This window comes from Rhizobacter sp., from assembly GCF_046595475.1.
Taxonomy (GTDB): domain Bacteria; phylum Pseudomonadota; class Gammaproteobacteria; order Burkholderiales; family Burkholderiaceae_C; genus Rhizobacter.
Map to the genome: position 1 here is coordinate 1 of NZ_JBKJOQ010000023.1, position 56473 is coordinate 56473.

A 56473-nucleotide genomic window follows, 5' to 3' on the forward strand; every position below is an offset into this window, starting at 1 on the left:
GTTGCCCAGCAGGCGTGACAGCTCTTCACGCGAACGTTGCAACGCATCGCGGGCCTTGGTCTCGACTTGGCCCACCACGTCTTTGTTGCTGCGCAAGGTGGTCTCGCGCGACATGGCTTTCAGCAGCGGCACCAGCGGGTTGTCGGGCGCCGACAGCACACGCGCCATCTGCACCGCCTGCGCCAGGTTGGCGGTTTTCACCATCTTGATGTCGGCGATGAAGTCTTCCCACACCTTGGCGTATTCGCTCAGGAACAGGCGGCGCACTTCATCGTTGAGCTGGAGCTTGATGTCCAAATCTTTCAGCGCGTTCTGGCGTTTGCTGTCGTTGACCCCCAGCACCCAACTCTCTTCATCAGCCAACTGGCCGGCCACACGCTCAATTTCGCGCTGGAAGCCCTTGTGATAACCCTCGTGGGTGAAGAGCCCCGGCACCCCCTTGGTCAGCGGCTCGCCGCTGCCGCGTGTGAACACCAGCGCCGCGCCCGGGCCCGCGGCACGGGCCACAGTGAACTCGGGGAACTCGGCGCCCACACCCTGGCGCTTCAGGCGGCGGAAGATGCGCTCGGTGAGCGGCGTGGCCACCAAGCGGGTGCGTGTCTGCGCGACCAGGGTCTTGTCTTCCGGCAGGGGTGACACCACCGCGCCTTCGGACAGCAACGCATCGAGGTGCGACTCCAGCGCGGCCCGCTGCTCGGTGGTGACCGAGCGCGGCAGCGAGTTTTCCCAATCGGCCGTCACGTAGAGCTTGAGAGCGGCGGGATCGAAGCGTTCCGGGTCGTACAACATCACGTAGGCCTTCAGGGCCTCGTACTGCAGCTCGGGGTTGTCGTTGCCGTTCTTCAGTTGCTCTTCAATGCCGAGCGCGATGCGCGGCAACACCGCGTCGATGAGCATGCGGCGGTAGGCCTGCTTCGAGGCCGCGTCGAGCTTCTTACCCTGATAGAGCCCGAAACCCAGCGACAGCGGCACCGACTCGCCGATACCGGCGCGCGCCAGGTCGCGAGTGGCTTCGAGCGCGGGCAGCAGCACCAGCACGTCGGGCGAGTTGCGGTTGGGCGTGGCTTGCACCAGCTTTTTCACTTCTTCGGCGGCCGTGCCCACTTTGTCGACGTAACGCTGGTTGCCCACGTAGCTCACGCCCCAGGCGGCCAGGGTGCTCACGGCCAGCACGCCGACAAGCACATACGCACCCAGCGCAAACATGCCGCGGCGGCGTTCCCACTTGGCGTCGGTGCCAGCGAGGCCGCTTTCGGCGAACACCACTTCTTTGAGCAAGCGCGAGAGAAAGTAGCTCTTGCCGCTGCTCAGGTTGGGCGGCACCACTGTGCGCTCCAACTTGTAGGTGCGTGCAATGCGGCCCAGCATGCGGTCGATCGGCGTGCCTTCTTGTGTGCCACTCACAAAGTACACACCCCGCAACAGCGGGTGGGCTTCGAACTGCGAAGGTGAGAACACCTGCTCCAGGTGGTCTTTCAGCAAACTGCGCAGCGCCTCGAACTGCTGCGGGAAGCCGTAGATGCGCGCACGGCGACCGGGGTCGCGCTCCATTTGCAGCTTGCCGACCAAGCCGTCGGTAAGGCGCTTTTCGAGGGCGTCGAATTCGGCGCCGAAGACACTCAGGTCGGTGTGCTGCTGTTTGTCGAGCTTGAAGGTAAACCCCCAGGGTGCCGCGCGCGTGTCTTTGTCGGCGTCACCGAGCGTCTCCATGAAACCGGCCAGCAGGTCGCACTTGGTGACCAGCAGGTAGATCGGGAAGCGCATGCCCAGGTGCTGGTGCAGCTCTTGCAAACGCTGGCGCACGGTGGCGGCGTGCAGGTTGCGCTCGGCAGCGGTTTGTGTGAGGAGGTCGGTGACCGACACGGTGACCAGCACACCGTTGAGCGGCTGGCGCGGTCGGCTGCGCTTGAGCAGGCCCAGGAAGCCCTCCCAGGCCTTGGCGTCGGTGCTCTTGTGGCTGTCTTGTGTGGTGTAACGGCCGGCGGTGTCGATCAACACCGCCTGGTCGGTGAACCACCAATCGCAATTGCGCGTGCCACCCACACCCTTGACGGCGTGCTCGCCCGACGCCCCGGCCAGCGGGAAGTTGAGACCCGAGTTGACGAGCGCGGTGGTCTTGCCCGAACCCGGCGCACCAATGATCACGTACCAGGGCAGCTCGTAGAGATACCGTTTGCCCACGCGCGACGACAAGCCGCTCCACAGGGCGGAGATGCCTGTCTTGGGCTGCTCGAACTGCGCTGTCTTGAGCGTTTCCAGAGCCTTCGAAAAACGCTCGTTGAGCGTCTTGATCTCGCCGTCGCTCGGGTCGGCCGCAGCGGCGGGGGCCAGCAGCTGGTTGACCACCTTGTCGTTTTTCTTGCGTGAGGCGAAAAGCTTCCAGACGTTGCGCAACACGATCAACAACACGATCAGGCCGATGAACACCAGCCGCGCTGTCACGCCATCCAGCGGGCGCCAGTTGCCAACGGCCACCAGCGGGCCGACGATCCAGATCACCAGCGACAGGGCCAGCAGGCCGAGGGCCAGCAGCACCCAGGGGTGGAAGATGATGCCGAGGATCTTCTTGATCATGACCCGGCTCCGCGTGTGACAAACAAGGTGATCTCCACGCGCCGATTCAGCGCCCGGTTGGCAGGGGTGTCGTTGGTGGCCACGGGCTCGCCATCGGCGCGGCCTTCGGCACGCACACGCTCAGCGGGCAGGCCATTGCTGACGAGAATTTCACGCACGGTCTTGGCTCGCTCTTCAGACAAATGCCAGTTGGACGGGAAGCTCGCGGTGCGAATGCGCACGTTGTCGGTGTGGCCGGTGACGGCGATGCCGCCCGGCACCTGCTTCAGCGCTTCGGCAATGCGCTTCATCAGCGCCTCACGCTCGGCGGTGAGCGAGGCGCTGGCCGGTGCGAACAAACCATCACCGCGGATGATGATGACGCTGCGGTCAACCTCATCACGCACCGCTACCTGCTCGGCCTTGATGTCGGCCACCAGGAACTGCGCGAGGCGCGGCTTGGCCGCAGGCTGCTTGACGGGGGGCGATGGTGGTGCCAGCCGCAGCTCTTGGATGCGGCCGAACACCGGGTCGGAGTCGCCACTCAGCTTGAACGCCAAGAAGCTGTAGATGGCCACCAGCAACAGCGCGACGATGGCGGCCGTGACCCACAGCGGCAGCCAGGTCAACATCGACCGCTTGGACGGTTTTTCGCCGGCCCAGTTTTGAGCCAGTGCCGGTGCGTAGGCGCCGCGCTCTTTTTGCAATATTTGCGCAAGCCGCTCTCGCACAGCTTCGAGCTGCGCCTTGCCACCATCGACCACACGGTAGCGGCCTTGGAAATCGAGGCACAACACGGCGTAGATGAGTTCGAGCAGGTCGCGATTGGCCGCAGGGTTTTCGGCCAGCTTGGCCATCAGCTGGAAAACTTTTTCGCCGCCGCCGGTTTCGTTGTGAAACATCGCCAGCAGGCTGTGCCGGCCCCATTGCCCCGAAGCACCCCAGGGCATGGTGGCAGCCACCTCGTCGAGCAAGGTGCACAAGATGTAGCGTGCGGCCAGCACACGCTCGGGCGCCATGCCCTTGGCACGCGCGGCGGCTTCGAACTCGCGCACGCCTTGGGCGATGGATTCGCGCAGCGCAGCCGGGTCGGGCAAATGCGTGGTGGCACGAATCTGTGGCACCAGCGCGAGCAAGGGGTTGGCCAGCGCCACCAGCGGGTTCAGGCCACTGTCGCTCGGGCCGATGTCGGCGGCCACGTCAGCGCCTGCGGCCTGGCCCATGCGCGAGGCGGCCATCGGCGCGGCAGCGGCAGCGCGCCCGCCCGGCGTGGGCATGATGAAAGTGCGACCGGTGTCGATGTCGGCAAACGGGTCGTCTGGGTTTGAAGTGCTCATCGCTGGGTGCTCAATGTTTTTGCAGCGGACTTCGAGGCTTTCTTTTGGACGCAAAGGGCGCGAAGAAAGACGCAAAGGTCGCGAAGGAATTCAAAGCTTTGCTCTTTCCCGCTGGGTCTCTTCGCTCTCTTTGCGTTCTTCGCGTCTTTCTTCGCGCCCTTTGCGTCCAAAAATGCGGTCGAGTCAGCACGGCCTTTCGCTACTTCCGAATAGCCCACAACTCCAGCTCCAACCCCGGGAAATCGCCCGAGATGTGCATGGCCACGTTGCCGTTCTGTTCAATCGGTTTCCACAGCTCACCCCCGCGGTCGAGCTCGAAGTAAAAGTAGCCGGCATGGAAGGGCAGCTGGCGTGGCGCCACCGGCAAGGAGCGCAGGCCGATGCCGGGCAGCTGCAGGTTGACGAGGTCGCGCAGCTTCTCGGGCGGGCCGATCTTCGTTTGCGCCGGGAAGCGCTGGCGCAGCTGCTCACCTGGCACTTGCGCATTGACGGCCAGCACAAAGGTGCCGGTGCGCGCCAGCTCCATGTCGGTGACCACCGCCGTGCGCACACCGTGGTTGCGGTTGACGAGGTCGAGCTGAACGGCGTTTTGCTCCAGCACCGAGGTGAGCATGCCGCGCAGCGAGTCGAACACCGGCGTGAAGGTGCGGGCCAGGTCGTCGTGGCGGTAGGGCGGAAACTCGGGCGGGCGGCGCGCGCTGGTGGAGAGTGTGGCCAGGTCACCGGCCAGGCGCAGGCAGTCGCCGTGCAGCTCGCGCGGGTGGGCGTTGGGTGTGGCGGCGTGCTGGCTGAAAACAGGCTCGTTGCGGTTGAGCGTTTGCAGCATCAAGAAGTCGGCCAGCTCCGACACGCCATGGCTCAGTTGCCCCATGCGCCCGGCCAAGGCCTGGGCGCGCTGCAAGATCAAGCCGTGCAGCAACGATGCGCTGGCCGAGAGCTGCGCGGTGGCCTCAATGGCCACCTGCGGCGCGATGTAGCTGCGCTCGAGCGTCACCTGCCCGTCGCTGCGGCGCTCGGCCACCAAGGCCACGCCGAGCAGGGCATACGCTTCGCTCGCCTCCTTGGCGCGCACCAGGCGCAGGCGCAGGCGGCCGGTCTGGATGGTGGTGGGCTCGTCAGACGCATCGGTGTTGTCGCGCACGTCTTCTTCGATCGCGCCGTAGCGGGCCAGATCGCCTGCGTCACCGGCTTTGTTGACACCCGCGAAGTCAACCTCGTTCAGGCCTTCGCGCTGCAGCGGCAAGGCGAGGTAAATGATCTCGCCCTTCACATCGGCTGGCACCTCTATCGGTGCGGGCAGCGGGTCAAGCTGGGGCATGCTGAAGGGCGTGCCGTCAGGCAGCAGGCCGCTCGCCCGCGAGATGCCCAGCTTGCCCAAGGCAAGCAGGCCTTCGTCGAGCTCCAGCTCGGTGAAGCCCCAGGCAAACGGCGAGATGCTGCGGGCCCGCGCATCAACCAGCCGCTCCAGGTAGCGGGTTTCTTGCTGAAAATGATGGGGCTGCAAAAACATGCCCGAAGACCACACGACTTTGGCGCGCCAGCTCATGTTGTTGTGCTTGGAGTGGAGGTGATGAACGGGGGCCGTTGCGTCAAGGCTTGGGCGAGGTGCGCTTGGCCTGCACCGTGATGTCGGCGAGGTCGATGGCGATCACGTTTTTCTTGCCCGCGGCCACCGGCACCACAACCCGCCAGCGGGCACGCTCCAGCTCACGGAAGGCGACCATGACGCCGATGAACTTGGTGTCAGGCGACAGCGGCTTGGCGAGCGGCTTGGTTTCGCCCGGGCGCAATACAAACTCTTCGCGGCTGACCATCTCGGCGCCGAGCACCGCCTGGTCTTTTTCGAACAGCGACACAAAGTCGGCCTGCTCAAACAGCGTCGGTGCTTTCAACTCGAACACACGCACCACCACGGGCGACGGCCGTTTGCGGGCATCGGGGTTGACCTCGGCCGAGGCCACGACCTTGGCATCGAGCGATGTCTTGCCGCCGCCAAACATGGCGCAACTCGACAGTGAGACACCGGCCAACAAGGCCGCCGCGAGCAACAGGCGGCGGGGAGAATGAGACGAGCTTGGGTTCAGATGCATGGGTGTTTTCGTTCAACGCCACGGGGGCGACAGGCACGGTCTGATGCCGTTCGCAGAATACCGGTGACACCTGGGCACGCAGCGTGACTAAGGTAATCCGGCCCACCGCGTCTCCATCACATGGTTGACGAAGGTCAGTTGGAACCCTCGCCCGGCAGGCCTACGCTTGTTGCATGAAACAGCTGACCTGCTTGGTGTTTGCCCTTGCCGCGACGGGCTTGGTCGGCTGCGCTTCCAAACAAGCAGCCGCCCCGAGCAAACCTGCCGAGCCTTCTGTGGCCGCAGCCACGGCCTCTGACAAGAAGCTCTCGAACACGCCACCCACCAAGACCGGCCCCAAGTTGCCAAGCGAGGTGCGCACGCGCAACGCCATGTTCAAGCTCACCTCGTACGACGAGCTGCCGGGCTGGCAACAAGACGACATGCGGGCCAGCTGGAGCGCCTTCCGCAACTCGTGCGACGTGCTTCAAAAGCGCGAAGACTGGCGCGAGATCTGCGCCGCCGCGAAAACCGTGCCGCCCAACAGCCGCGCCATGCGCAGCTTCTTCGAGAGCCGCTTCACGCTGCTGCGCATCTTGCACACCGACTCGCGCGGTGATGGCGACGTCACCGGCTACTTCGAGCCGCTGCTCGAAGGCCAGGCGCAGCGTGACGGTGAATTCAACACCCCGGTGATGGGTGTGCCGCGCGACCTCTACACCATCGACTGGTCGCGTGTACCCGCGGCGCAGCGCCGCTCGGTGGTGCGCGTCAAACCCGAAGGCAGCCTGCTGCTGCTGGCGCAGGCGGGAGATGCCGCCAGTTACCCGCTCGACCTGCGCCGCTTTGTGCTTGACGACCGTGACCGCCGCCTGCGCCTGCGCCTGGTCGGTGCCCCCGGTAGCGCCGCCGCCCGTGTCGACCCCTACTACACCCGCGCCGAACTCGAAGCACTCGGCCTGCCACAAGGCATCAACGCGCCGGTGGTGACCTGGGTCAACGACCCGTTGGCGCTGTACGCCATGCAGGTGCAAGGCTCGGGCCGGGTGCGCATGCCTGACGGGCAAATCCTGCGGCTGCAATACGCCGAACAAAACGGCCACCCGTTCAAGCCGCTGCGTGTCACGCCCAAGGCCAAAGTCGTGGTGGCCACACGTGGCATCGGCGGCGGCCTTGGTGGTGGCAGCAGCGCCGACAAGGCCGATGAGTTCGAGATCGAGGGTGATGCACCCGCAGACGCCGATGCCCCCGTGCTGACCCGCGGCGTGACGGTTGCGCAACGTGCGCCTGCAGCCAAGCCCGCCGGCAACGACCCGCTGGTCGACGAGTTGCTCAAGGGCGTGCGCAAGCCTGCCCCGGCAACCGCCGCGCCAGCCAAGCCGCCGTCGGCGGCGTCCCCGAGCCCCAAGTCGGCGGTGGCCGGCAGGCTCTCGTCCGACCCGAGCTATGTGTTCTTCAAGACCGTGCCCGAGCGCCCGTCGACCGAAGGCCCGCAAGGTGCGCTGGGTGTGCCGCTGACCCCCGGCCGCTCGGTGGCCGTCGACCCGCGTGTCACGCCGCTCGGCTATCCCGTCTTCCTCAGCGCGCCGGCGCCTGCGGGCTCCAACATCTCGATGCAGCGCCTGGTGTTTGCGCAAGACACCGGCGGCGCCATTCGTGGTGCGGTGCGCGCCGACTACTTCTGGGGTTTCGGCAACGAGGCTGGCCAGATGGCACGCGCCACCCGCCACAGGGGCCAGATGTGGGTGCTGCTGCCGACCGCCGAAGCCAGCCGGCTGGCCACCAGCAAGCTGGTCACGCGCGGCGTGTCGCTGGGCGGCGAGACGCAGAACTCTTGCCTGGTGCCTGACGGCGAGTTTTGCTCCGAGGCAGACTGAGCGCTGAGGCGACGCTTGCCTCGCCCTGCCTGAGCACATCACCAAACGAGCGCAGCGCCGCGCCCAGGTGGGCATCGCGGCGGCGCACCAACAAGGTTTCCACCCACAGCGGCTTCGGGCCGAGCGCGCGCACCCGCAGGTCGTCGCGCCCCCGATACGCCTCGACCGCGCTGCGCGGCAACACGCTCACACCGACGCCAGCCCCCACGCAGCCCAAGATGCCCTCCAGCGTGCCGAACTCCAACCGACGAAATGGCAGCCAGCCGCTGGCCGCGAAGTGCGCCTCCAGCCGCTGCCGGTACGAGCAACCCTGGCGGAACACGATGACGGTGAGGCCCCCTTCACGCAGCTGCGCTTCAAGCTCGCCGGCATCATTCGCGGCCACCAGCACCAGCTCTTCGCGAAACACCGGCTCGGCCAGCAGGTCGGGGTGATCGACCGGCCCTGCGACCAAAGCGGTGTCGAGCCGGTGCGCCAACACGTGCTCCAGCAGCTCGGAGGTGGGCCCGGTGCGCACCTCCAGCTGCACGTCGGGGTGGGCCCGGTGAAACCGCCCCAGCACCACCGGCAGGCGCACGGCGGCGGTGGTTTCCATCGAGCCAATGCGCAGGCTGCCGCGCACCAGGCCGTCGTCACGCACGGCCGACAGAGCCTCCATCGACAAGTCGGTCAGCCGCTGCGCATAGCCGAGCAAGCGCGAGCCCGCATCAGTGAGCGCCATGCCACGGCTGTGGCGCAAGAAGAGGCTCACACCCAGCTCGGCCTCCAGCTGCTTCAAGCGGGTGGTGACGTTGGACTGCACCGTGTGCAGCTCCTGCGCCGCCGCGCTCACCGAGCCTCGGCGGGCGACGGCGGCGAAGGTGGCCAATGCAGTTGGGTCCATGGTGACTCCCGGTATCTTGATTCAAGAACGGAGAAATCATAACAATTCGTTTTTAAAGATGCTCAACAACGACTACCTTTGGCGGCATGGACACACCACTCCCCTCTTCTCCCCGCTTGAGCACCCCGCTCACCCGCCTGCTGGGCGTGCGCCACCCCGTCGTGCTGGCCGCCATGGATCTGGTGGCCGACGCGCGCCTCGTGCGCGCCGTCACCGAAGCCGGCGGCTACGGCTTTCTCGGCGCGGGTTATGGCGACGAAACCTGGCTGCGCCGAGAACTGGCCTTGCTCGCAGGCGCGCCGGGGCGCTTCGGCATCGGCTTCATCACCTGGAGCCTGGCGCAGCAGCCGCAACTGCTCGACATCGCACTCGCCGCACAACCCAGCGCCGTGTGGTTGTCGTTCGGTGATGTGGCCCCGTTTGCCGCACGCATCAAGGCCAGTGGCGCGCTCTTGGTGTGCCAGGTGCAGACCGAAGCCATGGCCCGTGAAGCGCTCGATCAGGGCGCCGACGTGCTGGTGGCACAAGGCGCAGAAGCCGGTGGCCACGGTGTGAGCCGCGGCAGCATGGCGCTGGTGCCCGCCCTGGTCGACTTGGCCGGCCCGCGGGTGCCGGTGGTGGCGGCCGGTGGCATTGCCGATGGACGGGGCATCGCCGCAGCGCTGTCGCTGGGCGCAGCGGGCGTGGCGCTGGGCACACGGTTTTACGCCACTGAAGAGGCCGCAGGCTTTGCCGCCGCCAAAGCGCGCATCGTGGCCGCCAGCGGCGACGACAGCCAGCGCAGCATCGTGTTCGACGTGTCGCGCCGCAAGGACTGGCCCGCGCCCTACACCGGCCGCTGCCTGCAAAACGAGCACCTGCGCCGCTGGAGCGGGCACGAGCTGGAGCTGCTGCGCGAACAGGCCGCGGTGGCGGAACGTTATGCGGCTGCCCGCGCAGCGGGTAACTTCGACATCGCCGCCGTGATCGCGGGCGAGGCCGCCGGCCTGGTCCACGACCTGCCCCGCGTGGCCGAGCTGATGCCACGCCTGATCGGCGACGCCGTGGCGCGGCTGCGCCAGGCGCATTCACTCATCACATGAAAGAGAAGGAAAAAGAAACCATGCCATTCGTGAACATACAAATCACACGCGAAGGTGCCACTGCGGCACAAAAGGCCGAGCTGATCGCCGGCGTGACCGAGCTGCTGGTGAAGGTGCTCAACAAAAACCCGGCCACCACCTTCGTGATCATTGACGAAGTGGACACCGACAACTGGGGCATTGGCGGCAAGCCAGTCACCGAACTGCGGCGCCTGGCGAAAAGCGGGCCCGGCTGACCGCAGGCAGAGCGGCTGTCCTACAGCCGTTTTGCTTGCCCATGCGCACCATGGGGTGATGTACTCCCAACCCGACGACCCTTTCCAATCCCCGTGGCCCGAGCGCCGCCGACTGGCCTTGCGCTTCTCGTTGATGGGCAGCGCATTGCTGTTGCTGGCGGCCCTGGTTTACCTGGTGGTGCTGCTGCAGGCCTCGCCAGATGCCGCCGACTTGCGTGAAGCCGAAGCGGCACGCCCCTCGGTTCTGATGTCGGCCGACGGCGCGGTGCTCACCACGTTTGGCCGCGCCCAGCAACAACACGTGACACTGGCCGAGATATCGCCTCACGTTGTGAATGCACTGATCGCCACCGAAGACCGGCGTTTTCGCGATCACCACGGGGTCGACTTTCGGCGAACGGCCGCTGCCATGTTCCACACCGCCACCGGCAGCCTGCAAGGCGGCTCAACCCTCACCCAGCAACTGGCGCGCAACCTGTTTCCTGAAGAGATCGGGCGCAGCCGCTCGCTGCACCGCAAGGCAAAAGAGCTGGTCACCGCGCTGCGCATCGAACGGCACTACAGCAAGGATCAGATCCTCACGATCTACCTCAACACCGCACCGTTTCTCTACAACGCGGTGGGCATCGAGATGGCAGCCCGCACCTACTGGGACAAGCCGGCCGCGGAGCTGTCGGCCCTGGAGAGCGCCACGCTGGTGGGCATGCTGAAGGGCCCGCATTACTACAACCCGGTGCTGTTCCCCGAGCGTGCGCTCAAGCGCCGCAACCTGGTGCTGACCCAGATGCTCAAGCAGCGCAGCTTGCCCGAGGCCGAATACCGAAAACTCGTCGACCAGCCGGTGCAAGTGACGCTGACCCGCCAGGCTGAAAACCTCGGCAGCGCGCCGCACTTTGCCGCCCATGCCCGCAAGTGGTTGGTGGAGTGGGCCGAAACCCACGAACAAGACCTTTACGCCGACGGGCTGGTGATCGAGACCACGCTCGACACACGGCTGCAGCGTGCCGCCGAGCAGGCGGTGCAAAAGCAGGCCGAATCGCTGCAGCGGGTGGCCGAGGTCGAGTGGAGTTCGCCCAGCCTGGCCGCCACATTCGGTGGCCTGGACAGTTATGCCCAGCGCCTCGGCAAGGCGCAGCCCTTCGCCCACTTCTGGAAACAGCACAGCGATTTGTTGGCTGCCACCGTGCGCGACACACCGGCCTTTCGCAAGGCCGTCGAAGGGGGCGCCACCGAGGCGCAGGCTTTGCAAACCCTGATGGCCGACACCGCCTGGGTGGCAGGCCTGAAGACGCAGAAAACGAGGCTCGAAGCCGGCTTCGTGGCCATGGACCCGAGCACCGGCGAAGTCAAGGCCTGGGTGGGTAGCCGAGACTTCAACCTCGACCAATACGACCACGTGGCCCAGGCCGAGCGCCAGCCGGGCTCGACCTTCAAGCCCTTTGTCTATGGCGCCGCGCTAGAGAGCGGCCTGCGCCCGGAGCACGCCTACATCGACCAGGCGGTTGCCATACGCCATGGCACCAACGCCGTCTGGCGACCCACCGACATGTCGGGCCCGAGCGGCAACACCATGAGCCTGCGCGATGGTTTGGTGTATTCCAAGAACACCATCACCGCCCAGGTGATGCGAGACGTGGGTGTCACGCGGGTGGTGGCCTTGGCCAAGGCGGCGGGTGTGGACCAAAGCAAGCTCGACCCGGTGCCCTCACTCGCGCTGGGCACCAGCCCGGTGACGCTGCTGGAGATGACCAACGCCTACGCCACCATCGCCAACGAAGGCCAGCACCACAAGCCGTTGCTCGTGAAACGCATCCGCGACCGCCATGGCCGCGTGCTCGCGGAATTTGGCTCGCCCACTCGGCGCGCCATGTCGGCCGCCTCGGCGGTGGAGCTGATGGACATGATGCGTGGTGTGGTTTCGCAAGGCACCGGCACCATGGTCAAGACACGTTTTGGCATCGTCGCCGACATCGCCGGCAAAACCGGCACCACGCAGAACAACACCGACGGCTGGTTCATCCTGATGCACCCGCAGCTGGTGGCCGGCGCCTGGGTGGGCTTCAATGATTCACGCGTGACCATGCGCAGCAACTACTGGGGCCAGGGTGGGCACAACGCGGTTTTGCTGGTCGGCGACTTTTTTCGGGCCTCGCTCCAGGGCGGGCTGATCGACCCCGCGGCTCGCTTTGCGGCACCGCGCCAACCGCGCCCGGTGATGGCCAGCTGGTCGGCGCCCGATGGCGAACCATCTGGCGCGACCCTCGTGCGCCTGGAGGTCGCCCCTGATGTGACAGACGACGACCCGCCGCCCATGAGCGCCGAAGAGCTTGACCGCGTGTTGCGCCACCTCGAACAAGGCAGCACCGCGTCGTCACCCTTGCGCTGAATATCGACCCACATTGGCAACACAAAAAAAGGCCGGCATCTGCCGGCCTGTGTGTTTCAAGGTTCAGGTCGTTCAGGCCGCACGAGCGATGTCGCGCAAACGCTTGATCTGGTCGTGGTTGGCCTGCACGCCCAACTGCTGGCGCGCGATCACGGCACGCACGGCCTCCGGCAGGTCTTCGTCGCGCAGGGCAGCGCGGTAGCGTCCCAGCGCCGCGTCTTCGCCGCGCTCGCATTCCTCCAGCATGGCTTCGTCGCTGTAGCCCGCCAGCGAGCCGCGCACCGCCACCCAGCCGCGGTGCAGCGCCCCCGTGGTGCTGCCGTCGGTCTCGGGCTTGCCGCCGTAATCAGAGACCATGGTCTGCAGTTCGCTGGCCGCAGCCCGGCAGTCTGTTGCACGGGTGCTGAACAGCTGCTGCAAGTCGGTCGAGCTCACGTGTTTGGCGCAGGCGCTGAACCCGAGTTCGCCGTCCTTCGAGGTTTCGATCAAGTCGTTGAGGGTGTCGATGATGTCGTCGTTGCTCATGGGGTTTCCTTTCATGATCGACGCACAAGGCGCCGCGTTGCATGTCAGGCCCTGATGGCTGCCAGCCGGGTTGGCCGATCTCTCGCACACCAGAACCAGAGCCCCATGGTGGCCACGGCGGCAGGCATTGGCTGTAGGACAAGGCCCCAGATGCAGGTCGGTCACCTGCGGCAATCGGCCCTCAGCGCCGCACGAGGAATGCAAACACGCCGTCGATGGCTTGTTGCTGGTCTTCGCGAATGGTCTCTCGCGAAAGCCTCAAGACCTCAAACCCATGCTGCGCGGCCAGCTCGCGCAGGTAAGTTTCGGCGTGCGCATAGCGCAGGCTGGGCAACAGCTCGAAACCCCGGGCCTCGGGGCTGGCCATCTCGGTCGAAAAACAAAACAGGCCACCCGGCAACATCGCCGCACCCAACGCCGCGAAGACAGGCGACAGGTCACCGATGTAGATGAACACGTCGGCCGCCAGCACGAGGTCGTGCTGCGCCTGCGTTTCTTGCAAATGGGCCACGATGTCGGCGTGCACCAGTTCGTCGTAGACACCGCGTGCACGGGCCTGTTCCAGCATCTTTTGCGACAGGTCAACCCCCACCAGCCGCTGCGCCCGCTCGCGCACCAGTGGGCCACACAGCCCGGTGCCGCAGCCGAGGTCGAGCACCGAGCGAAAAGGCTGCGGGTGCATCTGCGCCAAAGGCGCGACCAGCACGTCAGGGGCGCGGTAGCGCAGCGTCTGCACCAGGTGCTGCTCGAAGTCGCCTGCGTAGGCGTCGAAGAGTGTCTCCACATAGGCGCGCGGCGCTGCCGCAGGGGGAGACGCCGCCTGCCCGAGACCGGCCAGGCAGTAACGCACCAGGTCTGCATCGACCCCGAGGGCCAGCGCCTGCTCATAGGCGGCTCGTGCCTCATCGAGCCGGCCCATGTCGCGCAAGATGTCGCCCCGGCTGGCCCAGGCCAGCCCGAGAGTGGCATCGAGGGCCAGTGCGCGATCGAACGACGGCAGCGCTTCAACCGGGCGGTTCAGCTCGAGCAGGCTCTGGCCTCGCTGGAGCCAGCCTTCTGCCCAGCCGCTTCGCTGGGCCAGCACGGTGTCGAGCGCGATCACCGCTTCGGCATGGCGGCCCAGCGCTCGCAAGGCCGCCGCGCAGTGGGCCAAGGCATCGGCATTGGTGGGCTCGATGGCAAGCACTTCTACCGCGGTGACCAAAGCGTCTACGGGCCGGTTGAGCGCCATGCGCGTGGCGGCCAGGTTCACCAGGGTGGACACACGCGCGGGCACGTGGTCGAGCGAGGCAAGAAAGGCTGTTTCAGCCTCGGCGGGGCGGCCGGCCTGCAAATGGGCCAGGCCATCGCGGAAATGAACCTTGGCTTGCTCGAAGGCGGCGGTGTGGGTTGGGTCGAGCATGCGGGCGATTATCGCGAGCCCAAGGGCGCCATCGGCGCTGCCTGCTCCTGTTCCGTCACCCCTTCCATGCGCACGGGAAAGCGGCCCACCATCACCGCATCCGGCGGCTCACCTTTTAAAACGGCCTTCTTGCAACGTTCAACGTTGAGCGCGTTCGAACCGATCGCCACGTGGGGCAAACGTGCATGCGCAGCGGCACAGGCGCTTGTTAGGCTGCGAATGAGTTGCCCCGCACGCGACCCGTTGTGCTGCACTGAACCAAAGGCAAACGATGAAAGCACTGCAAGTTCTGATGCTGGCTACCGCCGCCTTGGTCACAGGCTCTGCCCTTGCTCAGGCCTACCCCACACGCCAGATCACCTGGGTCGTGCCCTTCACGCCTGGTGGCGTGACCGACACCACCTCGCGCGCCATTTCCAAGAAGATGGGCGAGGTGCTGGGCCAGACCTTCGTGGTGGAAAACCGCCCCGGCGTCGGCGGCTCGCTTGCCACCGAACAAGTGGCCAAGGCTGCGCCCGATGGCTATACCGTGCTGTTCGGCACCTCGGGCACGATGGCCGCCAACCTCGCGCTGTACAAGAACCTCAAGTACGAGCCGCTGAAAGACTTCATCCCCGTGCACGGCATGTTCATGTCGCCCACGGTGCTGGTGGTTGAAGCCTCGCGCCCGTACAAGACCATGGCCGAGCTGATCGACTTCGCCAAAACCAACCCGGGCGTTCTGAACTACGGCTCGGCCGGTCCCGGCACCGGCACGCACCTCACGAGCGAGATGGTGCAAACCAAAACCGGCACCAAGATGGCCCACGTGCCCTACAAAGGCAGCTTGCCCGCGCTGCAAGACCTGCTCGGTGGCCGGCTTGACCTGATGTACGACTACACCGTGACTCTGCTGCCGCACATCAGGTCGGGCAGGCTGCGCGCACTGGCCGTGATGGGGCCCAAGCGCCTGCCCGCGTTGCCCGACGTGCCGACCATTGCCGAAGCCGGGTTCCCCGGGTTGGAGTCAAGCAGTTGGTCGGGCATCGTGGTGCCGGCCGGCACGCCGCAGGCCGTGGTCAAGAAGCTGTCTCAGGCCATGAACGCTGCGCTGACCGACGCGGCCTTGATCGCGCCATTCGAGCAAATCGGCAGCCAACCGCTGGTGGGTTACGACGAAGTGAAGTTCAGGGACTTCATCGCCGAAGAGATCCGCAAGTGGGCCGAGGTGGTTCGGGTGTCGGGTGCCACGCTCAACTGAGTGGGCGGCATTGCTCAAATCAGCCGTTCGATCGACTCAGCGGTAGCGGTTGACCTCGATCTCGGGCACGGCAGAGGCCTGGTTGCCCCAGGCGCTGCGCACATAGGTCAAGCACCGCGGCGGTGTCGGCGGCGCTCAACACGGTCGCAAACGGCGGCATGCCGCAGGGCCTCGGGTTGCCCGTGGTCGAGGGCGCAAAGCCGCCTTCAAGCACCACACGCACCAGGTTCGCCGGTGACACCAGCGTCACCGCACGGTTGCCGGCCAGCGCGGGGTAGATGCCAGGCGCGCCCTCGCCAGAGGCCTGGGGCGTGGCACCGTTCTTCAGCAGGTCGACGATGCTCTGCCGCGACCACTCGGCCACACCGGCCTCGTGCCGGTCGCTGAGTGACGGCGCGTACCAGTTCTGCATCGGGATCAGGCCGCCTCCCAGATCCAGCGTCACGCGGCAGACCCAGCAAGCCAGGGATGGCCGGTGCCAGGCCGGTTGAGCTGGGGCCCATGGCACTGCACGCAGTCGGGAATGCGCCTCGCGCTGTCGCCACGCAGGGCCAGCCCTTCACCACGCTGCAATGTCTCGGCCGATGCGGTGGCCGCTTGCGGTGGCGGATAGGGCACGTCGAGCGAAGCGAAATAGGCCGCCATCTCGCGCAGGTAGGCGTCGCTCGGTGGGTCGGTGAGCTTCACCATCGGCAGGTACTGGCGGCGACCATCGCGAAAGTTGAGCAGTTGGTGATACAGGTAGGCCGCCGGCTTGCCGGCAATGCGTGGCTGGTAGCCGTCGCTTGCCGCCCGCCCCTGCGCGCCGTGGCAGCCGGTGCAGGCTGGCACACGCTGGGCGATGCTGTTTTCGACCTGGGGGGCCGCACGCAGGCCGGCCGAAGCGTTCATCAGCAAACACAGCAGGGCAACACGAAACATGTGGATCAAGCCGGCGCAGCCACCAGCGTCAGACGGGTGATTTCAGAGGGTGCGCCAAAACGTTTGGGCGGCCCCCAATATCCCGTGCCGCGGCTGGTGTAGACCCACAGGCGCTTCAGCTTGTGCAGGCCGGCAGTGAACGGTTGCTGCAAGGGCACAAACAGATTCCACGGAAAGAACTGCCCACCGTGGGTGTGGCCCGACAACTGCAGCTGAAAGCCTGCCCTCTCGGCCGCTTCGGCGCTGCGCGGCTGGTGCGCGAGCAGCACGTGCATCGCAACGTGTGCCGGGGCGCCCGCCATCGCAGCCACCGGGTCGCTGCGGTGCGACGGGTCAAACAGATGCGCGCTGTAGTCGGCCACACCCGCCACCACCAACGGCGCACCACCGTGCTGCAACACCGTGTGTTCGTTCATCAAAACGCGAATGCCCAGGCGGCGCAGCTCGGTAATCCAGGCGTGAGCACCCGAGTAGTACTCGTGGTTGCCGGTGACGAAGAAAGTGCCGTGCCGTGAGATCAACCCACCGAGCGGTGCGACATGCGGCGACAGGTCACGCACACTGCCGTCGACCAGGTCACCCGTCACCGCCACCATGTCGACTTGCAGGCCGTTGACCGCATCCACGATGGCCTGCAGGTACGGGCCCTTGATGGTGGGGCCAACGTGGATGTCACTGATCTGCGCGATGGTGAAACCTTGCAGCGCCAGCGGCAGGCCCTGAATCGGCACCTCAACCGCCACGATGGCAGCGCGGCGGCGCGCGTTCACGAAGCCCCACAGAGTGGCCACACCGGCCAGCAAAGGCACGGCCCGCGCCGTCAACAGCGCAAAGTCGTCGACGCCCACAACACTCATCAAAAGCAGGCTGAGGTCACGCAGCAAGGCCAACACCAGCAGCGACGAGAACAGCCCCATGAACACAAAGCCGGCCCACGCGGCCGCCTCAGACACCGACCGCCGACGGATCAGGCGCCGCGCAAGAAAGCCCAGCGGCATCAACACCGTCGACAGCACGAGCACGGTGCCCATCAGCCAGGCTGCCCAAGGGCTGTGAAGGTCAGGGATGACCCGCCAGCCGATGTACAGGTGCAACAGGGCGACGACACAGGTCAAAGGCAAGAACGGCATGCGAACACGCTCCGGGCGGGGTGCGAAGAAGCGGTAGATGTGTGCAGCCGGTGCCCGTTCAATGAGCAGGCATAAAAAAGCCCCAACGAGTGGGGCTTCTTGCAAGGCTGGTGGAGGAGTCGGAGGGATTCGAACCCTCGATTCGCTTTTAAGGCGAATACTCCCTTAGCAGGGGAGCACCTTCGGCCACTCGGTCACGACTCCAGCATGAGGCGGCATTCTAGTTCAGAACTGTGCTCGATCAGGCAGGCTCTTGCTCCAAGTCGAAGGCTTTGTGCAACGCACGCACCGCCAACTCCATGTACTTTTCGTCGATCACTACGCTGGTCTTGATTTCGCTGGTGGTGATCATCTGGATGTTGATGCCTTCCTCAGACAGGCAGCGGAACATCTTGCTCGCCACGCCCACATGCGAGCGCATGCCGATGCCCACGATGCTGACCTTGCAGATCTTGGCGTCGCCCATCACCTGCGCGGCGCCGGTGTGCGGCAACACAGTGTTCTTCAGCACATCGAGCGTGCGGGCGTAGTCGTTGCGGTGCACGGTGAACGAGAAGTCGGTCTTGCCGTCGTGCGAGACGTTTTGAATGATCACGTCGACATCGATGTTGGCCTCGGCCACGGGGCCGAGGATCTGGTAGGCGATGCCGGGCTTGTCGGGCACGCCGAGCACGGTGACCTTGGCTTCATCGCGGTTGAAGGCGATGCCTGCGACAACAGCTTGTTCCATTTTTTCGTCTTCCTCAAAAGTGATCAGGGTGCCCGAGCGGGCTTCTTCGTTGATGTCAATGTCCCAAGGTGTGAAGCTCGACAGCACGCGCAGCGGCACGCGGTACTTGCCGGCAAACTCGACCGAGCGAATTTGCAGCACCTTGGAGCCCAGGCTCGCCATCTCCAGCATTTCTTCGAAGCTCACCGTGTGCAAGCGGCGTGCCTCGGGCACGATGCGTGGGTCGGTGGTGTAGACACCATCGACGTCGGTGTAAATGAGGCACTCGTCGGCCTTCATCGCCGCGGCCACGGCCACGGCCGAGGTGTCGGAGCCGCCACGGCCCAGCGTGGTGATGTGGCCGTCAGGGTCTATGCCCTGGAAGCCGGTGATGACCACCACCTTGCCGGCCGCCAGATCGGCACGCACGCGCTTGTCGTCGATGCTTTGAATGCGCGCCTTGGTGAACGAGCTGTCGGTGGCAATCGGCACCTGCCAGCCGGCGTAGCTGACGGCTTCCATGCCTTCAGCCTGCAGCGCAATCGACAACAGGCCGACCGATACCTGCTCGCCGGTGGCTGCAATCATGTCGAGCTCGCGCTGAACGCCGTTGCTCGCCAGCTCGGGCGAGAGCTCTTTGGCCAGGCCCAGCAGGCGATTGGTTTCGCCGCTCATGGCCGAGGGCACCACCACCATTTGATGACCGGCGCGGGCCCACTTGGCCACGCGCTTGGCGACATTGCGTATGCGCTCCGTAGAGCCCATGGAAGTGCCGCCGTATTTGTGAACGATGAGTGCCATGGAAACAGATTTCGCGGAATCGATGAAGGGGCTGCACCTTGCGGCGCAACCGCGCATTTTAGCCGCTGCGCCAGTGCAAGCTCATCTGGGCCTGACCGGGCAAGGCGAGCACCCTCGCGTCCAGCCCCAGGCCCGGCACGAACACCAGCTGGCCGCCGCTGTAGACCAAAGGGCCTTCGCGTTCCCAGGCCGGCACCTCGGCAGACTGGTACTGCTTCTTGAGGCTGCGCGCGGGCCGGGCTATGCCCGCCTGGAACCGCTCGCCGCCTGCGCGCTCACGCAACTCAAGGTGGGCCAGCCAGGCGAGCGGCACGCCGCCGTCTTTCACGCGCTTTGCCACCAGCACGCCGCCCCAGCCTGTCAGCGCAAACCGACCGGCGCGAAGAATGCTCAAGGTGCCTGCACGCGCTTTCTCAGCCTCATGCGTTGACGGGCTGATTGGGCTGATTTCGTAGCGCAGGTGGCCGCGGTATCGACGCAGCACACCGCCGGGCAACTCCCACTGCGCCGAGCCTGTCGACGGCAACTCTTGTTGCAGGCGCAGAACCAGGCTGGCTGGCGCTGCCCGTGTCGTCTGCACCTTCAACCAGGCACGCAAAGCATTCGACCGGCGCGGAGCGCTCAAGCCGCACCACGCCTTCACCTTCAACCCGGCGGTACTCGACACCTGGGCCAGGTCGAGGCTTGCAAGATCGGCCAGGCAGGCCGAGGCCTCACCGGCCCAGGCCGCCGCATCGGCCAGGCTGGCTTCAGCCTGCGGAAAGGCTGCACTTAATCCGGGCCACACTTGCAGGCGCAGGCGATTGCGCGCAAATCGCGCGTCGGCATTGCTGTCGTCATCGACGTAGCGCAGGCGGTGTAGCCGCACATAGGCTTCGATCGAGTCGCGGGAGTGGCTGAGCCAGGGGCGCAGCCAGGTGATGCCGTCGCGCTCGCTTGCCCGCGGCATGCCGGCCAACCCTGCCACGCCGGCCCCACGCAGCGCTTGCAAGAGCAGCGTTTCGGCCTGGTCGCGGCGGTGGTGTGCCAATAGCACGACCGCAGCGCCTGCCTCCGCGGCCATCAACCGAAGCGCACGGTAGCGGGCTTGCCGCGCCCAGGCTTCGATGCTTTCGCCCTTCGCGGGCTTGCTGTTCAGGCGATGCGACAGCAGCCGAACGGGCAGGCCTTGCTTCGCCCAAAGCGCGCACTGCGTTTGCGCATGGGCCAGCCATTCGTCGGCATGGGGGCTCAGCCCATGGTGCACGTGCAAAGCCACGACCTGGGCGCCCTGCTCTGCGGCGGCGCGCGCGGTGGCGTGGAGCAAGGCGGTGGAGTCGCGGCCGGCGCTGTAGGCCACCGCGATGCAAGGCCGAGGGTCAGCGGTCGCTGGTGTCGGTGTAGCGACCATAGGACTGCAAGCGTTCATAGCGCCGCTGCAGCAGTTCCTTGGGCTTGAGGTCGCTTACCTGGCGCAGCGCGTCGTTGAGCGCGCGTTTGAGGTAGGCAGCCATTTGCTTGTGGTCGCGGTGAGCGCCACCGACTGGTTCGTTGACGATCTTGTCGATCAGGCCCAAAGCCTTGAGACGATGCGCCGTGATGCCCAAGGCCTCAGCAGCGTCGGACGCCTTCTCCGCCGTGCGCCAAAGAATGGAAGCGCAGCCTTCGGGCGTGATCACCGAGTACACCGAGTACTGCAGCATCAGCACCTGGTCCCCCACGCTGATGGCCAAAGCGCCACCTGAGCCGCCTTCACCAATGATGGTGACGATGATGGGCACTTCGAGCTGGGCCATCTCGAAGATGTTGCGGCCGATGGCTTCCGACTGGCCGCGCTCTTCAGCGCCGATGCCCGGATAAGCCCCAGGCGTGTCGACCAGCGTGAACACCGGCAAGCTGAACTTCTCGGCGAGCTTCATCAAGCGCAAGGCCTTGCGGTAGCCCTCGGGCCGCGACATGCCAAAGTTGCGCGCGGCGCGCTCTTTCGTGTCGCGCCCCTTCTGGTGACCGATGACCATGCAGGCCTGGCCATTGAACCGCGCGAGGCCTCCCACGATCGACTGGTCATCGGCAAACGCACGGTCGCCGCGCAGCTCTTGAAAGTCGGTGAAAACCTCGTTGATGTAGTCCATCGCATAGGGCCGCTGCGTGTGCCGCGAGATCTGCGTGACTTGCCAAGGCGTCAGGTTGGAGTAGATGTCCTTGACGAGCTGGTGGCTTTTCTTGCTGAGCCTGTCGATCTCTTCGGAGATGTCGACGGCGGATTCGCTTTGTACGTAGCGCAGCTCTTCGATCTTGGTTTCGAGCTCGGCAATGGGGTGCTCGAATTCGAGGAAGTGTCGTTTGCTCATCCGGCTGAGATCCTGGGTTGGTGAAGGCAAGAATGCTTCTTCACATGAGGCAGAAAGAGGCGCTCAATACGCCGCAGGCAGGGGGTCGAGACTGCGCCAAATGTACCATGTGGCCACCGAGCGAAATGGGGCCCAAGCGTCGCCCACTTCACGGGCTTCGGCCCGTGAAACAGGCTCTCCGCTGAAGTAGTTGACGCTGATGCCTTTGATCAAGCCGGGGTCGTCGAGCGGCAGCACGTTGGGCCGCATCAGGTGAAAGATCAGGAACATCTCGGCCGTCCAGCGGCCGATGCCGCGTATGGCCACCAGCTCATCGATGATGGCCTCGTCGTCCATCTGCTGCCACTGCCGCACATGCACCGTGCCAGCCTCGAAATGCTGGGCCAGGTCGAGCAGGTAGTCGATCTTGCGCGTTGACAAACCGGCTTCACGCATGAGCACGGGATCGAGGGCGCCAACGGCGGCCGGCATGACGCACATCGGGTCGCCTTCGACCAGCGCCGCAAAGCGGTCCCATACCGATTGCGCGGCGTTCACCGAAATCTGCTGGCCGACGATGGAGCGCGCCAGCGTGGTGAAGGCGTCGCCACGGCTCTGCAGCCGGCCTTCGCCTTGGGGGATCAGCTTGCGCATGACGCGATCACGTTTGGAGAGGTGCTTGCACGCCTCTTCCCAATAGTCGGGGGTCGCTGTGCGCACCGGGTCAGGCCTTCGTCCAGGTGGTGCCTTGCGGCGAATCTTGCAGCGCAACGCCTTGGTCCAGCAGGTCTTTGCGGATCTGGTCGGCCAGCGCGAAATTGCGCGCGTGCTTGGCCGCAGCGCGCGCGTCGATCTGCGTCTGGATGGCTGCTTCGTCAAGACCGCTGCCCGATTGAAGGTAGCTGCGCGGGTTCTGCTGCAAGACGTTGAGCGTGGCGCCCAGGCCTTTGAGCAAGCCGGCCAGCTCAGGTGAACGCGTGCGGTTCACTTCACCGGCCAGCTCGAACAAAACGGCCATGGCTTCGGGCGTGCCGAAATCGTCGTTCATCGCCGCGCGGAAGCGTGCGGCGAGCGGCTGTGACCAGTCGACCTCTGCGATGGGCACGTCGAGATCGGCCAGCGCGGTGTAGAGGCGGCGCAAGGCATTGCGAGCATCGTCGAGATTGATATCGCTGAAGTTGAACGGGCTGCGGTAGTGCGTGCGCAGCATGAAGAAGCGTATGGTCTCGCCGTCATAGCGCTCCAGCACCTCGCGGATGGTGAAGAAGTTGCCCAGCGACTTGGACATCTTCACCTGGTCGACATTCAACAAGCCGTTGTGCGCCCATACCCTGGCGGGCGGCTTGTCGTTCGCGCCTTCGCTCTGCGCAATCTCGTTGTCGTGGTGTGGAAACTGAAGGTCGGCACCGCCGCCATGCAGATCGAACTGCTCGCCCAGGATGGCGCAGGCCATGGCCGAGCACTCGATGTGCCATCCCGGCCGGCCACTGCCGTATTCAGACGGGTACTTGGCATCAGCAGGCTCGCCGGGCTTGGCGGCCTTCCACAAAACGAAATCGAGCGGGTCTTGCTTGCCATCGAGCACTGCCACGCGCTCACCGGAGCGCAGCTCGTCAATCGACTTGCCCGACAGCTTGCCGTAGCTCGGGAACTTTCGCACCGCGTAGTTCACGTCGCCTTTCTCGGAGCGGTAGGCCAGGCCCTTGTTTTCGAGCTTGCCGATCATGGCCAGCATCTGCGGCACGTACTCGGTGGCGCGAGGCTCGTGCGTGGGGCGGGCTATGCCTAGCGCACCGAGGTCTTGGTGCATGGCGGTGATCATCTCGTCAGTGAGTTCGCGCAGCGATATCTTGCGTTCCAGTGCGCGCTTGATGATCTTGTCGTCGATGTCGGTCACGTTGCGCACGTAGCTCACGCGGTAGCCAAGAGTGCGCAGCCAGCCGTAGATGAGGTCGAACGCCACCATCATGCGTGCATGGCCCACGTGGCAATAGTCGTAGATCGTGATGCCGCACACATACATGCGCACGTGGTTCGGCTCGATCGGAACGAACACCTCGGTCTGTCGCGTCAAGGTGTTGAAGATGCGCAAGGTCATCGGTGATGTGCTGGGGTGGGTCGCTCAACGGCTGCGGGGCCCGGCTTGCAACCGGAGAGAACACCGGGCTGCTTTAGTGCCGCATACAGAGGAACAGGCGTCGGTCCGAAGGGCTTTTGGCAGTGGGGCTGCGATACAATTTTCGGAGTATAGCGGCCTGCCCTCGTACCACATTGGGCTTTGCCCGCCCCTCCTCTTGCGCGCTGATCACGGGCGCTCGCAACCCACATCAGGACGTCGATGGTCTGTACACGCAATCCGCTTTTTGGACTGATCGTCGCGGGCCTCACGCTCGCCGCCGGCCCCGCGCATGCAGATGAATATGCCGACGTCGACCGCTTGTTCAGTGCAGGCCAATGGACTGACGCGGTGCAAAAAGCCGATCAGTTCCTGGCGTCGAACCCGCGAGACGCGCGCATGCGTTTTCTCAAGGGCCTGGTGCTGTCGGAACAAGGCCATCTGGTTGATGCCACGGCGATTTTCGTCAAGCTGACCGCAGACTTCCCCGAGTTGCCAGAGCCCTACAACAACCTGGCCGTGCTCTACAGCAAACAAGGCCAGTACGAGCAGGCTCGCCGCTCGCTCGAATCGGCCATTCGCACCAACCCGAGTTACGCCACGGCTTACGAAAACCTGGGCGACGTCTATGCGAAGCTGGCCAGCCAGGCTTACTCCAAGGCCTTGCAGATCGATGGCGCGAGCACCGCCAAGGTCAGCCCCAAGCTCGCGATGATCCGTGATCTGTTCTCACCCAAAGCCACAGCGCTGGCGGCGGCTCATGCCAAGCCTGCACCTGCGGCGGTGGCTCCGTCACCAGCACCCGCCATGAGGCCAGCAGCGCCCGTGGTCGTGGCTGCGGCACCAAAAGCGCAACCTTCTGCACCTGCACCTGCCGCTGCGCCACCGGCTCCCGCTGCATCGAACCCGGCCAAGCCGGCGGCACCCACTCCTGCGGCGCCGCCTGTTCCCGCGCCATCAGGCACAGAGCCAGACGTGCAGGTCGCCGTCACGGCGTGGGCCAATGCGTGGAGCGGCAAGGACATGGACGCGTACTTCGCCGCCTATACACCCGAGTTTTCCGGTGGCAAGGCACGCAAGGCATGGGAAGACGAGCGTCGCGCCCGCATCGTCGGCAAGCGCAGCATCTCGGTGGTACTGACCGATTTCCGCACCAAGGTCCAGGGCGACAAAGCCGTGATTCAGTTTCGCCAAAACTACAGCGCCGATGCACTAAAGGTGTCGAGTCAAAAACGACTTGACATGGTGCTGGTGAACGGGCGGTGGCTGATCCAGAAGGAAAGCACGGGTTCGTGAGCAGGCCGCGGGTCGGGATCACCGGGCGGTTTCTTTCGAGCCTGACACGCCTGCCGCGGGGGCTTGTCAGCACAGCTGTGATCGCATCGTGCTGCTGGTGTTTCACCACGTCGCTCCATGCGGCACCGCTGGCGCGCAGGGCCATTCCATCAGCAACACCTCAAGCTTCGCCTGAGGCGCGCTTGTTAGCGGTCTATCGGCTCATCCGCAGCGGCGACAGCCTCGCCGCGCTGAACAAGGCCGAATCACTGTCGCGCGAGGTGCCCAATTTCCAGCTTGCTCAGCTCGTGTATGGCGACCTGCTGTTGACTCGGCGCGGCAAGCTGGGTGCGCCCGAAGTCACCCCTTCCGAGTTGCCTGCCTCGGCCGCTGCGCAATGGAGCCAGCTGCGCCAAGAGGCCGCGGTACGTCTGGCTGCGCTCACCGAGCGCCCACCTGCCAACGCGCTGCCGCGGCAATTCATTGACATTCCCGCGAGCACCCGCCACGCCATCGCCATCGACGCCAGCCGCTCGCGCCTTTACCTTTTCGAGAATGGCGCGCACGGCCTGAGGCTGGTGTCCGACAACTACGTGTCGCTGGGCCGGCTCGGGGTCGACAAGAAAGAGCAAGGCGACCAACGCACACCCCTGGGTGTCTACTTCATCACCAGCCGCCTCGGGGCGCGCCAGCTGAAGGATTTCTACGGCCCGGGCGCTCTCACGCTCAACTACCCCAACGAATACGACCGCCGGCGCGGCAAAACTGGCGGGGGAATCTGGCTGCACGGCGTGCCGCCGCAAAATTTTGCACGTACCCCGCAGAGCACCGATGGCTGCGTGGTGCTGGCCAACGAAGACCTCAACCGCGTGCTGCGCGAGGTGTCGCCGCGACGCACACCCGTGGTGATCGCAAGCCGAATCGACTGGGTTCCCGGCGCCCAGGTAGAGCACGAGCGTATGGTGGCGCGCACGCTGGTGGAGCAGTGGCGCCAGGCGCGTTCACATGGCGACATGGGCAAGCTGATGGAGTTCTACTCGCCGCAGTTCTCTAGCGGCTCAACCGATGTCGCCGAGTGGGCCAAGATTCTGGCCAAGGAAGTGAACGCCGCGCGCGGCCGTGAATCCGAACTGAAAGAGCTGTCCATCCTGTCCTGGCGCGACACCAGCGAAGTGCTCATTGTCACCTTTGGCGAGGTGCTGAAAGGCCAGCGCACAGGGTTGATGAAGCGCCAGTACTGGGGCAAGGAAGGTGGACAATGGAAGATATTTTTCGAAGGAGTGATTGGATGATCAAGCAAATGACAAGAAACCCACGTTGGCTGCCCCTGCTCGCAGCGGCCTTCCTGGGCCTGAGCGCAAGCTGGGCCGCCCATGCACAGAAGGTGAAGCTCGCCACCTCGGCGGGTGACATCGTGGTCGAGCTGAATGCCGCCAAGGCGCCCAAGACGGTCGACAACTTCGTGCAGTACGTTAAGGCAGGGCACTACGACGGCACCGTGTTCCACCGCGTGATCGACAACTTCATGATCCAGGGCGGCGGCATGAGCGCCGACATGAAAGAGAAGCCCACGCGCCACCCCATTCCGCTGGAAGCCAAAAATGGCCTCAACAACGAGCGCGGCACCATCGCCATGGCCCGCACGGCCGACCCCAACTCGGCCACTGCACAGTTCTTCATCAACGTGAAGGACAACGGCTTTCTCAACGCCGCCAGCTCGCGCGACGGCAACGGCTACGCGGTATTCGGCAAGGTCATCTCGGGCATGGACGTGGTCGACAAGATTCGCGCCGTACCCACGGCACCCGGCGACGTGCCCGTCACACCCGTGACCATCAAGAAAGCCACCCTGGAGAAATGACATGAGCAAGACCGTCGAGCTGCAAACCAACCACGGCATCATTCGCATAGAGCTGGATGACGCCAAGGCCCCCGTGACCGTGGCCAACTTTCTCTCATACGTCGAGAAGGGGCACTACAACGGCACGGTGTTCCACCGCGTGATCAAGAGCTTCATGGTTCAGGGCGGCGGTTTCGAGCCCGGCATGAAGCAAAAGCCCACCGCCGAGACGATTCAAAACGAGGCCAACAACGGCCTGAAGAATGACCACTACACCGTGGCCATGGCGCGCACCAGCGCACCGCACTCGGCCTCGGCGCAGTTCTTCATCAACACCACCGACAACGACTTCCTCAACTTCAAATCAGAAACGCCCAATGGATGGGGCTATGCCGTCTTCGGCAAGGTCGTGGCTGGCAAGGAAGTGGTTGACGCCATGGAAAGCGTGAAGACCGGCAACCGTGGCGGGCATGGCGATGTACCGCTGGAAGACGTGGTCATCACCCAAGCCACCGTTGTCTGAGTGAGCCCATGCAGGCCGAAGTAAATGCGCCGCCAGATTGGCGGTGCATCGACTTCATCTCCGACCTGCATCTCGCGGCAAACACGCCCCTCACCTTCGACGCCTGGGCGCGCTACCTGCGGAGCACGCCTGCCGATGCCGTGTTCATCTTGGGTGATCTGTTTGAGGTGTGGGTTGGTGACGATGCACGCTTCGAAGGGTTCGAGGCACGTTGTGCCCAGGAGTTGACCGCCGCTGCGCAGCAACGCAGCGTCGCGTTCATGGTCGGCAACCGCGACTTCCTGGTGGGTGACAGCATGCTGCGCGCCTGCGGCGTTCAGGCCTTCGCCGACCCCTGCGTACTCATCGCATTCGGCCAACGAGTACTGCTCACACATGGCGATGCCCTGTGCCTTGCGGACACCGAGTACCAGAAGTTTCGAGCCCTGGTTCGCAGCGCCGCGTGGCAAGCCGAGTTCTTGTCCCAACCGCTAGAAGCGCGCCGCCGGTTTGCACGCGATGCCCGCCAGCAAAGCGAGCTGCGCAAGAAAGCGCTGCCCTCGCCTGCCGATTGGGCCGATGTCGACTCCGACATGGCTGTCCGCTGGCTGCAACAGGCGGCCACGACCACATTGATTCACGGCCACACGCATCGGCCCGCCACCGAACCGATCGGCGCGGGCTGCGTACGCCACGTGCTGTCGGATTGGGATTTGGACCACCCGCCCCACCGCGCCGAGGTCTTGCGCCTCAGCGCCCAAGGGCTGAGCCGTTTACCCCTTTTGGCCGCCTTGTGATCGCAGCGCTGCGCCGCTGGCGCAATCGGCGCGCCCTCGAGCGCCGTGCCATTCCCGAGCCGCTCTGGCAGGCGACGCTCGCACGCTTCCCCTTTCTGGCCTTGCTTGACGAAGCCAGCGCCCAACGGCTACGCGAGATGAGCACGCTCTTTCTCGATCGCAAGGAGTTCAGCGGCGCGCATGGCTTGAGCATCACCGACGACATGGCCGTCGCCATTGCCGCGCAGGCCTGCCTGCCCATCGTCAACCTGGGTCTCGACTGGTATGACGGCTTCGTGGGCATCGTGGTGCACGCTGGTGAAGTGGTCGCGCAGCGCGAGGTCATGGACGAAGACGGGGTCATGCATCACTACGGTGAGCCGCTGACGGGCGAAGCCATGGAGGGCGGGCCGGTCACGCTGTCGTGGCAAGACGTGGCCGAAGCAGGCGACTCCGCCGAGTGGGGCTACAACGTCGTGATCCACGAGTTTGCACATGTGCTGGACATGCGTGATGGCGAAGCCGATGGTGTGCCGCCCTTGCCGAGCCGCGAAGCCCGCGCCGAATGGCAGGCCGTTTTTGGCGCGCGCTACGAGGCGTTTTGTGCTCAGGTCGATGCTGGCGAAGAGACCTTGCTCGATCCGTATGGCGCAGAAGCGGCCAGCGAATTTTTTGCGGTCGCGTGCGAGGCATTCTTCGTGGCGCCGCTCGACCTGCAGTGTGAGCATGCCGAGGTCTACGCGCTGCTGCGGCAGTTCTTTCAGCAAGACCCCGCCCTGCGCGTCTGAAAAGACAAAACGGGGCCTAAGCCCCGTTTGTCCTAGCCTTCCGCTCAAGCCGCTGTCGCGGGCTCTGCCTTGGGTTTGTCGCTCTTCTTGAGCGGCTGAATGTCGAGCACCGTCTTGCCGTCGGCGTCGATGTCGACCGAGAGGCGGCCCCCATCGACCAGGCGCCCGAACAGCAACTCATCGGCCAGCGCACGGCGAAGCGTGTCTTGGATCAAGCGCTGCATCGGGCGTGCACCCATAAGCGGGTCGAAACCCTTCTTGGCCAGGTGCTTGCGCAAGGCATCGCTGAAAGTGGCCTCGACCTTCTTCTCGGCCAGCTGGGCTTCGAGCTGCAGCAAGAACTTGTCGACCACGCGAATGATGATTTCTTCATCAAGCGCACGGAAGCTGACTGTTGCGTCCAGCCGGTTGCGAAACTCGGGCGTGAACAAGCGCTTGATGTCGGCCATCTCATCGCCTTGCTCGCGCGAGTTGGTGAAGCCGATGGTCGCCTTGTTCATGGTCTCTGCACCCGCGTTGGTCGTCATGATCAAGATGACGTTGCGGAAGTCGGCCTTGCGCCCGTTGTTGTCGGTCAGCGAGCCGTGGTCCATCACTTGCAGCAGCACGTTGAAGACATCCGGGTGCGCCTTCTCGATCTCGTCGAGCAGCAATACCGCATGTGGCTTCTTCGTGATGGCCTCGGTGAGCAAACCACCCTGGTCGAACCCGACATAGCCAGGAGGCGCACCGATCAGGCGGCTAACGGCATGACGCTCCATGTACTCGCTCATGTCGAAGCGGATAAGCTCAATGCCCAAGATGAATGCGAGCTGCTTGGCCACTTCGGTCTTGCCTACGCCAGTGGGGCCGCTGAACAAGAACGAGCCGATCGGCTTGTCGGGCTTGCCCAGGCCCGAGCGCGCCATCTTGATGGAGGCTGCCAGCGCTTCGATGGCTGGCTCTTGGCCGAACACCACGCTGTTGAGGTCGCGCTCCAGCGTCTTGAGCTTGGAACGGTCGTCACTCGACACGCTGGTCGGCGGAATGCGTGCGATCTTGGCGACGATCTCTTCGACCTCGTTTCGGGTGATGGTCTTCTTCTGCTTGTTCTTGGGCAAGATGCGTTGCGCCGCGCCGGCCTCATCGATCACATCTATGGCCTTGTCGGGCAAATGACGGTCATTGATGAACTTGGCCGACAGCTCAGCCGCCGCCTGCAGCGCGCCCAGCGCGTACTTCACGCTGTGGTGCTCTTCGAAGCGCGACTTCAAACCCTTAAGTATCTCGATGGTCTGCTCGACCGAAGGTTCAACCACGTCGACCTTCTGGAAGCGGCGTGACAGCGCAGCGTCTTTCTCGAAGATGCCGCGGTATTCGGTGAAGGTCGTCGCGCCTATGCACTTCATCGCGCCAGAGCTGAGCGCCGGCTTGAGCAGGTTGCTCGCATCAAGCGTGCCACCCGAGGCCGCGCCAGCGCCGATGAGCGTGTGGATCTCGTCGATGAAGAGCACGGCGTTGGGTTGATCCTTGAGGTGCTTGAGCACGCTCTTCAAGCGCTGCTCGAAGTCACCGCGGTACTTTGTGCCGGCCAGCAAGGCCCCCATGTCGAGTGAGTAGACCTGCGCGTCAGCCAGGATTTCGGGCACTTCGTTCTGGGTGATGCGCCATGCCAGGCCCTCAGCGATGGCGGTCTTGCCCACGCCGGCCTCGCCTACCAGCAGTGGGTTGTTTTTGCGTCGGCGGCAGAGGATCTGTATGACCCGCTCGACTTCATGCTCGCGGCCGATCAACGGGTCGATCTTGCCTTCGCGCGCGAGCTGGTTCAGGTTCTGAGTGAACTGGTCCAGCGGCGAGCCCTTGGATTCGCCTTCTTCCTTTTCACCTTCGTTGCCCGAGCTTTCGTTGGACTTGGGCTGCTCAGGCGGATCGGTCTTCTTGATACCGTGTGCAATGAAGTTCACCACGTCGAGCCGCGTCACGCCTTGCTGATGCAGGTAATAGACAGCGTGCGAATCCTTCTCACCGAAGATCGCCACCAACACATTCGCGCCGGTCACTTCCTTCTTGCCACTGCCGGTGGACTGCACGTGCATGATCGCGCGCTGGATCACCCGCTGGAAACCCAGCGTGGGCTGCGTGTCGACCTCGTCGGCACCGCCCACGGTGGGCGTGTTTTCCTTAATGAACTGCGCCAGGCTCTTGCGCAACTCATCAATGTTGGCCGAGCAGGCGCGCAGCACCTCTGCGGCTGAGGGGTTGTCCAACAGCGCCATCAACAGGTGCTCGACCGTGATGAATTCGTGGCGCTGCTGACGCGCCTCGACGAACGCCATGTGCAGGCTGACTTCAAGCTCTTGCGCAATCATGCGGCCTCCATAATGCATTGCAACGGATGACCACCGCGCCGTGCGGCGGTCAACACCAATTCGACCTTCGTGGCCGCCACGTCTTTGGTGTAGACACCGCAGACGCCTCGGCCTTCCTTGTGCACCTTGAGCATGATCTGTGTCGCCGTCTCGAGGTCGCGTTTGAAATACTCCTGAAGCACCATCACGACGAACTCCATCGGCGTGTAATCGTCATTCAAGAGCACCACCTGGAACATTCTCGGCGGCTCTGTCTTGGCCGTCTTGCGCTCGACAACGGCCGCGCCCTGCCCGCGATCGGGCGGGAGCCCCTTCGGTGGCACGGGTGGCTTGGGTGTGTCGTCGGGCATGGAATCATTCTATCGAGTTGATGCTCACTCATTCAGTCTCTGGGATATTGAGACAGATGCGGCGAGCTCAAGCCCAGAATTGCTTCACGCCCGGCACATATTTCGGGGCATCCAAGATGAATGGCGGGGGCGTGGAGCTCGCCTTGACAGCCCGGATACCGGGGCAGAGAATGCCGCCGATCATGGGAAGGGAGCCCCGGCATGGCGATCGGAACGGTGAAATGGTTCAACGATGCGAAGGGTTTTGGCTTCATTGAACCGGAGGGTGGCGGCGAAGACGTGTTCGCCCATTTCTCTGCCATCCAAATGGAGGGCTTCCGTACTTTGAAACAAGGTGGAAGCGTCAGCTACGAGCTGGTGCAAGGCCCCAAAGGCCAGCTGGCCCAGAACATCTGCCCGCAAGACACCTCGGCCGGCCTACTGGTGGCGGCTGCTGTCGGCCTGCCTGGCGCCAACGCCAACGCCTGATTCATCACCCCCTCAGCATGGAAAAGGCCCACCTCTGGTGGGCCTTTTCGTTGGCGCATCAGCCAATCACATGTTTTCGATCATCACCTGGCCAAAGCCGGAGCACGAGACCTGGGTCGCGCCGTCCATCAGGCGCGCGAAGTCGTAGGTAACCTTCTTGCTGGCGATCGACTTTTCGAGCGAGCTGATGATGATGTCTGCAGCCGCCATCCAGCCCATGTGGCGAAGCATCATCTCGGCAGAGAGAATCTCGCTGCCCGGATTGACGTAGTCTTTGCCAGCGTATTTGGGTGCGGTGCCATGGGTGGCTTCGAAGCACGCCACCGAGTCAGACAGGTTGGCCCCCGGGGCGATGCCGATGCCGCCGACCTGCGCGGCAAGCGCGTCGGAGATGTAGTCGCCGTTCAGGTTCAGCGTGGCCACCACAGAGTATTCGGCCGGGCGCAACAAGATCTGCTGCAGGAAAGCGTCGGCAATCGAGTCTTTGACGATGATGTCCTTGCCGGTCTTCGGGTTCTTGAATTTGCACCACGGGCCACCGTCGATCAACTCGGCGCCGAATTCCTTCTGCGCCAGCGCGTACGCCCAATCACGGAAGCCACCTTCGGTGTACTTCATGATGTTGCCCTTGTGCACGATCGTGACGCTGGGCTTGTCGTTGTCGACGGCATACTGCAGCGCCTTGCGCACCAGGCGCTCGGTGCCCTCGATCGATACCGGTTTGATACCAATGCCCGAAGTGTTCGGGAAGCGTATCTTCTTGACGCCCATCTCGTCGATCAGGAACTTGATCAGCTTCTTGGCCTTGTCAGACTGGGCTTCGTACTCGATGCCCGCGTAGATGTCTTCCGAGTTCTCGCGGAAGATCACCATATTGGTCTTCTCGGGCTCCTTCAGCGGCGAGGGCACGCCCTTGAAATACTGCACCGGCCGCAGGCAAACGTAGAGGTCTAGTTCCTGGCGCAGCGCCACATTCAGTGAGCGTATGCCACCACCGACGGGGGTGGTCAGCGGGCCTTTGATCGAGACCACGTACTCGCGCAAAACCTCGAGCGTTTCTTCGGGCAGCCACACATCGGGCCCATAGATCTTGGTCGACTTCTCGCCGGCATAGACCTCCATCCAGTGGATCTTCTTCTTGCCGCCGTAGGCCTTCTCAACGGCCGCATCGACCACCTTGATCATGACCGGCGTGATGTCGAAACCCGTGCCGTCGCCCTCGATGTACGGAATGATGGGCTGGTCAGGGACCTTGAGCGAGAAGTCGGGGTTAACGGTGATCTTCTGCCCGTCTTGGGGGACCTTGATGTGCTTGTACATGAGTGACTCCGCTCGCTGCGATGGGTATCAGGTTTCGTATCCAAAGATTCTATGCCAGGGTATCTGTCAACCGACTGACAACAAGACACGTTAGCCGCTTACCGCTCAAGGTGAGTCTGTTGATACTCAAATCTTGCTGAACTCTCGAACAGGATCACATGAAGACACGTGTTTGGCTCGCCTGTGCAGCCTGGCTCTGGAGTTGCGCAGCACTGGCCCAGGAAGGGCCGCAAAACCTGCCCACGGTTCGGCTCAATGCGGGCATCCATAACATTCAAGCCCAGTTGGCGCAAACTCCCGAGCAGCGTGCCACTGGCCTCATGTTTCGAAGCAGCATGCCCACGAACGACGGCATGCTTTTCGCCTTCGAGGCGCCGGCCAAGCAGTGCTTCTGGATGAAGAACACCTTGCTGCCTCTGTCGATCGCCTTCCTGACCGACAACGGCACGGTGGTCAACATCGACGAGATGAAACCGCAGACCCTGGATTCGCACTGCTCCAAGCAAGCGGTTCGCTTTGTGCTTGAGATGAACCAGGGCTGGTTTTCCAAGCGAGGCATCAAGGAGGGTGCCAAGCTCTCAGGGCCACCCTTCTCGCCCTGAATAACGAAAAAGGCCGGTCAGTGACCGGCCTTTCCATTTGCGAGCAAGCTTTTGTTCAAGCGAAGTTCTTGGCGGCGAACTCCCAGTTCGCCAACGACGTGAGAAAGGTCTCGACCCACTTCGGGCGCAGGTTGCGGTAGTCGATGTAGTAGGCGTGCTCCCACACATCGATTGTCAACAGCGCTTTGTCGGCCGTGGTAAGCGGCGTACCGGCCGCGCCCGTGTTAACGATGTCGACGCTGCCGTCGGGCTTCTTCACCAGCCAGGTCCAGCCAGAGCCGAAGTTGCCCACCGCGCTCTTGGTGAAAGCTTCCTTGAATGCGGTGTAGCTGCCGAACTTGGCATTGATGGCCGCCGCCAGTGCGCCCGTGGGCTCGCCACCACCCTGGGGCTTCATGCTGCCCCAGAAGAAGGTGTGGTTCCAGATCTGCGCAGCGTTGTTGTAGATGCCCCCGGATGATTTCTTGATGATGTCTTCAAGGCTCATAGCCTCGAACTCGGTGCCCTTCTGCAGGTTGTTCAAGTTCACCACGTAGGCGTTGTGATGCTTGCCATAGTGGTACTCCAGCGTTTCCTTGCTGAGGTGCGGCGCCAGGGCGTCTTGTGTATACGGCAGCGGGGGCAGTGTGTGTTCCATGCGAGTGTCCTTTCTGTGGGTCGAAGTGCTCGAACGATTGTAGGCAGCTTGCGAGAAAACCACGGCCACCTCAGCCGAATTCAACGCGCGCCGCGCGGTTTCAGCGTCACGCTAGAGAGCGTTGCCACGACCTTGCCATCAGCCAGCTCGGCCTGCACTTGCTGACCGACCGCCAGTGCTTTCGCACTCGTGAGGGGAACGCCGCTTTCGTCACTCAGCCATGCATAGCCGCGCGAAAGTACCTGGCGCGGGTCCAGCGCCGTCAATCGGCCTTCAAGTGACGACAGGCGCTGCTGTCGGCTCACCAGGCTCACCCGCAGCGCGCGACCAAAACGTGCGCTCAGCTCTGCACATCGTTGACGCTGGCGAGGCAGGCTTTGCATCACACGCCCTGCCAGCCGATGCTGCAGCATCTCCAGCCGCTGCGCATGGCGCCGCACGCCATCGGCGGGGCGCATCAGGCGCAGCATGGCGCGATCAAGCAGCTGGGTCTGGCCGTCAATCACGCGGTACACGCGGCGCGTGATAACCGACGCCACCGCCGCGAGCATGGCCAGCCCGTCCTCTTGGGTAGGCGACACCAGCTCGGCTGCGGCCGTCGGCGTGGGTGCGCGCATGTCGGCGGCAAAGTCGGCCAAGGTGACATCTGTCTCGTGCCCCACGCCACACAGCACCGGGATCGGCGAGCCGGCAATCGCGCGCACGACACGCTCGTCATTGAACGCCCACAGGTCTTCCAGCGAACCGCCGCCGCGGCACACGATGAGTACCTCGACTTCGGCGCGCGCGACGGCTGCCGTGATCGCAGCGACGATCGCTGCTGACGCTTCGGCTCCTTGCACCGGGCTCGGGTAGACGATCACCTCTAGGTGCGGCGCGCGGCGCGCAAGGGCCGTCAGCACATCGTGCAAGGCGGCTGCGGCCTTTGATGTGACGACACCCACGCGGCGCGGGAAACGTGGCAAGGCGCGCTTGCGCTGCGGGTCGAACAGGCCCTCGGCCTCCAGGCGAGCCTTGAGCTTCAGAAACTGCTCGTACAGCGCACCGGCACCTGCCCGCTGCATGGCCTCGATGACGAACTGCAATTCACCACGCGGCTCGTACACCGCCAGGCGCCCGCGCACTTCGACCAATTGCCCATCGGCCGGCGAGAAATTCAGCAGGCTCGACGCGCGGCGAAACATGGCGCAGCGAATCAAGGCCGCCCCGCCTTCGGCGTCTTTCAGGTTGAGGTAGCAGTGGCCGCTCGGAGCTCTCGAAAACCCTGATATCTCGCCCTGAATCGTGCACGCCGCAAAGCGCGCAGCCAGCGTATCCGACACCGCATGAACGAGTGCAGCAACGCCCCAAACCATGCGCTCGCCGCGCTGAGAGGCGTTCTCAATCACGAGCAAACCCAGCGCTGACGCGGGTCGAGAACTCCACAAGCGCGCCAATCAAGGCCAAGCGCTGTGTTTTGCCTGTCACACGGCTTTCACAATCGTGCAAGTGATTGATTTTCAAGGATTTTTCTATGCCTAAGTTTTAAGCAATCTGACGGGAGCCTTGATTTTGCGCGGCTTGCGCGCGGCTCAAGCGAGGTTGCCCACAAAGTTGTCCACAGTTGCAGTGGACGATGTGCGCAGGTGTCGCGTCAGCGGTTTGCAGTACGCGGCAGCGCGGTGACAAGATCGAACCAATGACAGCGTGACAGGCCTGACCTTGGGGTCATAATCGCGCCTCCCGAACGGGCCACAACATCTACCGAAGAGGACCGGATTGTTTTCGATCATACAAGCCGCTGGCTGGCCGATTTGGCCCCTTCTCCTGTGCTCCATCGTCGCTCTGACGCTCATCATCGAACGCCTTTCGAGCTTGCGCGCCGCACGCGTGGCGCCGCCGCGTTTGCTGGACGAAGTGGTGTCTGTCACGCGCGCTCACCTGCCTGGTGCCGATGTTGTCAACAAGCTTGCTGACAACTCCATTCTCGGCACTGTGCTCGCCAGTGGCCTGCGCACGGTGATCGCCGACCCACGCCTGAGCGAGGCCGTGTTGCGCAGCTCGTTCGAGTCGGCCGGGCGCGCCGCTGTGCACCGCATGGAGCGCTACATGAACACCTTGGGCACCATCGCCTCGGCCGCACCATTGTTGGGGCTGCTCGGCACGGTGATCGGCATGATCGAGATCTTCGGCTCGCAGGCGCCTTCGGGCGGCAGCAACCCTGCCCTGCTGGCGCATGGCATTTCAGTGGCGCTGTACAACACGGCGTTCGGGCTGATGATCGCCATCCCATCGCTCATGTTCTATCGCCACTTCCGTGGCCAGATCGACGCCTACACGCTCGAGATGGAGCAGGCCGCCGAACGCATGGTGCCGCACCTGATGCGCTTTTCTGTGCCTCCCAAAAAGCCAGTGGCCTGAAAGCATGGCGATGAACTTTCGCAAGCACCACCTCGAAGAACCCGAGATCAACCTGATCCCGTTCATTGATGTGCTGCTGGTGGTGCTGATCTTCCTGATGCTGTCGACCACTTACTCGAAATTCACCGAGCTGCAAGTGGTGCTGCCGGTGGCCGATGCCGACAAGCCGCGCGAGAACCCGCGCGAGATCATCGTGTCAGTCTCGGGCGAGGGGCGCTATGCCATCAACCGCAAGACGCTGGAGGGGCGCAGTGTAGAGCTGCTGGCGGCCGAGCTCGCCCTGGCATCTGAAGGCTCGCGTGACACCGTGGTCATCATCTCGGCCGACGCCACTGCTGCCCACCAATCGGTGATCACGGTAATGGACGCAGCACGGCGCGCGGGCCTCGCGCGGCTGACCTTCGCCACCCAAGTCGGGCAAGGCCGAGACCACTGATGTCGCGCGTTGCCGCCCTCTCGGGCAGCTGAGAGCCCCGCCGTGTCGGCTGCGTCGAGCTTGCAGGCAGCCTGGCTGCGGCGCGGATGGCTCGCTCGACTGCTGCTGCCCGTCTCATGGCTTTATGGCGTCATCGTCTGGCTGCGCGCAGCCTGCTATGGCCAGGGCCTGATGCAGTCGGTGCGGCTGCCGGTGGCTGTGGTCGTGGTCGGCAATCTGGTGGCCGGCGGCGCAGGCAAGACCCCAACGACGATCGCTCTCGTTCGCTTGCTGCGCGAGCGTGGCTTCACGCCCGGTATCGTGTCACGCGGCTATGGCCGGGCATCGGAAGCGGTAGCGCTCGTTGATCGCACCGCGTCGGCCAGCCTCGTCGGCGACGAACCCTTGTTGATGCATCTGCGTACAGCCGCGCCCGTTTCCGTGGGGGCAGATCGCGTCGCGGCGGGTCTTGCGCTGCTGCGCGCATGGCCCGGTGTTGACATCCTCGTCAGCGACGATGGCCTGCAGCACACGCGCCTTGCCCGCGATGCACAGGTGATCGTGTTCGATGAGCGCGGTGTGGGCAATGGTTGGCTCTTGCCGGCAGGCCCACTGCGCGAGGCTATGCCCGAGAGCGTCCCATTGCGCAGCGTCGTGCTCTACAACGCGCCAGCACCCAGCACCGCATTGGGCGGCCACCTGGCACGACGTCATCTGACGGGGCTTATGCGTTTGCGAGCGTGGTGGGCCGCAGAGCCCGCTCACCCCGATGCGCACGCGCAGCTGCAGGGGCGCAGCGTGCTGGCCGCTGCGGGCCTCGCGCGGCCCCAGCGCTTTTTCGACATGCTGCGCACACTGGGCCTACGCATTGATGAGCTCGCCCTGCCCGACCATCATGATTTCTCTGTACTGCCTTGGCCCGCCGACACTGCCGACGTGATCGTCACCGAAAAAGACGCCGTGAAGCTGCTGCCAGATGCCATGGGCAGCACGCGCGTGTGGGTGGCAACGCTAGACTTTGAGTTGGGCGACGCGTTTGCCACCGACCTGCTGAAGTTCCTGCCCTCAACCGCCCGCCTCTGAAGGATTCGCAAATGGACACTCGATTGCTTGAACTGCTGGTGTGCCCGCTCTGCAAAGGGCCGCTTGAGCACCTTCGCCCTCCGACCCAGCCGCAACAAGAGCTGGTGTGCCGAGCCGATCGCCTGGCGTTTCCGGTACGCGATGGCATCCCGCTGATGCTGGAGTCTGAGGCGCGCTCGCTGGACACCCCCGCGCCTAACGCCGAGACTGCGGCGTGATCTTCACTGTGCTGGTGCCAGCGCGTCTGCAATCGACTCGCCTGCCGCGCAAGATACTGGCCGACGTGGGCGGCTTGCCCATGGTGGTGCGGGTCGCGCAGCGAGCAGCGCTGTCCCAGGCCACGCGTGTGGTGGTGGCGGCCGACGACAGCGAAATCGTGAGCGCGTGCCAGGCCCATGGCGTTGACTGCGTGCTGACCCGTGCCGACCACCCCACAGGCAGCGACCGCCTGGCTGAAGCGTGCACGTTACTGGGGCTCGATGGCAGCGACGCCGTCGTCAATGTGCAGGGAGACGAGCCGCTCATCGACCCCGACCTCATCAACGCCTGCGCGGCATTGCTGACGACGAGATCAGACTGCGTCATGAGCACGGCTGCGCATCCCATCGATGACGTAAACGAACTCGCCAACCCCAACGTCGTGAAAGTGGTGGTCGATGGTGCAGGCCGCGCACTGTACTTCTCGCGCGCGCCCATTCCGTGGTGGCGCGATGGCCACGCGCAAGGCCTGAAACAGTTGCCCGACGTCTTGCCGCTGCGCCACATCGGCCTGTATGGCTACCAGGCCGGCTTTCTGCGCCGCTTCCCGAAGCTCCCTCCCTGCCCGCTCGAAGCCATCGAGTCATTGGAGCAACTGCGCGTGTTGTGGCACGGCGAACGCATCGCTGTGCACGTGAGTGCGGCAAGGCCGGGCCCAGGGGTCGACACCGCTGAAGATTTGGCCCGAGTGCGCGCATTCTTCGGCTGAATGCCCATGCTATTCTCATAGGCAAAACGGGGTCGCGAGCCGCTGCGGGCCACCAGAGATTCACCAATCAAGGACGACAGATGAGAATGATCCTGCTGGGCGCGCCAGGCGCCGGAAAAGGGACACAAGCCGCATTCATTTGCAAGAAGTTCGGCATTCCACAAATCTCCACTGGCGACATGCTGCGCGCGGCGGTCAAGGCCGGTAGCCCGCTGGGCTTGGCGGCCAAGAAAGTGATGGACTCGGGCGCACTGGTGAGCGACGACATCATCATCGGCCTCGTGAAAGAGCGCATCACCCAGCCCGACTGCGCCCATGGTTTCCTGTTCGACGGCTTTCCACGCACGATTCCACAGGCCGATGCGATGAAGGCTGCTGGCGTCAAGCTCGATCTCGTGCTTGAGATCGACGTACCCGATGCCGCCATCATCGAGCGCATGAGCGGCCGCCGCGTGCACTTGGCCTCCGGTCGTACCTATCACGTGAAGTTCAACCCACCGAAGGCCGCGGGCAAAGACGACGTGACCGGTGAAGACCTGATCCAGCGCGAAGACGACAAAGAAGAGACCGTGAAGAAGCGCCTGGACGTCTACCAGAACCAGACCCGACCGCTCGTCGACTACTACTCGAAGTGGTCGGCCTCCGGTGAAGCAGGTGCACCTAAGTACCGCAAGATTTCAGGTACCGGCACGGTCGATGAAATCACCACTCGTGCGCTCGAGGCCCTGAGCTGAAACGCTCGCTCGCAGCACACAACTAAGCCGCTCGATGAGCGGCTTTTTTCATCCAGAATCAAAGCACCCCACTCACCCACAGGAGCACGCCATGGACATCGCAGGCAAGGTTTTCATCGTCACCGGCGGCGCGTCGGGCTTGGGCGAAGGCACGGCCCGGATGCTCGCGGCCCATGGCGGCAAGATCGTGATCGCCGACCTGCAGGCCGACCGCGGTGAGGCCATTGCCAAGGAGTTAGGCGGCCGCTTCGTCAGATGCGATGTGAGCCAGGAAGCTGACGGGCAAACCGCGGTTGCTGCGGCCACCGCCATGGGCAAGCTGATGGGGCTGGTGAACTGCGCGGGCATTGCACCGGCGAGCAAAACCGTAGGCAAGGAAGGCGCCCATGCGCTAGCGCTCTTCAGCAAGGTCGTCACGGTCAACCTGATCGGTAGCTTCAACATGATTCGCTTGAGCGCCGAGGCGATGAGCCGCAACGAGCCCGAGGCCACAGGAGAGCGTGGCGTGCTGATCTCGACCGCCAGCGTTGCGGCCTTTGATGGGCAGATGGGCCAAGCGGCCTATTCGGCCTCTAAGGGCGGCGTGGTCGGCATGACCCTGCCCATTGCGCGCGACCTGGCACGCAACGGCATACGCAACATGACCATCGCACCCGGCATCTTCGGCACGCCGATGCTGTTCGCCATGCCACAAGACGTGCAAGATGCCTTGGCCGCTGGGGTGCCCTTCCCCAGCCGCCTCGGCACGCCGGCCGACTACGCCAAGCTTGTGCACCAGATCATCACCAACGACATGCTCAATGGCGAGGTGATCCGGCTGGACGGCGCGATCCGACTCGCGCCTCGTTGACCGCCAGTGCCCGCTACTTCTGGCGGGCGATGAGCGTCCACAGACGCGCGAGGTCGCCCGTGCCGTCGTTGCCCGTCACGGTCTTGAAGACCGTCTGCGCACGGGCCGAATCACCCGACATCAGCCAGGCGATGCCCAAGTGCAGCCGGGCATCGTCGGCGCGCTTGAGCCCGCCCTTGGCAATGCCCTGCTCCATGAGCGCGATGCCCTTCTTCGGCTCACCAAGAAAGACTTGGCCAAAACCTACGTCTACCAAATCAGCACCGCCCTTGGCGGTTGCGGCCTCAGCCTGGCGTTTGACCAAGGATTGCCTGTCTTCTTCGGCGCGCTTGACCACCAGGTCGTTTAGACGCCGATGCCGATCGGCTTCCGTCGGCGTGCCTTTGCCCAGTACACCCGCGGCAAACCCCTTCTCGACCACTTGCTTGCCCTCAGCGGGCAAGCCGGCCTGCACCGCCAGCTGGGCCATCTCCATGTAGTCGTTGGCGTTGCGCATGCTGCCCGATGCCAGCATCAGCCGATAGGTGTCAAGCGCGAGGCGGTCACTGAAGTTGGGCTTGCGTTGCACCCGGCCCAGCAGGTCGGCCCAATACTCCTTCTTCGGGTAGTGCGTGACGAGACGCTCCATCGCCATCACATAGCTGCCGTTGTCGTTCACGCGCTGGGCCGCATTCAGCAGAAGCTTGAGGCGGTCTTCGGGCGGCACGCGGCCGGCCTTCTCGTCGGCATGCAACTCGACCACCAACTCTTTGGTGGCACCCGCATAGTCACCGCTCAGGTATTGCGATTGGATCAGCAAGGTTCTGATCTGGCCGTTGGAGCCGCCATCTGCCAGATAGCGCTTGCCCCAATTCACCGCTTTGGCGTAGTCCTTGGCGCGGTAGTAGGCCACCGTCAACGATTCGAGCATGCGCAGCTGTTCGGCCGGTGACAGCTTGCCACTCGCCTTCAAAGTTTCATACGACTTCGCAGCAGTGTCCGCATCACCGGCACCCGAGGCCGCTGCGATGCGCATGCGCTCAACCATGAAGCTTTCATTCGCGTTCTTGTTGGGCACGGCATCGGCTTCGCGCACCTTGGCCAGTGCTTCCTTGAACTTCTGCGACTTGATCAACTCGTTCGCCGCCTGCAAAGGCTTGCCGACATCAGCGCGCATCCCCTCTTGGGGATGCGCGCCTGCCGCGCCCAGCAGCAGCGACGCGGCCACGAAAAAATGGAGTGCTTGTCTCTTCATGAGCTGTGCGTCACTTAATGAATTGCTCATTGCCGACCATGCCCAGCTTGGTCACGCCCAGCCGCTGTGCACTGGCCAGCACCATGGCCACGGCCTTGTACTCCACCAGCTTGTTCGGCCGCAAGTGCACTTCGGGTTGATCGGCCATCGCCGCCGTATTGGCAAGCCGCGTCTCCAACGTCGCGCGGTCAGCCAGGGCTTCGCCGTTCCAGAAGATCGTGCCGTCAAAGTCAATGTCGATCGTCACCACCACGGGCGGTGCCGTGGGTGGCGGCGGGTTGCCGGTGGGCATGTTCAGATTGACCGAGTGCAACTGGATCGGGATGGTGATGATCAGCATGATCAGCAACACCAACATCACGTCGATCAAGGGCGTGGTGTTCATCTCGACCATCACTTCCGGCTCGCCGCCACTGCTTGAACCTACGTTCATTCCCATGATTTGTCTCCTGGGTTAGCCACGCGGTGGCGGTTCGGTGACGAAGCTGATCTTTTGGATGCCGGCACGCTGGCATGCAAAGACCACCCGGCCTACCGACTCATAACGCGACTTCTCGTCACCCCGAATGTGAATCTCAGGCTGCGGCACGATCACGGCGATCTTCTTCAGCCGATCAACGAGTGCATTGTTGTCTGCCACGGCTTGAGCGTTCCAGAACACGTCACCGTCTTTGGTGACGGAGATCTCGATGTTCTCGGGCTTGGTCTGGCGAGCGATGTTGGTCTCTTTGGGCAAAGACAACGCGGCGTTTTGCGTCACGACGGGCACAGTGATCAGAAAGATGATGAGCAGCACCAGCATCACATCCACCAGCGGGGTGGTGTTGATGCTGGCCACCACTTCGTCTTCATCGCCGTCTGACGATCCGACATTCATGGCCATGAGGCGCTCCTGATGCGGTAACGGATCAACGAGCCGAGGCGCGGCTGCCCAAGAGCACGCCGTGCAGGTCAGCACCGAAGCTGCGCACGGCTTCCATGGTTACCTTGTTGCGGCGAACCAGCCAGTTGTAGCCCAGCACTGCGGGCACGGCCACTGCGAGGCCAATGGCCGTCATCAGCAGCGACTCGCCCACGGGGCCTGCCACCTTGTCGATGGAGGCCTGGCCTGCGATACCAATGGCCGTCAACGCATTCAGAATGCCCCACACAGTGCCGAACAGGCCAACAAACGGAGCGGTCGAGCCGACGGTCGCCAACACCGCCAAGCCGTCTTGCAAGCGGCTTTGCACATTGTCGATGGCGCGCTGCACGCTCATGCCGATCCAGGTGTTGCGGTCGATGTTGGCGGTAAGTTCACCCGCGTGATCTTTGCCCGCTTCGACACCGCTTTCGGCGATGAACTGGAAGGCGCTGCCGGTCTTGAGCGTCTTCATGCCGTCGTTCAGGCTGGCCGACTTGAAGAAGCTCTGCCGGGCCGACTTGGCTTCAGAGCTGAGCTTGATGCTTTCGAAGAGCTTGGTCACCAGGATGTACCAGCTCGCCAAACTCATGATGACGAGGATGATCAGCGTGCCACGCGCGACCACGTCACCTTGTGCCCACAGGTGCTTCAAGTCGTACGGGTTCTCAACGACTTCCTTGGTGACGGCGGGGGCTGGCGCGGCTGCAGGAGGCGCCGGCACTGCGGCCGGAGCGGGCTGCTCGACAGGAGCCGAGGCCGGTTGGGCCAAGGCGCCGTGCGGAAAAGCCATCACGAACGCCGCGGCGGTCAGAAGGGCTGCGGCCCACTTAGTTACGAAAAGTTTGGACATGTTGCGATCTCCTGGGATATTGAGTTGGGTCGCGCAGCCCACGCAACGGCTTCATGAGCCAAGGCACGAGCAAACGCCATGGGTAGAGAGTTAGTTGATGGTGAACGTAAATTCTTGGGTCAAGGCGGGCCAATCCCCAGGGCAGACGTACTCGCGCAGGGCGGTTTCGACCGCTGCGGCCAAGGCCCGTTGAGCACGACGATCCGAGATGCCACGGATGTTCGATATCTCGACGTTCACAACGACACCACCCTTGACAGCGATCGTGCCGAGCAGCGTCATGCGCCCGGTGACGTTGAGCCCCGGAACCTCCGGCGGCGGCATCTTGGTACAGGCTCCACGTGTGGTTGTCGGAGCGGCTGCGGTAGGTGCAGGCGCAGCGACGGGTGGCGGCACAGGCGTCATGGTGGTCGGAGCAGGCGGAGGTGTAGGCGTCGTTGCCGTGATCGTGGGAACCACCGGCGGTGGCGTCGCAATCTGCACCTCCGGCGGCGGAATGAAAGGCGGTGGCGGCGCCTCCAGTTTCGGCGGCGGTGGCACCACCACTTCCGGCGGCGGCGGTGGCTTGGTGATCTCCTCAATCACCTTGGTCTCGATCGGGGCTCGCACGACATCGATGACCTTTCTTGCGAGACCGGACATCAGCCCGTACACAAGCAAGCCATGAAATAAAACGACGAACACGATGCCAGTGAGGTGGCGTCTCGGGTCCGCTTGTCTCTTAGAAAAATCCATACCCTGGGGTCTCCAGTTTGGTCAAAGCACAACCGCTTGAGGTTAACAAAAATGCCCGCCGGCTTGTGGCCAGCGGGCACACACGAATAACAGTCGTCGTGTGGGTGCTTTGCTTAGAACTTCAAAGCTGCAGAAAGGTAAACGAACCGGCCCCGCGGGTCATACGTCGAGATGTCGTAACCCGCTTGGAACTGGTTGCTTGCCGGGATGTAGATCGGGGGGTTTTTGTCGAACACGTTCTTCACGCCAAGACCCACCCGCAGGTTCTTGATGCCCGTATAGGTGACGTTCAGGTCGTAGATGGATTGAGACGGAACCTCATGGTAGTTGCCGTTGAGATCGAGGCCGTCCTTGTAGCGCTGATAGTAGTTCTGCGCGTAGGTGAACGCCCAGCCACCCTGCGACCAAGTTGTGCTCAGCAAATGCTTCCAGCGCATCACGACACCACCGCTGTCGGCGCCGAGCACTGGGTCACCGTTCGAGTCGATCATCGTGCCCACCTTGTGGGAAACCACGCCGCCAGGACTGGTCTGATCGAATTTGATCATGTAGGTCCCGTCGAGATTCACATCCAAGCGCCCGGCGCCAAACGTCTCGCGGTATGCCGCCCCGATGTCGAGACCTCTCACAACAGCATCGCCGGTATTCGTGAGCGTTTGAACCATCGACAGGATGTCCTGCGTTGTCGGGTCGCGAGTCACCAAGCCTGCATAAGTAGGATCACCCGATGCATTCCGCGACACCACCTCCTGGGCCGAAGGCGAGGTGATGATGTCCCTCACACGGATATTGAACCAGTCGACCGAGAACGTGAGGGTCTTGCTCGGCGAAACCACCAAACCCAGCGAAGTCTGCTTCGATCGTTCGGGTTTCAGACCAGGGTTACCGCCAGTCAGCGAGTTGACCTGGATGTCAGTTTGACCCGTCACCGGGTCATTGAACTGCTCCGAAGCGCCCAGCGCCTGCGGCTGATAGAGGTCGATCAAGGTCGGCGAACGGAAGCCCGTCGCGGCGGACGTGCGAACCAGAATCTCCTTGGTGGGCTGCCAGCGCAGGGAGGTGGAGTAGGTCGTTGACTTGCCGGTGTCACCGTACTTGTCATTGCGAACCGACACGCGGCCTTCAAGCGACTTCACGATCGGGACAATCGACTCGGCAAAGATCGCGGTGACGTTGCGTGTTTTGTCCACCGGAGGCACGCTGCCGCCCAAGCCGGCAATGTCACCTGTCTCAAGCGCGGGGCTGGGGGTCGTGACGTACGCTTCCTTGCGGTATTGCATACCGACGGCATACAAGACCGGGCCGGCAGGCAACTGGAATATTTCACCGGAAACCTTGCCGTCAAGCACGGAGTTCTTGAACTTCGCATCCAGCGTGCCGCCGGTGTACTTGGCATTGTTGGCGGCCAGCGCAGCCTTGAAAGCTGCCGATTGATCCAAGCTCCAAGGGTTGTAGTCACTGTTGGCTGCGTTCACGGCCTTAGCAAATGCCACCTGTGAGAAGAAACCTTCAGGTACCGTGCCCGAGAGTTTGCTCTCGCTGCTGGAGAAGGCTGCTTCGTAGTCATTCTTGCCAAAGCTGCCTCGCAGGCCGCCCACAAAACGGCTGGCCTTGGAAGTGTCTTTGGAGGTGCGGGGCCCGAAATCAAACACGCGGGAGGTGACCGCCAGTGCAGGATCCCCTGCAGTGAAGAGCGACCCGAAACCTTGCGCAATCAAGTAGTTTTTAGCGACCACATAGTTGGGGTTGGCAGGCCGGATCAACAAAGCCTGATCAACGCCTTGCGCATCAAACAACGCATCGGTCTGCAGGAAGTCTCGGCGTACCGGGCTGGGCTGAAACGTGTTGGTGACGACGCTCTTCGAATAGAGCACGTCGCCGAAGGCCTCCATGCTGCTCGTGATCTTGAACACCCCATTGGCACTGAAATTCATCAGTTCGCGCTTGGGCGTCAATCCCACAAACGCATTGCTGTCGAACACGCAATACGGCACACCCTTAGAGGTGTTCGTCGGGTTGCGGAACATGTTCACCGATTCGCAGTTGTTGGCAACCGCCAGTGGGTTGCCATAGCTGCTGCCCGGGTTGCCGAAGCCGGCGACCGTAGTGCCAGGCACCCAGTCTCCCGTGGCGACGCTTCCCGTTCCAGGAGTGAATGCCCCCTGGATGTTGCCCTGCCCTGTGGCCGATGCCAGCAGGTACGGGGGGACATTGCCCGTCTTGGCAAAGTCACGGTCCTTGGCGAACACTGCGGTCTCGCGTTCGAAAGCCAGCGAGGTGGTCAGATTGAAGCGATCTTTTTCAAGATCGCCAAAACCCGCGACAAGGTGGGCTTTGTTGGACTTGCCACCGCCCGATCGGGTGGGCGAGCCCGTGCTGCCACCGATCTCGAAGCCCTTGAATTCTTTCGTCAAAATGAAATTGACAACGCCACCGACAGCATCTGAACCGTACACACTCGAAGCGCCGTCCTTAAGGATTTCCACGTGATCGATCGCGGCCAGCGGAATCGCGTTGACGTTGGCCGCGGCACCGTTGCCGCCCGCAAACGCAGCGACCCGGCGGCCGTTGACCAGCACCAAGGTGCGATCCTCGCCCAAACCGCGCAGAGAAATCGACGAAAACCCGTACGTGGATGAGCCCGCACCGGTAGCGTTGCTCGTACCGCCCATTGAAGAAGCCGCTGAGATTGATTGGAGCAGTTGCTCAGTGCTCGTAACGCCGCTGCGTTCGATATCAGCACGTGTGATGACCTGAACTGGAAGCGCACCTTCGGACTCAACGCGCTTGATTGACGACCCGGTGATCTCGACACGCTCTAGTTGCTGTTGCGCCAGAACCGGGAAGGCGCTGAGGGCCAAGCCGCCACCAAACGCGAGCATCAAGCCTGAGCAGATTTTTGTCTTTCTAAACATGTGATCTCCTGAACACTGAAAGGTTGATGGATAAACCACTCTCACTGCAAGCCACATGCCGGCTTTGTGAATCGGCCATGTCTTATCCATGAGGACGTGTGAACGAATTGTCACTGAAGCGAAATGAGGCTTGCCGAGGGTATTTCCTGGGTCGCTTTGTGTTGCCGGCCAAAGCTGTTGCTCGAAGGCCATGCTCCCGACACAGAAACCTAGTGTTCGTGCGGGTCTCCGGCCGTTTTTTGGCGGTGAAGCCCAGCCCTTCTCACCGCGTATTCGGCCGCTTTAGGGAACTCTCTCTCCTACCAACGTGAGCGCAACGTTGGCTGCCGGCAACATGCACGACCACCTCATTGCAACGAGCGATTCGATTTCGTTTCCTGAAGTCGCCAATGCTCAACTTTGGTGAGCATCTACTGCGTCAATCGCCTCGATTCGGGGCACCGCCGCCAACAGCGTGCGCGTGTACGCCGACTGCGGGTTGCGCAGCACCTCGTCGCTGCTGCCAGCCTCTTCGATGCGGCCGTTCTGCATCACCACCACGCGGTCGGCGATGTACTCCACCACCCCGATGTTGTGGGTGATGAACAGGTACGAAACACCGAACTCGCGTTGCAACTCGCGCAGCAGGTTGAGGATCTGGGCTTGCACCGAAACATCGAGCGCCGATGTCGGCTCGTCACAAACGATCAGGCTGGGCTTGAGGGCCAAAGCGCGGGCGATGGCGATGCGCTGGCGCTGGCCGCCAGAGAACTCGTGCGGGTAGCGCTGCAGCGCATCGGGCCTCAGGCCTACGCGGCCGACGAGTGTCTCAATCTCAGCCCGGCGCAGATCGGCCGTCATCTCGGGCCGCAAGGCCAGCAGGCCTTCTTCGAGCAGATCGAACACGCGCATGCGCGGGTTGAGAGACGCGAATGGATCCTGAAAAATGATCTGGATCGCGCTTCGCGCGTTGCGCAACGCATCACCCTTCAAACTGAAAAGATCGGCGCCTTGAAACTGGGCCGAGCCTTCGATCACAGCCTGGTTTCGCAGCAGCTGCACGATGGCCTTGCCCGTGGTCGTCTTGCCGCAGCCCGACTCACCCACCAGCGCCAACGTCTCTCCGGCCGCGATGCTGAACGACACGTCGTTCACGGCGACGAAGTAGTTGCGTGCGCGTTGCAGCAACCCTTTGCGTATCGGAAAGCGCACCGACAGGTGCTGAACATCCAGCAAGGACTGGCCGATAGGCGTCTTTTCCGGAAGCGCCTCGGTCACCCCTGGCAGCGCCGCCAGCGGGGCAAGCGTTGCGCCATCGCGGTACAAGATGCATCGCACCACATGCTCGCTGCCGGTATGGATGAGCTCAGGCAGCGTGTGATGGCATTCGTCGATCACGCGGTCACAGCGCGGCGCAAACCGACACCCTGAAAACTCTTGCCACAGAGGCGGCACCGTGCCAGCAATAGCGGCGAGCGTGCCACCGCGCTTCGCCGCATCGGGCAGTGCGTTCAGCAGCAAGCGCGCGTAAGGATGCTGCGGAGAGCGAAAGAACTCGCGCGCAGTTGCCACTTCGATGATTTGGCCGGCATACATCAGCGCCACGCGATCGGCCATGCCAGACACCACGGCCAAATCGTGCGTGATCAGCAGAAGGCCCATGCCCTGCTCTTTTTGCAAACGCTTGAGCAGGTCGAGAATCTGCGCCTGGATGGTCACGTCGAGTGCGGTCGTGGGTTCGTCGGCGATCAGAAAATCGGGCTCGGCCGCCAGCGTCATCGCGATCATCACGCGTTGTTTCTGCCCACCGCTCAGGCGAAACGGGTACTCGTCGATGCGGCTCTCGGGCTCAGGAATGCCGACCTTGCCCAGCCACTCGATGGCCTTGGAGCGCGCCGCCGCGCCGCGCAAGGCGGTATGCGCCTCAATCGCTTCGACGATCTGGTCGCCCACGCGCATCACCGGGTTCAGGCTGGTGGCCGGCTCCTGGAAGATCATGCCGATCTTGCCGCCACGCACGGCGCGCATCTGCGACTCGGCCAAGGCCAATACGTCTTGGCCTTCGAGTGCCACCTGCCCTTGCGTGATCTGTCCGTTGTCGGGCAAGAGACGCATCAAGGCCAGGGCCGTCATGCTCTTGCCGCAACCCGACTCACCCACCAGGGCAAAGGTCTCGCCGCGCTTGACGGACAGCGAGAGGCCGTCAATCGCCTTGACCAGGCCCGCGTCGGCGTCTAGCGCGACTTTCAGTTCTTCGATCTTGAGCATCTTGTGTCAGGCCAGGGAGCGCTTCAGACGCGGGCGGAAGCTGCGCGAGCGGGGGTCGAAGGCATCTCGGACGCCATCGGCAAAAAGATTGGCCGCCAGCACCAGCACCACCATGAAAGTGAAGGCTGCCGCAAAGCTCCACCAGACGACTGGGTCGCGGCTCATCTCGCTGCGAGCCAGGTTGATCATTCCGCCAAAGCTGCTCATCGACGGGTCAACGCCGACGCCCACGTAGGTGAGCACGGCTTCGTACAAGATCAGGTCAGAGAAGCTGAGCACCGTGGTGATGAGCACCAGGTGCATCACATTGGGCGCGATGTGGCGCGCCATGATGCGCCCGTGGCTCACGCCGAAAGCTGTGGCGGCCTGCACGAAATCGAGCTCGCGCAGCTTGAGCGTTTCTCCGCGCACCAAGCGGCACAGCGTGGCCCAGCCTGTAAGCCCGAGGATGACGCAAAGCAAGAATATCTTCAGGTCGGAGCGCTCCAGCCCGGTCTCAAACATCTCGGGGTTCTTGTCGAGAAACACTTGCACCATGAGCACGCAGGCGGCGATCAGCAGCACATTGGGCACCGAGCTGAGCGTGGTGTAGACATACTGGATCACTTCATCGACCCAGCCTCTGAAGTAACCCGCGAGAATGCCGAGCACCACCGCAAACGGCAGCGTCGCCACGGTCGCCAGCGTGCCGATCACGAAGGCCGTGCGTACGCTCTTCAGCGATTGATACAGCACGTCGTTGCCGGTGCGGTCGGTGCCGAACACGTGGTAGTGCGCCATCAATGCCATCAGCACCCCTGCGCTGATGCCGAGCACCAGCAGTGTGGCGAGAGCTGCGCGCAGAGGCAAGTCGGTGCGGTCTCGCGCAATGGCTTTCAATGCGGCGCGCGTGCCTCCATGGCCCTTGCCCAACCATGCTGCCGTCAGCAATGACAACACCATCACCACGACGATGCCGGCCGCGGCGCCACCGACCGCGCGGGCGATGACATCGCCGTGCCACTCGGCCTCGGGGTTCTTCAGATGCGCGCCACCGAACTCCAGGCGAGGAAAGTCGTTGGTCGATATCCCGTCGCGCACCAGCGGCACCTTGGTAAGCCCGAGGTAGGCCAGCGGCTCGGAGTAGCCGACTTCACGCGTGGCGATCTGGCGGGCGAGCAGTGCGTCTAGCAGCGACTCGGTGCTGGTGGCATAGAAGGCCTGCACATCGGGTTTGCTGGAAGCGGTGGGCTGCAGGGCGCGCCTGAAATGCACGCTGTCTGCCATCGTGATCAGCGCAAACAACACCAGAACAATGCCTGCCGACGAGGCCGCCGGATCGCGCAGCACCTTGTACCAGTTGGCGCGCAGGTTGTCGTTTCGGCTGACGCGCCACGCATAGCCGATCAAGGCCAGCAGCATCGCGTACAGCACCACATCGGTCCACAAGAATACAAACTTGGGCATGGCCGTTCTGCGCCTTCAGGACAAGCGCACCCGGGGATCTGCCCAGGTGTAGGTGAGGTCGATGACCACGTAGCTGGCGATGTAGATCAAGGCGCCAAGGAACACCATGGACCGCACGATCGCGAAGTCTTGCCCGCTGATCGCCTCGATCACAAACGCACCGAGCCCTGGTATGCCGAAGAAGCTCTCGAATACCAGGCTGCCCAAGAACACATACGGCAGGTAGGAACCGGCACTCGTGATGATGGGGATCAGCGCATTTCTCATCACATGGTTGAACAGCACCATGGCTTCAGACAATCCCTTGGCGCGCGCCGTGCGCACGTAGTCTTTGCCGATCTCCTCAAGGAACATGGCGCGATACAAGCGCGCCTCGGTTCCCAAGCGCGACAGCAGCGACAACAAGATCGGCAGGATGAGGAACTTGACCGCGTCCAGCCCCGGCGCGTAGCCGTTGATGGGCACCAGCTTCAAGACACGCGCGAAGGCGTATTGCCCCACGATGATGTAGAACAGGCTGGAGATCGAGAGCATCACCACGCACAGCACCACCCCCCAGAAGTCGATGCGCGAGTGGCGAAAAAATACCAGCAGCAGCGCAAAGGCCGTGCTCGCGATCACCTGCAGCAAGAAGAGCGGCAAGGCCAGCTGCAAGCTGACCCACATGCGGGTCTTGATCTCGTGCCCGATGTCGAGCGCACTGCGCGCGTCGGAACGGCCGAAGTTGAGGGCAAACAGAGACACCGATCGCTCCCACACGATGGTGTGCGTGAGCTTTTCTGTGCCGGCTTCGGCGGGCGCCCAGTACAGCGGTTTGTCGTAACCGCGTTCTGCCTTCCACTTCTCGATTTGGGCTTGCGTGACCCGCTTGCCGCCGATGTTGAGCCGCGCCATGTCATCGGGCGTGTTGACCGTGAAGAACAGGACGAAGGTGAAGAGGTTCACCCCGATCAGGATGAGAACCCCATAGCCGAGCCGGCGAACCAAGTAGCTCAGCATGCTCAGGCCTCCGCCACAACGGGCGCGGCCACAGGCCGTGCGGTGACGCGCTGGCGCACGCGGTAGCCGCGCCAAGCCAAGGCTATGAGCGCCAAGACCGCCGCGGCCATCAGCAGCACGGGCCACCAGACCGGCTTGTTCCACTCGGCCTGCTTCTCAACGCGCACCGCGGGGTCAACGCGGTAGTACTTGGCCAGGTCGCGCACCAGAATGCTGGGCTTGCCGTTGTGCGCCCACGGCTGGAAGGCGAGCGCGACGTACGGCCAGTAGCCCCAGGCCCAAGGGGAGTCTTCACGCACGATGGCCACCATCTGGTCGACGACTTTCTGCTTCTCGGGGCCGTCTTCCAAGGTCTGCATCACCCGGTAAAGCCGGTCGTATTCGGCGTTGCTGTAGTTGGCAGTGTTCTCGCCCTGGTTCGGGTACTTGGCATTGGGGCCGTAGAGCAGGAACAAGAAGTTCTCGGCATCGGGGTAGTCGGCCAGCCAGCCCCACCAGAAAATCTGTTGCTTGCCTTTGAGCACCTTGTCTTGGAACTGGTTGTAATCGGTCGCACGGATCTCCAGTTGCACACCCAGCTTGCCAAACTGCCTGACCATCCAGTCGAGCTCAGACTTCAACTCAGGCGTGGGTGTGCGCTGGTAGTCGTAGTTGAGTACCAGAGGTTTACCGCTGACGGCATCGCGCCCGTCCGGGTAGCCGGCCTCGACCATGAGCTTCTTCGCGTCATCGAGCGAGCGGCGCACGACCTGCCCGCCCGCGAGCTTGTGCGTCACCGGGTTGAAGCCCTGGGGTGTGCCCTCGCGTGAACCAAAGACGCCGGGCGGCACAGGGCCGTGTGCTGCCACGCCACCCTTGGTTCGAAAGATGCGCCCGTAGCCTTCTTCCCAGTCGATCGCAATCGACAGCGCCTGGCGAAGCTTGCGGTTGCGCAGCTGCTGCTGCGGCGTATCGCCTTTGCCGACCACCGGGTCTAGCCAGTTGAAGCCGAGGTACCAGTTGTTGATGTCGGTCGTCTGCGGAAAGGAGAACCCGCGCTCTTCGTAGAACTTGCGCACACGGTCGGAGTCGTCCATGTCGACGCGGAACTCCACACCCCACTCGGGCCGTTCTATCTCTGGCACATCGAGGTAACCCTGCTTGAACATCTCTTTGCGCGGCACCTTCTCCTTGACGATGGTCGACACCACCGTGTCGATGAAGGGCATGGTCTTGCCGCAATCGGCCAGCAGGCCGGCGGCCTTGTCGGTAGGCGAGCCTTCGCAGGGGTACGGTTCGCCGCGGAAGTTGGGGTTGCGCTTCATCACGTGCCGCCTGTCTTGCACGTACTCGGTCATCATGTAGGGGCCGGTACCGACTGGCCATTTCACGAGAGACAGGCCGTTACCGTTCATGCCGGGGCGCGCGTAGAAGGCGTCGGCCTCCCAGGGCACAGGAGCGGTGAAGGTCATCGCGAGCCAATACTTCCACTGCGGGTACTTGCCCTTGATTCGCATGCGCAGCGTGTGGCTATCAACTGCCTGCGCGCCCGCCAGAGGCCACTTGCGGAGGTCGAGAAACGGCTTGTCGAGGCTGGACTCGCTGAGCCCGGCCAGCAGCTTGGCATCTTCGGCTTTGATGAGTTCGCCGTACTCTTTCAGCCCGATGACGTACTCGGAGAAGATCGCAAAGATCGGTGTCTCGATGCGGGTGGTGCCGTGGCGCTTGAAAGCGTAAACGTAGTCTTCTGCCAGCAGCTCCCGCGTACCGGTCTTCTCGAACTCAAGCGGCGAGCGTTTGTCGCCCAACTGTTCACGGGTGAGCTGGTGGTAAAGATAGCCACCCTTGTCGTCTTTCGCAAAGGCGGGGTGTGGGGCATACAGGATGCCCTTCTTGATGTGGATGTCGTAGACGCTTTCGGCGATCTGCTCAACCGGCGCGTCATCGGGCAGGCGGGTGCCGTTCTTGTCGAGGTAATACGGTTTGACGACCTCTTCTGCCGCCTTCGGAATCAGCTCGTACGGCCGCTTCAGGTAGTGGTACGCGTACAGCGGCTCATAGGCCGAATAGGTGTACGGTGTTTCGGGGTTGCTGTACGAGGCGGTCGGGTCGAGGTAGCGCGGGGAGCGCTCGTCGAACGAGTTGAACAAGGTGTTGGTCGCGGCTGCCCCGTCCGGGTACGGGCTGTTGTTGCACCCTGGAAGGGTGAGACCACAGGCCATCAAAAACGCCCACAGCCATGCTCGCGTACGACGCATAGAAGCGCCCATGAAATCTCTCCAGCTCCTGCCTCTGCACCGTGCGGATAGACCGTGCAACGACAAACAAATAAAAGCGCCTGCGGCAACAACCGGGTTTTGCCCGGTGCTGCACGAGGCGAGCGCTGCGGATTCTATGCGCAGCCTTGCTGCAGGCGCCTCAGGGTAATCAGCGCGTCGTTTTAGATTGCGCTACCAGCCTATGAGCACATCCCGTGCCTGCACGAGCAGCGTGACCTTGGCGCCCACCGGCAAGCTGACCTTGGTCGGCACGTGGCCGAAGGGCAAGCCGGTGAGGATGGGCGTCTTCGTCACCGAGCGCATGTAGGCGATGGCCGCTTTGAGGCTGTAGCCGCGGTCGAGCGGAGACTTCTTGAAATCGGTGAAAGCGCCTAGCACGATGGCTTTTTGCGCATCGAGCACGCCCGCCTGATGCAATTGAAGCAGGTTGCGCTCGATGCGGTACGGGTGTTCGTTGACGTCTTCCAGGAACAAAATGCCGCCCTTGACCTTGGGCCAGTGGGGCGTGCCGAGCAAGGTGTTGAGCACGCAAAGGTTGCCGCCCCACAGCACACCCTTGGCCTCCAGCCCGTCGAAGCCGGCCTCTGTGCGAAAGCCCACAGCTTCAAGCGCTCCGCTCATGGCCTCTGCAAAACAGTCGGGCGTGATGTCGTCTAGCGTTTCGCGACCGAAGTCGTCGCAAGCCAACGGCCCGGCCCAGCTGCGTTGACCGGTGTGCGCCAGCAGGCCATTGTGCAAAGCGGTCATGTCGCTGTAGCCCACCCAGCGGGTGCCGTGCTCGACGCTGAGGCCGAGCAGCTTCCAGTCGATGCGGTCAAGCAGGCGCGTCAGGCCATAGCCGCCGCGCGTGGCAAGAGCAATGCCCGGCCCTTGTTTGGCGATGCGATGCAGGGCAGCCAAGCGGGTGTCGTCGTCGCCACCGAAGCGCTGGTGACGGGCCAGGGCAGCTTCGTCCACCTGCACATCGAAGCCCATGGCCGCGAGGCGCTTGGCAGCCAGGCGCAGAGGTGCTGCCTTCGGCAACACGCCAGCGGGCGTGAACAGCGTCAACGTGTTCGAACCCGCCTCAGGGTGCGTGTGATCGTGGGGATGGTGGTGTGGGTGGCTCAATTTCCAAAACCTCTCCGGTCGGGATGGCGGGCATGTCGAGTGGCGCAGGCTCGGAAGCCGGGCCTGCGCGGCGCTGCCGGTACAGCTCGCGCCGCTCGGCAAAGAAATCACGCAGCACCTTGCCACAGTCATCGGCCAGCACGCCGCCCTGCACTTGCGTGTGATGGTTGAGCTGCGGTTGCCCAAACAGATCGACCACTGAACCGGCCGCGCCCGTCTTGGGATCGGCGGCGCCGAACACCACGCGCTTGAAGCGGGCATGCATCAGCGCCATGGCGCACATGGCGCACGGCTCGAGCGTCACGTAGAGCTCGCACTCGGGCAGGCGGTAGTTGCCCAGCAGCGTGGCGGCGTGGCGCAGCGCGACGATCTCGGCGTGGGCGGTGGGGTCATGCTCGGTGATGGGGCGGTTGTAGCCGGTGGCAATCACCTGGCCAGCCTTCATGATCACTGCCCCGACGGGCACTTCGCCTACCAACCAGGCGTTTTGTGCCTGGTCGAGCGCTATGCGCATGGCTTGCTCGTCAGCGGGCGTGGGAGGCGCCGGCGTCACTTGTCGGCCTCTTCCCTGCGAGCGGCGCCTTGTTCCATCGCCTTGTTCAGGTCGCTGATCACTTTGTCTTGCACCTGCTGGGCTTGCTCGCGAGCGTTGCCGCCGGCAACGACCGGCATCGAGGCGCCGGTTGCCACCGGCGCGACCCCAGCGCTCTTGAGCTGCCTGCTGGCCAACAGGCCCACCACGGCCAAGACCACCAGCAACGAAGCGATACCGAAAATCGCCCTCACGCAGCCGCTCTCAGCGGCCATCGGCCCAGAATGACGTGGCGCGTCTGACGAAGAAGGC

54 protein-coding genes, 1 tRNA gene and 1 pseudogene (1 of these 56 cut by a window edge) are annotated in these 56473 nt (G+C 63.6%); 20 read left to right on the plus strand and 36 right to left on the minus strand.

Going from position 1 to position 56473, the window contains the following annotated elements:
- From tssM to tssJ, 4 genes are all read right to left on the minus strand, one after another.
- A partial coding sequence (tssM, locus tag AC30QB_RS04310) for a type VI secretion system membrane subunit TssM (protein ID WP_489544956.1) occupies window positions 1–2574 on the minus strand: 2574 nt, incomplete at its 3' end.
- Window positions 2571–3890, minus strand: a complete 1320-nt coding sequence (locus tag AC30QB_RS04315) for a DotU family type VI secretion system protein (protein WP_489544957.1) — start codon at window positions 3888–3890, stop codon at window positions 2571–2573. The genes AC30QB_RS04315 and tssM, both read right to left, overlap by 4 nt.
- A 199-nt stretch (window positions 3891–4089) precedes the next feature.
- Window positions 4090–5436, minus strand: a complete 1347-nt coding sequence (gene tssK / locus AC30QB_RS04320) for a type VI secretion system baseplate subunit TssK (protein WP_489544958.1) — start codon at window positions 5434–5436, stop codon at window positions 4090–4092.
- A gap of 43 nt (window positions 5437–5479) precedes the next feature.
- Window positions 5480–5980 carry a type VI secretion system lipoprotein TssJ gene (gene tssJ / locus AC30QB_RS04325; protein ID WP_489544959.1) on the minus strand — a complete coding sequence of 167 codons (501 nt, stop codon included), beginning with the start codon at window positions 5978–5980 and terminating at the stop codon, window positions 5480–5482.
- Window positions 5981–6153: 173 nt separating this feature from the next.
- Between tssJ and mltA the strand changes: the two genes are divergently transcribed.
- Complete coding sequence (gene mltA, locus AC30QB_RS04330) at window positions 6154–7836, plus strand: murein transglycosylase A (RefSeq protein ID WP_489544960.1); 1683 nt, start codon at window positions 6154–6156, stop codon at window positions 7834–7836.
- Here mltA and AC30QB_RS04335 read toward each other — a convergent pair.
- Window positions 7754–8719: a LysR family transcriptional regulator gene (locus AC30QB_RS04335; protein ID WP_489544961.1), complete on the minus strand. Its 966-nt coding sequence runs from the start codon at window positions 8717–8719 to the stop codon at window positions 7754–7756. The genes mltA and AC30QB_RS04335 overlap by 83 nt on opposite strands.
- Window positions 8720–8805: 86 nt before the next feature.
- Between AC30QB_RS04335 and AC30QB_RS04340 the strand changes: the two genes are divergently transcribed.
- Genes AC30QB_RS04340 through AC30QB_RS04350 form a run of 3 tightly spaced genes read left to right on the plus strand, consistent with a single transcriptional unit; the run spans window position 8806 to window position 12423 of the window.
- Window positions 8806–9801 carry a nitronate monooxygenase gene (locus AC30QB_RS04340; protein ID WP_489544962.1) on the plus strand — a complete coding sequence of 332 codons (996 nt, stop codon included), beginning with the start codon at window positions 8806–8808 and terminating at the stop codon, window positions 9799–9801.
- Between the two features lie 20 nt (window positions 9802–9821).
- A complete protein-coding gene (locus AC30QB_RS04345; protein WP_296689059.1) occupies window positions 9822–10037 on the plus strand; it encodes a 2-hydroxymuconate tautomerase family protein in 216 nt (71 codons plus the stop codon).
- Between the two features lie 58 nt (window positions 10038–10095).
- Entirely contained in the window at window positions 10096–12423 is a 2328-nt protein-coding gene (locus AC30QB_RS04350; RefSeq protein ID WP_489544963.1) for a penicillin-binding protein 1A, read from the plus strand.
- Between the two features lie 72 nt (window positions 12424–12495).
- Here the strand turns inward: AC30QB_RS04350 and AC30QB_RS04355 are convergent, their stop codons facing one another.
- From AC30QB_RS04355 to AC30QB_RS04365, 3 genes are all read right to left on the minus strand, one after another.
- On the minus strand, window positions 12496–12948 hold the full coding sequence (locus AC30QB_RS04355) for a PA2169 family four-helix-bundle protein (RefSeq protein WP_489544964.1): 453 nt from the start codon (window positions 12946–12948) through the stop codon (window positions 12496–12498).
- 181 nt (window positions 12949–13129) lie between these two features.
- The gene (locus AC30QB_RS04360; RefSeq protein WP_489544965.1) at window positions 13130–14350 is read right to left on the minus strand and encodes a class I SAM-dependent DNA methyltransferase; all 1221 of its coding nucleotides are present in this window, start codon (window positions 14348–14350) and stop codon (window positions 13130–13132) included.
- 8 nt (window positions 14351–14358) lie between these two features.
- Window positions 14359–14520 (minus strand): hypothetical protein, encoded by a 162-nt coding sequence (locus AC30QB_RS04365; protein ID WP_489544966.1) that lies wholly within the window; start codon window positions 14518–14520, stop codon window positions 14359–14361.
- A 101-nt stretch (window positions 14521–14621) separates the two neighbouring features.
- Between AC30QB_RS04365 and AC30QB_RS04370 the strand changes: the two genes are divergently transcribed.
- On the plus strand, window positions 14622–15590 hold the full coding sequence (locus AC30QB_RS04370) for a Bug family tripartite tricarboxylate transporter substrate binding protein (protein WP_489544967.1): 969 nt from the start codon (window positions 14622–14624) through the stop codon (window positions 15588–15590).
- A gap of 19 nt (window positions 15591–15609) precedes the next feature.
- Here AC30QB_RS04370 and AC30QB_RS04375 read toward each other — a convergent pair whose 3' ends face one another.
- From AC30QB_RS04375 to cysS, 9 genes and pseudogenes are all read right to left on the minus strand, one after another.
- Window positions 15610–16035, minus strand: a complete 426-nt coding sequence (locus AC30QB_RS04375; protein ID WP_489545068.1) for a c-type cytochrome — start codon at window positions 16033–16035, stop codon at window positions 15610–15612.
- Window positions 16031–16511 (minus strand): annotated as a pseudogene (locus AC30QB_RS04380) (c-type cytochrome); the annotation flags it as partial. The gene AC30QB_RS04375 and the pseudogene AC30QB_RS04380, both read right to left, overlap by 5 nt.
- Window positions 16512–16516: 5 nt before the next feature.
- Window positions 16517–17641 (minus strand): metallophosphoesterase, encoded by a 1125-nt coding sequence (locus AC30QB_RS04385; RefSeq protein ID WP_489544968.1) that lies wholly within the window; start codon window positions 17639–17641, stop codon window positions 16517–16519.
- Window positions 17642–17752: 111 nt separating this feature from the next.
- Window positions 17753–17845: transfer RNA gene (locus AC30QB_RS04390), tRNA-Ser, on the minus strand.
- 37 nt (window positions 17846–17882) lie between these two features.
- Window positions 17883–19151: an aspartate kinase gene (locus tag AC30QB_RS04395; RefSeq protein ID WP_489544969.1), complete on the minus strand. Its 1269-nt coding sequence runs from the start codon at window positions 19149–19151 to the stop codon at window positions 17883–17885.
- Between the two features lie 58 nt (window positions 19152–19209).
- A complete protein-coding gene (tilS, locus tag AC30QB_RS04400; RefSeq protein WP_489544970.1) occupies window positions 19210–20559 on the minus strand; it encodes a tRNA lysidine(34) synthetase TilS in 1350 nt (449 codons plus the stop codon).
- A complete protein-coding gene (locus tag AC30QB_RS04405; RefSeq protein WP_489544971.1) occupies window positions 20510–21481 on the minus strand; it encodes an acetyl-CoA carboxylase carboxyltransferase subunit alpha in 972 nt (323 codons plus the stop codon). Before AC30QB_RS04405 ends, tilS begins: the two co-directional genes overlap by 50 nt.
- 63 nt (window positions 21482–21544) lie before the next feature.
- A complete protein-coding gene (locus AC30QB_RS04410) occupies window positions 21545–22219 on the minus strand; it encodes a DNA-3-methyladenine glycosylase family protein (RefSeq protein WP_489545065.1) in 675 nt (224 codons plus the stop codon).
- Entirely contained in the window at window positions 22185–23558 is a 1374-nt protein-coding gene (gene cysS / locus AC30QB_RS04415) for a cysteine--tRNA ligase (RefSeq protein WP_489544972.1), read from the minus strand. Before cysS ends, AC30QB_RS04410 begins: the two co-directional genes overlap by 35 nt.
- A 240-nt stretch (window positions 23559–23798) precedes the next feature.
- Between cysS and AC30QB_RS04420 the strand changes: the two genes are divergently transcribed.
- The 6 genes from AC30QB_RS04420 to AC30QB_RS04445 all read left to right on the plus strand — a co-directional run bounded on the left by AC30QB_RS04420 (window position 23799) and on the right by AC30QB_RS04445 (window position 28757).
- Window positions 23799–24872: a nuclear transport factor 2 family protein gene (locus AC30QB_RS04420; protein WP_489544973.1), complete on the plus strand. Its 1074-nt coding sequence runs from the start codon at window positions 23799–23801 to the stop codon at window positions 24870–24872.
- Between the two features lie 182 nt (window positions 24873–25054).
- On the plus strand, window positions 25055–26143 hold the full coding sequence (locus AC30QB_RS04425) for a L,D-transpeptidase family protein (RefSeq protein WP_489544974.1): 1089 nt from the start codon (window positions 25055–25057) through the stop codon (window positions 26141–26143).
- On the plus strand, window positions 26140–26712 hold the full coding sequence (locus AC30QB_RS04430) for a peptidylprolyl isomerase (protein WP_489544975.1): 573 nt from the start codon (window positions 26140–26142) through the stop codon (window positions 26710–26712). The genes AC30QB_RS04425 and AC30QB_RS04430 overlap by 4 nt, the downstream gene beginning before the upstream one ends.
- A gap of 1 nt (window position 26713) precedes the next feature.
- The gene (locus AC30QB_RS04435; RefSeq protein WP_489544976.1) at window positions 26714–27214 is read left to right on the plus strand and encodes a peptidylprolyl isomerase; all 501 of its coding nucleotides are present in this window, start codon (window positions 26714–26716) and stop codon (window positions 27212–27214) included.
- An 8-nt stretch (window positions 27215–27222) separates the two neighbouring features.
- Entirely contained in the window at window positions 27223–27990 is a 768-nt protein-coding gene (locus AC30QB_RS04440; RefSeq protein WP_489544977.1) for a UDP-2,3-diacylglucosamine diphosphatase, read from the plus strand.
- Window positions 27987–28757: a M90 family metallopeptidase gene (locus AC30QB_RS04445; protein WP_489544978.1), complete on the plus strand. Its 771-nt coding sequence runs from the start codon at window positions 27987–27989 to the stop codon at window positions 28755–28757. The genes AC30QB_RS04440 and AC30QB_RS04445 overlap by 4 nt, the downstream gene beginning before the upstream one ends.
- Before the next feature lie 44 nt (window positions 28758–28801).
- Here AC30QB_RS04445 and clpA read toward each other — a convergent pair whose 3' ends face one another.
- Window positions 28802–31105 carry an ATP-dependent Clp protease ATP-binding subunit ClpA gene (gene clpA, locus AC30QB_RS04450; RefSeq protein ID WP_489544979.1) on the minus strand — a complete coding sequence of 768 codons (2304 nt, stop codon included), beginning with the start codon at window positions 31103–31105 and terminating at the stop codon, window positions 28802–28804.
- A complete protein-coding gene (gene clpS, locus AC30QB_RS04455) occupies window positions 31102–31455 on the minus strand; it encodes an ATP-dependent Clp protease adapter ClpS (RefSeq protein ID WP_489544980.1) in 354 nt (117 codons plus the stop codon). Before clpS ends, clpA begins: the two co-directional genes overlap by 4 nt.
- A 201-nt stretch (window positions 31456–31656) precedes the next feature.
- Between clpS and AC30QB_RS04460 the strand changes: the two genes are divergently transcribed.
- Window positions 31657–31923 carry a cold-shock protein gene (locus AC30QB_RS04460; RefSeq protein WP_489544981.1) on the plus strand — a complete coding sequence of 89 codons (267 nt, stop codon included), beginning with the start codon at window positions 31657–31659 and terminating at the stop codon, window positions 31921–31923.
- A gap of 66 nt (window positions 31924–31989) precedes the next feature.
- On the opposite strand, the gene icd is transcribed toward AC30QB_RS04460, so the two are convergent.
- Window positions 31990–33243 (minus strand): NADP-dependent isocitrate dehydrogenase, encoded by a 1254-nt coding sequence (gene icd, locus AC30QB_RS04465; protein ID WP_489544982.1) that lies wholly within the window; start codon window positions 33241–33243, stop codon window positions 31990–31992.
- Between the two features lie 158 nt (window positions 33244–33401).
- On the opposite strand from icd, the gene AC30QB_RS04470 reads away from it, so the two are divergent.
- Window positions 33402–33845, plus strand: coding sequence for a DUF192 domain-containing protein (locus AC30QB_RS04470; RefSeq protein WP_489544983.1), 444 nt, complete (start codon window positions 33402–33404; stop codon window positions 33843–33845).
- Window positions 33846–33900: 55 nt separating this feature from the next.
- Here AC30QB_RS04470 and AC30QB_RS04475 read toward each other — a convergent pair whose 3' ends face one another.
- Together AC30QB_RS04475 and xseA are read right to left on the minus strand one after the other, a co-directional pair.
- Window positions 33901–34482 carry a superoxide dismutase gene (locus tag AC30QB_RS04475; RefSeq protein ID WP_489544984.1) on the minus strand — a complete coding sequence of 194 codons (582 nt, stop codon included), beginning with the start codon at window positions 34480–34482 and terminating at the stop codon, window positions 33901–33903.
- Window positions 34483–34562: 80 nt separating this feature from the next.
- Window positions 34563–35870 carry an exodeoxyribonuclease VII large subunit gene (gene xseA, locus AC30QB_RS04480; protein ID WP_489544985.1) on the minus strand — a complete coding sequence of 436 codons (1308 nt, stop codon included), beginning with the start codon at window positions 35868–35870 and terminating at the stop codon, window positions 34563–34565.
- A gap of 370 nt (window positions 35871–36240) precedes the next feature.
- Here xseA and AC30QB_RS04485 point away from each other — a divergent pair, with 370 nt between their 5' ends.
- From AC30QB_RS04485 to AC30QB_RS04515, 7 genes are all read left to right on the plus strand, one after another.
- On the plus strand, window positions 36241–36882 hold the full coding sequence (locus tag AC30QB_RS04485) for a MotA/TolQ/ExbB proton channel family protein (protein WP_489544986.1): 642 nt from the start codon (window positions 36241–36243) through the stop codon (window positions 36880–36882).
- Between the two features lie 10 nt (window positions 36883–36892).
- The gene (locus AC30QB_RS04490) at window positions 36893–37318 is read left to right on the plus strand and encodes an ExbD/TolR family protein (protein ID WP_489545066.1); all 426 of its coding nucleotides are present in this window, start codon (window positions 36893–36895) and stop codon (window positions 37316–37318) included.
- Window positions 37319–37360: 42 nt separating this feature from the next.
- Window positions 37361–38380: a tetraacyldisaccharide 4'-kinase gene (gene lpxK, locus AC30QB_RS04495; protein WP_489544987.1), complete on the plus strand. Its 1020-nt coding sequence runs from the start codon at window positions 37361–37363 to the stop codon at window positions 38378–38380.
- Window positions 38381–38391: 11 nt separating this feature from the next.
- Complete coding sequence (locus AC30QB_RS04500) at window positions 38392–38598, plus strand: Trm112 family protein (RefSeq protein WP_489544988.1); 207 nt, start codon at window positions 38392–38394, stop codon at window positions 38596–38598.
- Window positions 38595–39347, plus strand: coding sequence for a 3-deoxy-manno-octulosonate cytidylyltransferase (kdsB, locus tag AC30QB_RS04505; protein ID WP_489544989.1), 753 nt, complete (start codon window positions 38595–38597; stop codon window positions 39345–39347). Before AC30QB_RS04500 ends, kdsB begins: the two co-directional genes overlap by 4 nt.
- Window positions 39348–39427: 80 nt before the next feature.
- A complete protein-coding gene (gene adk, locus AC30QB_RS04510; RefSeq protein WP_489544990.1) occupies window positions 39428–40081 on the plus strand; it encodes an adenylate kinase in 654 nt (217 codons plus the stop codon).
- 91 nt (window positions 40082–40172) lie between these two features.
- Window positions 40173–40931, plus strand: coding sequence for a 3-hydroxyacyl-CoA dehydrogenase (locus tag AC30QB_RS04515; RefSeq protein ID WP_489544991.1), 759 nt, complete (start codon window positions 40173–40175; stop codon window positions 40929–40931).
- Between the two features lie 13 nt (window positions 40932–40944).
- Here AC30QB_RS04515 and AC30QB_RS04520 read toward each other — a convergent pair whose 3' ends face one another.
- The 14 genes from AC30QB_RS04520 to thpR form a co-directional block, all read right to left on the minus strand.
- Window positions 40945–42165, minus strand: a complete 1221-nt coding sequence (locus tag AC30QB_RS04520; protein ID WP_489544992.1) for a tetratricopeptide repeat protein — start codon at window positions 42163–42165, stop codon at window positions 40945–40947.
- 10 nt (window positions 42166–42175) lie between these two features.
- A complete protein-coding gene (locus tag AC30QB_RS04525; protein ID WP_489544993.1) occupies window positions 42176–42604 on the minus strand; it encodes an ExbD/TolR family protein in 429 nt (142 codons plus the stop codon).
- Between the two features lie 15 nt (window positions 42605–42619).
- On the minus strand, window positions 42620–43048 hold the full coding sequence (locus tag AC30QB_RS04530; RefSeq protein ID WP_489544994.1) for an ExbD/TolR family protein: 429 nt from the start codon (window positions 43046–43048) through the stop codon (window positions 42620–42622).
- 25 nt (window positions 43049–43073) lie between these two features.
- Window positions 43074–43919, minus strand: coding sequence for a MotA/TolQ/ExbB proton channel family protein (locus AC30QB_RS04535; RefSeq protein WP_489544995.1), 846 nt, complete (start codon window positions 43917–43919; stop codon window positions 43074–43076).
- Window positions 43920–44009: 90 nt separating this feature from the next.
- Window positions 44010–44654, minus strand: a complete 645-nt coding sequence (locus tag AC30QB_RS04540) for an energy transducer TonB (protein ID WP_489544996.1) — start codon at window positions 44652–44654, stop codon at window positions 44010–44012.
- Window positions 44655–44767: 113 nt separating this feature from the next.
- The gene (locus AC30QB_RS04545; RefSeq protein ID WP_489544997.1) at window positions 44768–47569 is read right to left on the minus strand and encodes a TonB-dependent receptor domain-containing protein; all 2802 of its coding nucleotides are present in this window, start codon (window positions 47567–47569) and stop codon (window positions 44768–44770) included.
- Window positions 47570–47962: 393 nt separating this feature from the next.
- Complete coding sequence (locus AC30QB_RS04550; RefSeq protein ID WP_489544998.1) at window positions 47963–49816, minus strand: ABC transporter ATP-binding protein; 1854 nt, start codon at window positions 49814–49816, stop codon at window positions 47963–47965.
- Between the two features lie 6 nt (window positions 49817–49822).
- A complete protein-coding gene (locus AC30QB_RS04555; RefSeq protein ID WP_489544999.1) occupies window positions 49823–51262 on the minus strand; it encodes an ABC transporter permease in 1440 nt (479 codons plus the stop codon).
- A gap of 15 nt (window positions 51263–51277) precedes the next feature.
- Window positions 51278–52261, minus strand: coding sequence for an ABC transporter permease (locus AC30QB_RS04560; protein WP_489545000.1), 984 nt, complete (start codon window positions 52259–52261; stop codon window positions 51278–51280).
- Between the two features lie 2 nt (window positions 52262–52263).
- Entirely contained in the window at window positions 52264–54510 is a 2247-nt protein-coding gene (locus tag AC30QB_RS04565; RefSeq protein ID WP_489545001.1) for an ABC transporter substrate-binding protein, read from the minus strand.
- A gap of 180 nt (window positions 54511–54690) precedes the next feature.
- Window positions 54691–55629: an LD-carboxypeptidase gene (locus AC30QB_RS04570; RefSeq protein ID WP_489545002.1), complete on the minus strand. Its 939-nt coding sequence runs from the start codon at window positions 55627–55629 to the stop codon at window positions 54691–54693.
- A complete protein-coding gene (gene tadA, locus AC30QB_RS04575; protein ID WP_489545003.1) occupies window positions 55586–56143 on the minus strand; it encodes a tRNA adenosine(34) deaminase TadA in 558 nt (185 codons plus the stop codon). Before tadA ends, AC30QB_RS04570 begins: the two co-directional genes overlap by 44 nt.
- A 35-nt stretch (window positions 56144–56178) precedes the next feature.
- Window positions 56179–56415: a hypothetical protein gene (locus AC30QB_RS04580; protein WP_489545004.1), complete on the minus strand. Its 237-nt coding sequence runs from the start codon at window positions 56413–56415 to the stop codon at window positions 56179–56181.
- Window positions 56412–56473, minus strand: partial view of an RNA 2',3'-cyclic phosphodiesterase gene (gene thpR / locus AC30QB_RS04585; RefSeq protein WP_489545005.1) — the final stretch only. Its footprint extends 526 nt past the window's final position; the window shows 62 of its 588 coding nt (coding positions 527–588); its start codon lies beyond the right edge, outside the window — the gene reads right to left on this strand; the stop codon is at window positions 56412–56414. Before thpR ends, AC30QB_RS04580 begins: the two co-directional genes overlap by 4 nt.

What these genes read in the sequence shown, in the direction of transcription:
- AC30QB_RS04475 (WP_489544984.1), bottom strand. Translation starts at nt 34,482, where the DNA reads ATGGAACACACACTGCCCCCGCTGCCGTATACACAAGACGCCCTGGCG.
- AC30QB_RS04420 (WP_489544973.1), top strand. Translation starts at nt 23,799, where the DNA reads ATGGTCTGTACACGCAATCCGCTTTTTGGACTGATCGTCGCGGGCCTC.
- tssK (WP_489544958.1), bottom strand. Translation starts at nt 5,436, where the DNA reads ATGAGCTGGCGCGCCAAAGTCGTGTGGTCTTCGGGCATGTTTTTGCAG.
- AC30QB_RS04560 (WP_489545000.1), bottom strand. Translation starts at nt 52,261, where the DNA reads ATGCTGAGCTACTTGGTTCGCCGGCTCGGCTATGGGGTTCTCATCCTG.
- icd (WP_489544982.1), bottom strand. Translation starts at nt 33,243, where the DNA reads ATGTACAAGCACATCAAGGTCCCCCAAGACGGGCAGAAGATCACCGTT.
- AC30QB_RS04430 (WP_489544975.1), top strand. Translation starts at nt 26,140, where the DNA reads ATGATCAAGCAAATGACAAGAAACCCACGTTGGCTGCCCCTGCTCGCA.
- AC30QB_RS04315 (WP_489544957.1), bottom strand. Translation starts at nt 3,890, where the DNA reads ATGAGCACTTCAAACCCAGACGACCCGTTTGCCGACATCGACACCGGT.
- AC30QB_RS04405 (WP_489544971.1), bottom strand. Translation starts at nt 21,481, where the DNA reads ATGAGCAAACGACACTTCCTCGAATTCGAGCACCCCATTGCCGAGCTC.
- AC30QB_RS04460 (WP_489544981.1), top strand. Translation starts at nt 31,657, where the DNA reads ATGGCGATCGGAACGGTGAAATGGTTCAACGATGCGAAGGGTTTTGGC.
- AC30QB_RS04520 (WP_489544992.1), bottom strand. Translation starts at nt 42,165, where the DNA reads ATGAAGAGACAAGCACTCCATTTTTTCGTGGCCGCGTCGCTGCTGCTG.
- cysS (WP_489544972.1), bottom strand. Translation starts at nt 23,558, where the DNA reads ATGACCTTGCGCATCTTCAACACCTTGACGCGACAGACCGAGGTGTTC.
- AC30QB_RS04355 (WP_489544964.1), bottom strand. Translation starts at nt 12,948, where the DNA reads ATGAGCAACGACGACATCATCGACACCCTCAACGACTTGATCGAAACC.
- AC30QB_RS04345 (WP_296689059.1), top strand. Translation starts at nt 9,822, where the DNA reads ATGCCATTCGTGAACATACAAATCACACGCGAAGGTGCCACTGCGGCA.
- AC30QB_RS04565 (WP_489545001.1), bottom strand. Translation starts at nt 54,510, where the DNA reads ATGGGCGCTTCTATGCGTCGTACGCGAGCATGGCTGTGGGCGTTTTTG.
- AC30QB_RS04335 (WP_489544961.1), bottom strand. Translation starts at nt 8,719, where the DNA reads ATGGACCCAACTGCATTGGCCACCTTCGCCGCCGTCGCCCGCCGAGGC.
- AC30QB_RS04540 (WP_489544996.1), bottom strand. Translation starts at nt 44,654, where the DNA reads ATGGATTTTTCTAAGAGACAAGCGGACCCGAGACGCCACCTCACTGGC.
- AC30QB_RS04370 (WP_489544967.1), top strand. Translation starts at nt 14,622, where the DNA reads ATGAAAGCACTGCAAGTTCTGATGCTGGCTACCGCCGCCTTGGTCACA.
- AC30QB_RS04470 (WP_489544983.1), top strand. Translation starts at nt 33,402, where the DNA reads ATGAAGACACGTGTTTGGCTCGCCTGTGCAGCCTGGCTCTGGAGTTGC.
- AC30QB_RS04530 (WP_489544994.1), bottom strand. Translation starts at nt 43,048, where the DNA reads ATGGCCATGAATGTCGGATCGTCAGACGGCGATGAAGACGAAGTGGTG.
- tssJ (WP_489544959.1), bottom strand. Translation starts at nt 5,980, where the DNA reads ATGCATCTGAACCCAAGCTCGTCTCATTCTCCCCGCCGCCTGTTGCTC.
- AC30QB_RS04435 (WP_489544976.1), top strand. Translation starts at nt 26,714, where the DNA reads ATGAGCAAGACCGTCGAGCTGCAAACCAACCACGGCATCATTCGCATA.
- AC30QB_RS04500 (WP_489544988.1), top strand. Translation starts at nt 38,392, where the DNA reads ATGGACACTCGATTGCTTGAACTGCTGGTGTGCCCGCTCTGCAAAGGG.
- AC30QB_RS04535 (WP_489544995.1), bottom strand. Translation starts at nt 43,919, where the DNA reads ATGTCCAAACTTTTCGTAACTAAGTGGGCCGCAGCCCTTCTGACCGCC.
- tadA (WP_489545003.1), bottom strand. Translation starts at nt 56,143, where the DNA reads ATGCGCATAGCGCTCGACCAGGCACAAAACGCCTGGTTGGTAGGCGAA.
- AC30QB_RS04395 (WP_489544969.1), bottom strand. Translation starts at nt 19,151, where the DNA reads ATGGCACTCATCGTTCACAAATACGGCGGCACTTCCATGGGCTCTACG.
- adk (WP_489544990.1), top strand. Translation starts at nt 39,428, where the DNA reads ATGAGAATGATCCTGCTGGGCGCGCCAGGCGCCGGAAAAGGGACACAA.
- mltA (WP_489544960.1), top strand. Translation starts at nt 6,154, where the DNA reads ATGAAACAGCTGACCTGCTTGGTGTTTGCCCTTGCCGCGACGGGCTTG.
- clpS (WP_489544980.1), bottom strand. Translation starts at nt 31,455, where the DNA reads ATGCCCGACGACACACCCAAGCCACCCGTGCCACCGAAGGGGCTCCCG.
- AC30QB_RS04440 (WP_489544977.1), top strand. Translation starts at nt 27,223, where the DNA reads ATGCAGGCCGAAGTAAATGCGCCGCCAGATTGGCGGTGCATCGACTTC.
- clpA (WP_489544979.1), bottom strand. Translation starts at nt 31,105, where the DNA reads ATGATTGCGCAAGAGCTTGAAGTCAGCCTGCACATGGCGTTCGTCGAG.
- AC30QB_RS04525 (WP_489544993.1), bottom strand. Translation starts at nt 42,604, where the DNA reads ATGGGAATGAACGTAGGTTCAAGCAGTGGCGGCGAGCCGGAAGTGATG.
- AC30QB_RS04515 (WP_489544991.1), top strand. Translation starts at nt 40,173, where the DNA reads ATGGACATCGCAGGCAAGGTTTTCATCGTCACCGGCGGCGCGTCGGGC.
- AC30QB_RS04350 (WP_489544963.1), top strand. Translation starts at nt 10,096, where the DNA reads ATGTACTCCCAACCCGACGACCCTTTCCAATCCCCGTGGCCCGAGCGC.
- AC30QB_RS04340 (WP_489544962.1), top strand. Translation starts at nt 8,806, where the DNA reads ATGGACACACCACTCCCCTCTTCTCCCCGCTTGAGCACCCCGCTCACC.
- AC30QB_RS04555 (WP_489544999.1), bottom strand. Translation starts at nt 51,262, where the DNA reads ATGCCCAAGTTTGTATTCTTGTGGACCGATGTGGTGCTGTACGCGATG.
- AC30QB_RS04545 (WP_489544997.1), bottom strand. Translation starts at nt 47,569, where the DNA reads ATGTTTAGAAAGACAAAAATCTGCTCAGGCTTGATGCTCGCGTTTGGT.
- AC30QB_RS04360 (WP_489544965.1), bottom strand. Translation starts at nt 14,350, where the DNA reads ATGCTCGACCCAACCCACACCGCCGCCTTCGAGCAAGCCAAGGTTCAT.
- AC30QB_RS04550 (WP_489544998.1), bottom strand. Translation starts at nt 49,816, where the DNA reads ATGCTCAAGATCGAAGAACTGAAAGTCGCGCTAGACGCCGACGCGGGC.
- AC30QB_RS04490 (WP_489545066.1), top strand. Translation starts at nt 36,893, where the DNA reads ATGAACTTTCGCAAGCACCACCTCGAAGAACCCGAGATCAACCTGATC.
- AC30QB_RS04385 (WP_489544968.1), bottom strand. Translation starts at nt 17,641, where the DNA reads ATGCCGTTCTTGCCTTTGACCTGTGTCGTCGCCCTGTTGCACCTGTAC.
- tilS (WP_489544970.1), bottom strand. Translation starts at nt 20,559, where the DNA reads ATGAACGCTTGCAGTCCTATGGTCGCTACACCGACACCAGCGACCGCT.